We start from the raw sequence: 46,201 nt of genomic DNA on the forward strand, positions 1-46,201 counted from the left end.
AAACACATAAGAGTCAGACTGACGTGGGAAAGAACAGATGACTTTTTTAACCGAACCAGCCTTAAGCAGTTTCGCCAGACCATAATCGCCATTACCGGCATTGTTGCTGACAATGGTTAAGCCTTTAACACCGAGTTCAATAAGACCATCAATGAGTTCAGCGGGTTGTCCTGCGGTACCGAAACCACCAATCAGAATGGTTGCACCATCTTTAATCTGCGATAGAACCTCGCTTAGTGAGGACTTACTTTTGTCAATCATGTGAGAAACCTTAGAGCATGAGGTAACGTGATGTATTACTACCGCTAAAAATTTATTTAAATTCTTAATGGTAGTAATAAATGGAATAAATTTTGTGAGTCAAAAGCGAACTTTTAACTCACATATACTTTCAATTAAGCACTAGCACGACGACGTTCAACTTCAGTTGAAGGAGCAGCAGCGGCATCTTTAACAAGTTCGATGTTAAATGTGATGTGTTTGAAAGCGTGATCTAAACCACGGCGTTGAATTTCAGCTGGGTCAGTTACATCAACTGCTGTTGCAACTAAGCCATCACGGGTTGCGAAAGCAAAGTCATCCCATAAGTACTCATCACCCTCAATGTTGAATTGAGTAGTCAGCTTGCGGTAACCCGGTGCAGAAACGAAGTAATGAACGTGAGATGGACGGTTACCATGACGGCCTAATTTGTTAAGAAGGGCCTGAGTTGTACCTTCTGGCGGGCAACCATAACCTACAGGCATAGTGGTTAATGCAACATACTTACCATCTGCATCAGTCAAGATAGTACGGCGTAAGTTGAAGTCAGATTGAGACTTATCAAAGAATGAATAGTTACCTAAACTGTTGGCATGCCATACTTCAACTTTGGCATTTTCAATGATATTGCCATCAGTATCAGTTACGGTACCTTCAATAATTAAGGTATCGATTTTGCCAGATTCTGTACCATCATCCATACGTGCAAAACCAACAGATTCAGGCGCGCCAGCTACATAAAGTGGGCCTTCGATGGTGCGAGGTGTGCCACCCGTAACGCCAGCTTTTGCATCAGCTTCATCTGCACGTAAATCAAGATAATGCTCTAAACCTAAGCCAGCTGCCAAAAGACCAAGTTCGTTTGCTTGACCTGCGTCTGTGAAATATTCCAAACCTTTCCATACTTCTGATGGTTGGATGTCTAAATCTTCAATGGCTTGAAATAAATCCCCAAGAAGGCGCACTACAATTTGTTGAACACGTGCATCAACTTCGCCTTTTGCAGTGTCGACATTCATTTGTTTTACAAGCGCATCAATTTGTTGACGGTTCATACTAAAACTCCTTAAGTATGCAATACGGTTTTGGGTGGCAGCGCTGCGGGCATTTTGTTTTGCTAGCGAATAATTGCCGCCACGTTCCTTGTTACCTTCTGAATAATCTGCTTGGTTTTTTAAATGGACTTCAGAGATCACATTTAAAAAAATTCTTTTGGTTTACGAATCATCATCACGAACAGAAGACGGATGACGATTAAGCGCCATAACTTCAATGTCCATGTAAGGATAGAGAGGTAAACCCTGTAAAATATTGTGCAATTCTTCATTGCTCTCGACATCAAAAATACTGATGTTTGAGTATTGGCCTGTAATACGCCAGATGTGACGCCATTTACCTTGACGCTGTAAGTCTTGCGAATAGGCTTTTTCAACAGCCTTAATTTCATTTGCTTTGTCGGCTGGCATATCAAGTGGAATATGCACATCCATACGTACATGAAATAACATGGGAAACTCCTTATCCTGTTGCCTTAACGACGTAATTTCTCGACTTTATCTTCATCAATTTCAATGCCTAAGCCGGGAGCCGTTGGCAAGTGCAATTCAAAGTTTTCGTAACGTAGCGGTTCTTTCAAAATTTCTTCGGTAAGCAATAACGGACCAAATAATTCAGTACCAAAAGCTAATATTTCAAAGGTTGCAAACGCATGAGCAGAAGCCATGCTACCTACAGGGCCTTCAAGCATAGTACCGCCATAAAGATCGATTCCAGCCAAACCTGCAACCTTGGCAACTTCACACGCTTCGATCAGACCACCTGATTGTTCAATCTTCACCGCAAATACATCTGCACCATGACTTTTTGCAATACGATATGCGCTGTCAGGGCCAGTTAAAGCTTCATCTGCCATGATTGCGACATCAAAACGTTGGGTGAGGCGAGCAAGTGCTTCAGTATTTTGAATAGCACAAGGCTGTTCAATTAAATCAATCCCGCCATCTTGTAGCTGTTGAATACCTTGAATACATTCCAGCTCTGACCATGCACGATTTACGTCAACGCGTACACTAATATCTGCACCGAGTGCTTTTTTTATTGCAATAACATGATCAACATCGTGTTGCAAAGGGCGTGAACCAATTTTGAGTTTGAACGTGTTATGACGTTTTAACTCAATCATTTTTCGAGCTTCAGCAATATCTTTTTCTGTGTCACCAGACGCGAGCGTCCAAAGTACAGGTAAACTATTACGCAGACGGCCACCTAAAACTTCACTTAATGGCACGCCTAAACGTTTTGCCTGAATATCCAGTAGAGCAGTCTGAATGGCACATTTCGCGAAACGGTTACCATTAATATTCTTACGAATCAGTTTTAGTGTTTGAGCAACATTTAAATCTTTAACTGATGCGAGTAATGGTGCAAAGTAAGTATCAATATTGGCTTTGACACTTTCAGGACTTTCTTCACCATAGTTCAGTCCACCAATGGTGGTCGCTTCACCCCAACCTACAATACCATCCGTGGTCGTAATTTTAACGAGTACCAAAGTCTGAGTACGCATGGTAGTCACAGACAACTGGTGAGGACGGATAGTTGGAATATCCACAAGTATGGTTTCTATGGTTCTATACATGAAGTTTCAACTATTACGAACTTGTTTACATACCATAGAAGAATGTAATAGCCTAAAATAGATATAGAACGGTATTTTAAGATACTAAAAAGGTATATTAATGGAATTAAGACATCTACGTTATTTTGTTACCGTTGTTGAAGAACAAAGTCTGACTAAGGCCGCAGAAAAGCTTTTTATTGCTCAGCCACCACTCACGCGTCAAATTAAAAAACTAGAGGAAGAGTTAGGCATTGATCTGTTCTTGAAAGGCTCACGTCCATTAAAAGTGACAGAAGCAGGGCTGTTTTTTTACCAACATGCTGTTCAGATTTTAACGCATACGGCTCAAGCAGCTTCTATGGCAAAAAAAATGAAGCTGGTTGAGAATGTTGTTAAAGTTGGCTATGTGAGTTCGCTTCTTTATGGGCGATTACCACAGGTCATTTATCTATTTAGACAAAAAAATCCAGATATTCATGTCGAGCTTATTGAATGTGGTACACGAGATCAGGTCGAAGCTTTAAAGTTAGGCAAAATCGATTTAGGTTTTGGTCGATTGCCGATTAGTGATCCAGCCATTAAGCGACTTCTACTTCGAAAAGAAAAATTAAAACTCGCGATTCATAAAAAACATCCTTTAAGTGAGTTCCAAGAATCAGGAATTTATTTATCTCAAATTATCAATGAGACAATTTTTTCTTATCCCACAACACCTAAACCGAATTTTTCGACCACTATTCAAGCTTTATTTACCAAATTAGGTCTTGTTCCCGCCAAACTGACTGAAGTCCGCGAAATTCATATGGCTCTTGGCTTAGTGGCATCTGGAGAGGGTATTTGTATTATTCCAGAAAGCGCCTGTGATATTGGAATGAAGAATCTAACTTATTTAAATATCTTAGATTTAGAAGCTTATAGTCCTATTTCTCTATCTATGCGCAACATGGACCAAAGTTCGTATATTCCTAAAATTTTAGATTGTATTGAAGAGATCTATAGTCAAGAAGAAGTGTCCAGAAATTTGAATTTATAACTTTTTAATACGTTTTAAATTGAATTATCATGTTATTTTAAAACTTTAAACCTATAGGTAATATTTAAAAGGATTATTAGATGAGAAAAATTTTAGGGATAGCTTCTCTTATTATGTCTACTGGTGTTGTACATGCTGAACAAGTAAACGAACAAGAACAAATTTCTCCATACAGTGCTAATATAACCTTCGCAAGTCAATATATATCACGTGGTTTTCAACAAACTTGGGGCAAGCCTGCATTACAAATTGGTCTAGATTATGCAAATCCGAATGGATTATTTGTGGGGACTTGGGCATCCAATGTAAGTTCTAACTATCTTCGTGATGCTTCAGTTGAGTGGGATTTTTACACAGGTTATATAAAAACTTTTGATAAGTTTTCGGCTGGAATGACGGTTTTTTATTACTACTATCCGGGAGCTAAAAGTACACCTGAAACGGGGAGTACCAGTTATAACTATGGCGAAATTGTGCCTCAAATTGGTTATGGGCCTTTGACTCTTAAATATTATATTACCTATACCCCAGATTATGCAGGCTATAACTCAGATACGATGGGGGGACCTGAGGGTAAACGTTCACGAGGAACAACTTATTTAGACTTAACTTTTACTCAGCCTATCAATGAGTCTTGGACTTTTGGTGCTCACTATGGCTATGAAAGAGTTAAAAATTTCTCAGAAGCTAACTTTCAAGATATGAAAATCGAGCTGATTAAGGATTTAGGAGATGGCTGGACTACTGGCTTAGCGTATGCCAAAGCTTGGGACAAAGATGGTTTCTATAAAAAGTATAGTAATGGTGAACCTGATGCGCCAATTTCAAATCCGATTGATTCGACATTTACTGTCTCAGTTAAAAAGGTATTCTAATTTATAAATAAAAAAGCCTGATTACTTTATTTTGAGTGATCAGGCTTTAAATAGTGAATATATCAAATTATTTTTTAATTAAATCGTAAGCCATTTTGGTGTCGTCTAGCTGAACAAGTGAAGCATGGCGAGCCGAGAGCGGATCTTTATTTTCAATTGCGGTTAAAATCGCTTTATGTCTAGGTAGTGAATGGCCTTGTAAATTTGGGCGTAGACTGGTGACTTGAATAGATTGCTGTAAAGGTAAAACCAGCATTTTTGACATATAAGCCAATAAGTCATTATGCGTTGCTTTGGCAATTGCTAAGTGAAATTGAATATCTGGCTCTATAAATTCTTCAACTGTTGTTGCTTTTTCCATCCCATCATAGGCATGTTTAATGCGTTCAATATCTTCTTCGTTTGCTGTACTTGCTGCAATATAAGCAAGCTCAGGTTCTAAAACGCGTCGTACGGTAGAAAGTGTTTTAAAAAATTCGTGTTCAGGCGTGGTTTGAATTAGCCAAAACAATACATCTGGATCGAGTAAATGCCATTCTTCTTTAGGCCTTACCACAGTTCCAATTTTGGGTCTTGAGTAAGTTAAGCCTTTAGCGTTTAAAACACGGATTGCTTCGCGAAAGACAGGGCGGCTGACTTTATATTCCTCACATAAATCAACTTCACTTGGGAGTTTCTCATTTTCTGAAATTTCTCCAGAAACAATTTTTAATCCCAATTGTTGAACAATTAATGCATGTTGGCTTTTGCTTGGAATAGGATTTTTATAGTCAGCTTTACTCATATTTCACTATTACGACATGTTGAATATCCTATGGTATAGATGACCTTGTGTTTTAACAAGATCATCTTTTTCAAGAATAAATATTAATGAGAATGACGTGGAACTTCTGAGCCACGGCAACCGACCAAGAAATCAAAATCACAGCCCTCATCGGCTTGTAAAACATGTTCTACATAGAGCTTACGGTAACCGCCAATAAAACTTGGTGGAGCTGATGGTGCTAAATTTTCAAGACGTTGCTTAAGTTCTTCATCACTCACTTCTAGGTGAAGTTTTCCAGCATAGGCATCAAGTTCGATAAAGTCACCATTTTGAACTACGGCCAAAGGCCCACCTGCCATGGCTTCAGGGGCAACATGTAAAACGACCGTGCCATACGCTGTTCCACTCATTCGTGCGTCGGAAATACGAACCATGTCGGTAATGCCTTTGGCTAAAATTTTTGGTGGTAGCCCCATATTTCCAACCTCGGCCATGCCCGGATAGCCTTTAGGGCCGGCATTTTTCATCACAAGAATACAAGTTTCATCAACATCAAGGTCTGGATCATTAATGCGGGTTTTATAATCATCAAAGTTTTCAAATACGACTGCACGACCACGGTGTTTCATCAGTTCAGGTGTGGCAGCAGATGGTTTAAGCACCGCACCTTTAGGGGCTAAATTACCGCGCAAAATACACATACCGCCATCTTGTCGAATTGGGTTATCTATTTTCCGAATCACTTCATCGTTATAAATAGGTGATTGCTGGCAGTTTTCCCAAATGGTTTGACCGTTTACGGTTAAGGCTTGTGGATGTGGTAAGAGACTGGCTTCACCCATACGACGAATCACGGCTGGCAAACCGCCGCTATAATAAAATTCTTCCATTAAAAAACGGCCTGAAGGCTGTAAGTCAACAATGGTTGGCATGCCACGGCCAACACGGTTCCAGTCATCGAGTTGTAAATCAACCCCAATGCGTCCAGCAATTGCTTTTAAGTGAATTACGGCATTGGTTGAACCACCAATAGCTGCATTGACTTTAATCGCATTTTCAAAGGCTTCTTTGGTTAAGATTTTGGAAAGACGTAAATCTTCATGAACCATGTCAACAATGCGCATACCTGAAAGATGAGCCAACACATAACGGCGAGAATCTACCGCTGGAATGGCCGCATTGTGGGGTAAAGAAGTGCCTAGGGCTTCAGCCATACACGCCATTGTAGAAGCTGTACCCATGGTGTTACATGTACCAGCCGAGCGTGACATACCAGATTCAGCAGATAGAAATTCGTTTAAATCAATTTTGCCTGCTTTTAACTCTTCATGCATTTGCCAAACGATAGTACCTGCACCAATGTCTTTACCTTTGTGCTTACCATTCAGCATTGGCCCACCAGTTACTACAATGGCAGGAATATCACAACTTGCGGCACCCATTAATAATGCAGGGGTGGTTTTGTCACAACCTGTCAGTAACACCACGCCGTCAATAGGGTTACCACGAATAGCTTCCTCAACATCCATACTGGCTAAGTTGCGGGTAAACATGGCGGTAGGACGTAAATTCGACTCACCATTTGAAAATACAGGAAACTCAACAGGGTAGCCGCCCGCTTCTAAAATCCCTTTTTTTACGTGTTCGGCAATTTTTCGAAAATGCGCATTACATGGGGTGAGTTCAGACCACGTATTACAAATCCCAATGATGGGCTTGCCTTGAAACTCATGATCTGGAATTCCTTGGTTCTTCATCCAGCTGCGATACATAAAGCCATTTTTATCCGTTGTACCAAACCAAGCAGCCGAACGAAGAACTTGTTTGTTATTCATACAAATTTCCCTATATAGTATTACTATTAGAATTAATTAAATTAAAAATACACCATAAATTTTATTTTTAAAAGGTTTGAAATTTAAATAGTATTACTATATTTTAAATTGAAGGGATAATTTACGAGCAAGATGCTCTATAAGTAAATAAAAGGAAATGGAGTCGAACATGGATTTCGAAAAGGATGTAATACGGACGGTCACGTTTAAGCTGATACCTGCATTAGTCATACTATATCTTGTGGCATACATTGATCGGGCTGCTGTCGGATTTGCCCATTTGCATATGGGTGCAGATGTAGGAATTGGTGATGCTGCCTATGGTTTAGGAGCTGGCTTATTTTTTATTGGATATTTTCTTTTTGAAGTTCCAAGTAATTTGCTTTTAGACAAATTTGGTGCTCGTAAATGGTTTACCCGCATTTTATTAACATGGGGCCTCATCACTATGGCCATGGCGCTTATTCAAGGCCCTAAAAGTTTTTATCTATTACGGTTTTTACTCGGTGTAGCAGAGGCAGGTTTTTTCCCTGGTGTTTTATATTTAATTACACAGTGGTATCCGGTGCGGCATCGCGGAAAAATCATGGGAATGTTTGTGCTTTCACAACCGATTGCCATGATGATTGCAGGGCCTTTAGCTGGTCTATTACTTGGAATGGATGGCATTGCAAATTTGCACGGCTGGCAATGGTTGTTTGTTGCAGTTGGCTTGCCCGCGGTTTTATTGGCTTTACCGACATTCCTGTGGTTGCCAGATAATATTGATAAAGTGAAATGGTTAAGCATTGAACAAAAACAATGGCTTAAAAATGAACTTGTTAAAGATGAAGCCGAATATGACCAAACCCGACATGCCAATCCACTGCATGCCTTAAAAGACAAACGCGTACTTTTATTAGCATTGTATTACTTACCAGTGACTTTAAGTATTTACGGTTTAAATCTCTGGCTTCCTACCATTATTAAGCAATTTGGGGGAGGTAGTGATATTCAAATTGGCTTCTTATCTAGCATTCCCTACGTTTTTGGAATTATTGGACTTCTCATTATTCCGCGTAGTACTGACCGCCTGAACGATCGTTACGGACACTTAAGTTTTCTGTATGCACTAGGTGCTTGTGCAATGTTTTTAAGTGGTTGGCTAAATTCTCCAGTTATGCAGTTGGCAGCTTTGGCTGTAGTTGCGTTCTGTCTATTTTCATCGACTGCCGTGTTTTGGACATTACCGGGTCGTTTCTTAACGGGTGCAAGTGCAGCGGCTGGTATTGCCTTAATTAACTCCGTTGGAAATTTAGGTGGCTATGTCGGTCCATTTGGGATCGGACTTTTAAAAGAATACACGGGAAATATGGCTGCTGGTTTGTATTTCTTATCTATCGTCATGCTTTTTGGCTTGATTCTGACTTACATCGTCTATGCCAAGCTCGAACGTCAAAAAACACAAACAGTGAATATTCAAAAGCCTTTGTAAGGAATAAAACATGCAAATTATTCAATTTGAGAATCGTGCAAATCAACGTGCCGTCGCTAAAGTAGAAGGCAACATGACATATCCGGTTAAAAATATTCAATCGGTTCGTGATTTAGCACTTTTAGCAATCCGTAATAAAGTTTCACTGGAACAACAAGTTGAGGCGTTAGGCTTTGAAGCGGAAACCTATGATTATTCATCTTTATTAGCAGAGTTAAAGGTATTGCCGCCTTTAGATCATCCAGACCCAACGCACTGTTTAGTTTCTGGTACAGGCTTAACCCATTTAGGTTCTGCATCTGCACGCGACAAAATGCATCAACAAAATTTAAGTGATGACAGCTCGGTGACCGACACCATGCGGATATTTCAATGGGGGCTACAAAAGGGGCGTCCAGCACAAGGTCAGATCGGAGCACAACCGGAATGGTTTTATAAAGGTGACGGTTCAATCGTGGTAAGGCCAGGAGCTGAATTACCTTTACCACCATTTGCCGAAGACGGCGGCGAAGAACCTGAAATTGCAGGCCTCTATGTTATTGGCGAAGACTTAAAGCCTTACCGAATCGGGTTTGCGCTGGGCAATGAATATTCTGACCATGTGATGGAGCGTCGTAATTATTTATATCTGGCGCATTCAAAATTACGTTTTTGTAGTTTTGGTCCAGCTTTACGTACAGGCGAGTTACCAAAACATTTAGTCGGAACTAGCAGATTGCGCCGTGATGGACAAATCATTTGGGAAAAAGAGTTTTTGTCTGGTGAAGACAATATGTGCCATAGCTTGGCAAATCTGGAATATCACCACTTTAAGTATCAACAATTCTTAAAAGCAGGGGATGTTCATATTCACTATTTCGGTACAGCGACTCTATCTTTTGCTGATGGTATTCAAGCACAGGTTAACGATGAGTTTGAAATAGAGATGAAAGAGTTCGGACTTCCACTCAAAAATAAGCTCGCACATACACAACCAGAGCTACCGATCGGTTCAGTTATTACACTCTAAGGAATATAAAATGGTTATCGGACACAACTTTATTGGCGGTTCACGTAGTGCACAAGGTACAACTTTATTAAAAAGTATTCATGCTACGACTGATGAGGCTCTACCTTATGAGTTTCACCATGCAACTGAGCAAGAGATTAATCAGGCCTGTGAAGCCGCCAGTCAAGCGTTTAAGACTTATCGTCATACATCACCTGAACAGCGTGCTACCTTTTTAGAAAATATTGCTGATGAACTCGATGCATTAGGTACAGATTTTCTTGAAATTGTCTCACAGGAAACCGCTTTACCACTTGCACGTTTACAAGGCGAGCGTGGCCGTACCAGTGGACAAATGCGTTTATTTGCCAAAGTGTTACGTCGTGGTGACTTTTTAGGTGCGCGGATTGATACAGCCTTGCCTGAGCGTCAGCCTTTACCTCGCCCAGACTTGCGTCAGATTAAAATCGGTGTTGGCCCTGTGGCAGTCTTTGGGGCAAGTAACTTTCCGCTCGCCTTTTCAACCGCAGGTGGTGACACTGCTTCGGCACTGGCAGCGGGTTGTTCTGTAGTGGTGAAAGCGCATAGTGGCCACATGGCGACAGCAGACTTTGTAGCGCAGGCAATCGAACGTGCCGTAGAAAAATCAAATATGCCTAAAGGCGTATTTAACATGATCTATGGTAATGGTGTCGGTGAACCTTTAGTGAAACACCCTTTAATTCAAGCAGTTGGTTTTACGGGGTCACTTCGTGGTGGTCGCGCTTTATGTGATATGGCAGCAGCCCGTCCACAGCCAATTCCGGTCTTTGCTGAAATGAGCAGCATTAACCCGATGTTATTATTGCCAGAAGCCCTGAAAACCCGTGGTGAAAAAATTGCACAGGACTTGGCAGATTCAGTTGTTTTGGGTTGTGGTCAGTTCTGTACCAATCCAGGTTTAATTTTGGGAATTAAATCAGCCGAGTTTAGTCAGCTCATTAGTAACCTAACCGAAATTATGGGTGGCAAACCTGCACAGACTATGCTCAATGCCGGCACCTTGAAAAGTTATACCTCTGGTCTTGAGCACTTAACCCAGCATCAAGGTATTAAGCACTTGGCAGGTCAAACCCAGCAAGGCAATCAGGCACAGCCACAACTCTTTAAAGCCGATGTTGAGCTGTTACTGGCGGGTGACCAGCTTCTGCAAGAAGAAATCTTTGGACCAACCACCGTCATCATTGAGGTTGAAGATAAAGCTCAACTCATTCAGGCGCTACAAAGCATGAATGGTCAACTGACTGCAACTTTAATTGCCGACGAAGCAGACTTAACCGAGTTTGCAGATGTGGTTCCAGTGTTAGAAGAAAAAGCTGGTCGATTGCTCATAAATGGTTATCCAACGGGTGTTGAAGTTTGTGATGCGATGGTACACGGCGGACCATATCCAGCCACTTCAGATGCCCGAGGAACTTCTGTTGGAACCTTGGCAATTGACCGTTATTTCAGACCTGTGTGTTATCAAAACTATCCGCAAAGCTTATTGCCAGAGGCTTTAAAAGACAGCAACCCGTTGCAGATTTTAAGATTGGTGAATGGTGAGATGACCAGAGAAGCTATCTAATCAATTCAAAAAAGAGACCACAAACTGGTCTCTTTTTTTATTGTTGTTTTCTATCCCTAAGGATACTGTTCAAAAGTCTACATAAAGTTATTTTGAAAGAATTTTATTTCTTTTATTCGCATTTAAATAAGCCTGAAGTAGTTTTAAACCGATTGTATGTATAACTATTAGAAAGCCTATCTTATTTAAACTGGCATATTTGTTGCTTAATTTAATGCATCTGGTCAGACCAGTCAGACAATGCATTAAATTGGAGCGGATATGCAACTCGAAACTTTTAATCAACTAGCTTCTAGTCAGGCTCGGCTGGTATTACAAGCTTGTGTGCATATCCCAACTTGGATTTCTGAATTAATTCAGAAACGTCCTTCTTCGCTCAAATCAGGAGATTCAATAATGGCGGGTATCAGCACACATATTTTAAGTGCATCACTCGGCGAGCCAGTAACTCAAGTATTGGTGAAATTATTCGAGGAAACGAGCCATGGATATATTTTAATCGATGAACAGTTCACTGATGCAGATGGACGTATTCAAGCATTTAATGTCGACTCATTTATTCGTGGTCATTATCAATTGGTTGTTGAAGTAGGGGATTATTTTCAGGCCCTAAATACCAATAGCTTTTATCCGAGAGTCTGTATTGATTTTAAAGTCAATGATATTCACCAGCACTTTCACGTGCCTCTATTGATCAGTCCTTTCTCATATTCAACGTATCGTGGCAGCTAAATCAACCCAAGCAATATGGACATCATGAATTTAATTTGAGGAATTAACCCATGCATCAAGACAATATAAATCCAGAGAGAGATCCGCATATCTCGGCAGAACATCAATATTTAGGGATGAATAAAAACATCTTATATGGTTTGCAGCATGTGTTGACCATGTACGGTGGGATTATTGCACCGCCATTGATTATTGGTGCAGCTGCAGGTCTAGATGCTTCAGAGATTGGCTTATTGGTGGCTGCCGCCTTATTTGTGGGAGGCCTCGCCACAGTTATACAAACCATTGGCTTTAAATATTTCGGTGCAAAATTACCAATTGTGCAAGGAGTATCTTTCGCAGGGGTTGCCACTATTTTGGCAATTGTGAGTACCGGTGGGGGTTTGCCATCTGCATTTGGTGCTGTGATTGTCGCATCTCTAATTGGTTTGTTGATTACACCATTCTTTGCAAAAATTATCCGCTTCTTTCCACCTGTGGTCACAGGATGCGTCATTACCATGATTGGTATTTCGCTCACACCTGTTGCGATCCGCTGGATTATGGGAGGAAACCCGAAAGCTGAAAACTGGGGAGATCCGACTAATACTGGTTTGGCTGTAATTACGCTAGCGATTGTGATTATTTTTAGTATGTTGCAAAATCAGATTCTGCGCCGCCTTGCGATTCTTGCAGCAATCGTTTTGGGTACAGTAATTGCTTATATTGCAGGCTTTACTGACTTCTCAAGAGTAAGTACGGGTCCTATTTTTGCTTTTCCAAGTTTCTTCCATTTTGGTTCTCCTGTATTTGAATTTTCTGCCATTCTTTCCATGGTAATTGTTACTTTGGTAATCATGACTGAAACCACGGCCGATATTATTGCGATTGGTGAAATCGTTGGAACTAAAGTTGATTCAAAACGAATTGGTGATGGTCTACGTGCAGATATGCTATCGAGTGCAATTTCCCCAATCTTTGGTTCATTCATGCAAACCGCCTTTGCTCAAAATGTAGGTCTGGTTGCAATTACAGGTATTAAAAGCCGTTTTGTAGTCGCAACAGCTGGTGGAATTTTAATTATCTTGGGTTTATTACCTGTTATTGGCCGCTTTGTTGCATCAATTCCGATGCCAGTTTTAGGTGGAGCGGGCATTGTATTATTCGGCACTGTTGCTGCTAGTGGGATAAGAACCTTAGCCAAAGTAGATTATAACGATCATAAGAATCTGATTATTGTCGCTACTTCACTCACAATCGGCATGATTCCAATTGTAAACCAAGAGTTTTATGCGCAATTTCCGACATGGGTAAAAACCCTATTACATTCAGGTATTAGTTCTGCCTGTATCACTGCCATTTTGCTTAATATTATTTTTAACCACTTACCGTTTAGCAAAAAGTCCGTTGATGTTGCAACTACGCCCATAAATTCAGGGCATTGATCGACACCGGTTAGGGATTAGACATTCTAATTTAACCGCATTTTCATTCGCAAAAATTTAAAGGTCGCTTATTCAATAATGAATAGGTTAGGGGGATTTTGACTTTAAAAAGGTCAAAAACAGGTCTTTTGAAAGACCATAAGCGACTTTCAAATCAAATCTTATAGGGGAATTTTATGAGAAATTTTAAATTAAAATCGGCATTACTTATGCTGAGCATGGCTGCTACTGTGCCGGTATGGGCTGCTGATACCAGTCTGAATGGCCTATTTAATCTAAAGCAGGATTGTCAGACGAGTAATGATGCAATGGACCGTATAGGGGCAGCATTTGCATGCGGCAGTATTCATGGGGTAGTTAAATCTGCATATTACTCACTTAATAATGGCTATTTTGTGAATAATTTAAATCAGGATACGACCGTCATTGGTGGGTATATTAAATATGAAACAGCTCCTTTTTATGGCATACAGGCAGCTGTGGGATACGACATACAGCGCCGTCTGGATGATAAAAATGAAAATGATGAAGTGCCAGAATTAAAAGAAGATAGGGATGGTCTAGCAGAAGCTTATGTAAGCTGGAAAAACGATTTGGCTAGAGTGACGATTGGTAACCAGCGGCTAAATTTACCTTTTATGGGCGATTATGCTGACCGTCGTGTATTGATGTTTTTATATCAGGCTGCTGATGTACAGATCGGGAATAATTATGATTTCTTACGACTCACTAAAGTAAATAAATATAAAAGTTATGGCGAGGATGAGTTCAATAAAACTTCTCGTCAAAATTCAAATGTGGAAACCAATGGGGTTTGGTCGGTTGGTGCAGGGAAGCGCTTTAATTTAGCCAATGATAAAAGTTTAAAAACGCAATTTTGGTATCAAAATTATGATGACTATACGCGTCTAATCTATACCCAAGCTGATTTAGCAATTCCAATGCTTAATTATAGTCCTGAATTTTCAATCCAGTATATTTCAGGTAAAGATCAGGGCAAAGCACTTGCTGGAGAGGTTAATAGCCAAATTTTCGGTGTACAGGCTGCGTTTAAGGTTATGCCTACCGCCAGTCTAAAAGTCGCGTATAACTATATAAAACCAGATCAGGGTAGTTATTTAAATGGGGCATTATTAACACCCTATGCAGCTAAAACCTCTTCAGGTGAACTTTTTGCCCAGCCATTTTTCACCAGCACTCAAGATTTAGGTTCAGGTAATGCATTGATGTTGTCTTTAGAAGGTAATTTGACAGATCAGTTGATAGCTGGCGCGCGTTATTCATTTATGGACTTAAAAGAGTCGGAAAATGTCGCGAGTCGAAATCAATCTGAATATATGTTGTTTGGTATTTATAATTTTACGGGAGCTTTAAAAGGTTTTAGTGTCAGCAATTTTGCAGGTATCCAAACATCACCACGCTATGACAAAAAGTTCTTACAAAACCGTTTTGCACTGTCTTATAAGTTTTAACTGTGTTTTATAGCATAGAGTGCATATTTAAATCGAAATATGCACTTTTTTTTTATGGGTTAAAAAATCCCCCTATAGAGGGGGAAAGCATTTAAATATTTAGTCGAGAGGATTGCCGATAATATTACTGATGATCCCTTGCATGATGTGAGTACCTTGTTCCTGATATAAAGATTCATACCACTCTTGCGTGATTTTCGGGTCTTTCATGTGTGTCACATCGCAACGTTTTCGGGCTCTTAACACCATTTCCTTAGTACGATCATTGCGTTTGTTTTGATAGCGGCTCAAAGCATCTTCTAAACCAAAGGTATTGATTTGTAAGGCACGAGCAAGATAAATCGCATCTTCCATGGCTTGGCAGCCACCTTGTCCAATATCTGGAGTTGTGCTATGGGCAGCATCACCTAAGAGCACTACACGTCCTTTATAGAAATTCATAAAAGGCTCGATATCATGGATCTCGACACGATTGGTTTTTTTCTCATCTAAACGCTCAATGAGTTTTTGTACTGGTTCACACCAACCACTAAAATGCATTTTAAGGTCTTGCTTATAATATTCACGCTGATTTGACAGTCCAGCCTCAAGCGGCACATCAAAGAAGAAATAGAAACGATTTTGTGCAACGGGCATGAGTGATACACGTTTACCTTCACCAATATATGTGGTCCATTGCATGGCCGGTGCAATCTGCTCATCAATATCAACCAAGCCATTCCAATTTACATAACCAGCATAGCGACGTTCAACTTGATGGCCCAGTACAAACTGCCGCGTAAGAGAATGTGTACCATCTGCACCAATCAGTAGATCAGCTGTTATCTGAGAACCATCCTGAAAATGTATGGTGACATCATTTTGAAGAGCTTCAATTGCAGTCATTTTCATCCCGAGTCTGATGTCTTCCACACCAAATTGCTGCATTAATAATTGTTGTAGATCAGCTCGAGCGACAGGATAGGCACGTTGTCCTACTTCTTTATATAAAGGTAACAAACTAAATTGGGTCATGGTTTGTTGGTTAAGACCATCAAGATATGCTAAAGACTCCATTTGTCCACCTAGTTTCTGGATTTGATCCGTTAAACCAAGATAGTTGAGACACTTAACACCATTTGACCAAAGTGAGATGGCAGCGCCAACAGGTAATATTTCGGCTGCTTGCTCATAGATTGTGACCTGATGACCAAATTTTTTTAAAGCGATACCAGCAGTTAAACCGCCCATACCTGCACCTACAATCGCGATATTCATTGTTCAGATCCTAAGTATTTAAGTAAGTTTCTAAACCGTTCTAAGCGAGAAGTGTGCCAATTTTATTAACTGGTTTTACTGGTCATACCAGTAATATTGCTCCATTAAAAAGCAATCTTAAAAAGGTGGTATTGATGTGGTTCAAAGTATGGAGCAAAGTAGTGCATAGCACTACAAATTTGGAATTTATGATTATATTGCGCTGTTATGTCTGGAAAAATACACACCAGCACGCTGTGCGGCACCAATAATATGTGCTTGCATAGCTTTTTCAGCTGCTGCTGAGTCCTGATTAAATAAAGCTTGCAGAATTAATTCATGTTCATGAATGGTTTTAAATGCCAGATTGGGTTGAACAAAGGGTAGGATCTGACTCTTTTTAATCCAGTCAGTATGTATTTTAAGTGTTTGAATAATCGATTGATTATGACTAAGTTCAATAATATGTTGATGAAATGCATAATCAAACTCAGAGGCTGCTTGCCAGTTTTGTTCTTTGATTGCACTTGCTAATGATTGGTAATGTTGCTGTAAGATGGACTTATCATCTTCAGTTAAATACTCACATGCGAGAAGTGCGCAAAAACTTTCTAGTACATAGCGTAATTGATAGAAATCTTTAAGTGATACACGATGTTCACCATCCCATTGTTCTGCCGCTTGGCTATGCTGTGAAATAACGTAAACACCTTTACCTGCTTTGATTTCTAATAGACCTAAAGCGGCAAGGCGGGTTAATGCTTCACGCAAAGATGCACGGCTGATTCCTAATTGAATTGCAAGCTCACGTTGTGAGGGTAAAGCAGATCCGACGGCATAAGTATTTTGTTGAATGCGTTGATAAATGATTTCCACCGCTTGCTCAGTCACCTGAGATGATTTTCCATTGAGCATAGCTTGTGGGCTCATAAGCAACACACCGTAAATATATAAATAAATAATTTGATTCTACACAAAATTTATCTATTTGTTGGTGCGCGTGCTTAAAATTAGCCGTATTTTTAATAACAGATCAGACCAGTTGAACTGGATATTACGTTATTGAATAAGGATAAAAAGTTTAAGAATGATTAATGAGAATATGTATTGCTGAAACTTCAGAACGGTCAGAGACTATTTATCTCTGACCGTACGCAGTACTTTTAATACTTTCCGTTGAAGTTTGCGCTAATTCTTTGTTTTAAATATTCTTTAGCTGTAATGGCCGGATATTTCTTTTGTGGCCCTTCAATGATCATATCTTCATTGGCTTGGCAGAAGAATGCCAAACTATAACGTGCGCCTTGATATTCATTTGTTTCAGGATTTTTGACACGATGAAAATTAGAAGGCAGTTGATCATCGCTCCAACGCGTGAGCATATCACCGATATTACAGGTAATTACATCATCACGTGGCTCAATGCTGGTCCATTGCTGTTGTTCCATATCTTTACCCGGACAAACTTGCAGGCCACCTTGTCCTTTACGTTGGAACAGTAGCGTTAAACAGTCAAAATCTGTATGTGCTCCTGCACGCCATAGACCTAATTGATCTTTAAGAGCAGGGTCAATTGCATAGTAGTGCAGCATTCTTAAAGTACTTTGGTAGCTTTCTTGATCCGGGTCATGAGCAAGAGTAAAGAAGTTATCGGCAAAGCCTAGTTTATAAGCAAAGCAAGATAAAATTTTCATGCCGACTTGCCAACATGCATGTTCAAACTCCAACATGGTATCTTTAAAATTAGGTAATTCCTCTTGACTAGGATAAAGACCTTCCATACGTGGGCGGGTAATTTGATAAGACTCTTTTTGGTCTGGTGTGCTGGTCGATGGACGAACCTGTGCCTTACTTTCCCAACCTGCATTGCGATTGAGTGGGTAGCGAGCTTTAATTGATTCTGGCAGATTAAAAAACTGTTGTGTCATTTCAAATGCAGTTTGAATTTGCTCAAGTGGAATCCCATGATTCGATACTTGAAAGAAGCCAATATCGGTAGCTGCTGACCAGAGTTGGTCCGCAATTTCATATTTACGTTGTTCAAAATTTGATAAATTAATGACCCGGACTTCCCGTTCAAAGGTCTCTTGACCAAAAGCTCCCATACGAGCTTCTTTTTGCAGTTCTTCTAAGCTGTAGTCATTTTCAGCTACTGGAGTCATATTGGCGCTGTTCATATTTCAACCTCATATTTTGGATAATCGTGACCCAATCAAATAGATTGAAATAATGGGTCACATTCAAAAAAGAGCCACACGTTCTTAATAAAAGATAACTTTATGTAAAGAACATGAACTGTTTTCTGAGCAATGACCCACATAGCAATTAATATTACTACTATGCTGAACGCTTCTACTCTGACATAGAGCATGTAGCACTTTTTGTGCCAATTTCTAAGGATAGGTTATGAAGTTGGGATGGGGAGAGCAATATTGCATTTAAGATGAATCAGCGATGAATAATCAAAAAGCTCTTATGCTAGAAAAGCACCTGTGAAGTGCATGAATGATGACCTAGTGCACCACTAAGCCGCATATAAAACAAATTAATTAACGCAGTTTGTTCATTGAGGAATGATTAAAAATAAGCCCAAATTAGATTATTACTATGAAAAACAAAATGAAATCAAAATTGGCACAGAGCTTGCTAATTCATTCCTGAGTATAAGCGGTCAGTGTGTAGTAAACATGCGGGACATTGCTCTACAGCGTTTGCTGTTCCTCTTTTGGGGACAAAACCATCTTGGTTTTGAGAGAAATGTGCATTTGATACATTGATTGCCCCCCTAAAAAGAATAGCAAGATAAATCAATACAGATTTAGGGGGCTTATTTATGAATATTCAGCACTATGTAAGCAAAGGGCGACGTACTGTTATTGTGAGTGCATTATTGGGGCTAGGAACAATTTTCAGTTCAACCAGTTATGCTGCCGATAAACTTGTTCTACAAACCACGTGGTATGCACAAGCCGAGCAAGGTGGATATTATCAGGCACTTGCACAAGGGATTTATAAAAAATACGGACTCGATGTCGATATTAAAATTGGTGGGCCACAGGTCAATAATATGACCTTACTATTGTCCAAACGTGCCGACATTATAATTAATTATGATTTACAGGTCTTAAAGGGTATTGAAAGTAATTTTCCAATCAAAGCAGTTGCGGCACCATTTCAGTTTGACCCACAAGGTGTATTAACTCATGGCGATGTAAAGTCTTTGGCGGACTTAAAAGGCAAAACAATTCTTGTTTCAACCAGTGGGCAAGCAAGCTGGTGGCCATGGTTAAAAGGGAAATATAAATTAAATGCAGCACAGGCTCGCCCTTATACCTTCAATATGCAGCCATTTTTAGCTGGCAAAAATGTGGCACAGCAAGCCTATGCAACCTCTGAAGTCTTTCAGGCAAAAAAAGCAGAGCCTTCAAGTAATTTCTTTTTATTTGCTGATGCTGGCTATCCAGCTTATGGCGGTATTTTAGTTACACGCAATGATGTGATTCAAAACAAACCAGATGTTATGCGTCGTTTTGTTCAGGCATCGATGGAAGGATGGAAAAACTATTTAGCTGATCCTCGATTAGGGAATAGTTTGATTAAAAAAGAAAACCCAAATATGAAAGATGAACTGCTGGCCTTTGCAGTAGGTCAAATGCGCAAACTCAAACTGATTGATGGAGGAGATGCTAAAACACAAGGAATCGGGGTCATGACCGATGCGCGTTGGAAAGCCACACGAGATTTTATGGTGAACGCTGGTTTGTTAAAAGCTCAAACCAACTGGAAAACTGCTTATACCACACAGTTTGTTAAAACTGCTAAGTAGTCAGGGTTATAGGGTTAAGAAAAAAGGCATTCGCGCGGAGGGGAAACCATATGAATTCTGCATTAACAATTGATACTTCTATACATGAATCTTCAAATTTTATTACGCCAATGATTATGGTCAGAGGGGTAGAAAAGACTTATCCAAATGGTACTAATGCTTTACAACGTTTGGATTTAAATATTGCACGTGGTGAGATTGTTTCATTACTTGGACCGTCAGGTTGCGGGAAAAGTACTTTACTGAAAATGTTTGCCGATCTGGAGCAACCTTCTGCGGGACTAGTGCGTTGGAATGGCAAGGCCGAGATTCAATCACAATGCAAAATGGCAATGGTCTTTCAAGAAGCAACCCTGATGCCTTGGGCTAATATTGCAGAAAATGTACGCTTACCTTTGGATTTGCAGCATATTTCGAAATCAACTAGTACACCAAAAGTTATGGCCGCGTTAAAGGCGGTTGGTTTAGAAAACTTTAGTCGTGCTTATCCACGAGAGCTTTCGGGGGGGATGCAAATGCGTGCCTCTTTGGCTCGCGCATTAGTGACTGAACCAGACTTACTGTTAATGGATGAGCCCTTCGGAGCTTTAGATGAATTTACTCGCCATAAACTTGACAGTGATATTCGTCAATTATGGTCTGAGCGAGATTTAACCGTAGTTTTTGTTACTCATAGCATCTATGAAGCAGTGTATTTATCTTCGCGGGTCATTGTGATGGGGGCACGACCAGGACGTGTGGTGGCTGACCTTGAAATTGAGGGGCCTTATGTGCGTGATGAAGCTTTCCGTAGTTCTGAAGTCTTTATTCAACAATGTTCACATCTATCCCAAGTATTAGCTGAGGCAAGCGGAGGGCATAGTCATGATTAAACCATTAATGGAACATCCAAAGGTACAACGTATTGCAGCTCCACTAGGGTTAGGTCTGATTTTCCTACTAGTTTGGCAGTTAAGTTTTCAACAGCTTGAAGTACCTGTATATGTCGTACCAAAACCCAGCGATATTGTTATGGCAATGATTAAAGAGTCCAGTGTGTTATTTGGAAGCTTGTTGATCACGCTAAAAATTACCTTATTGGCTTTTGTCTGTGCTGTAGTCATTGGCACCTTGATCGCTTTCGTCTTTGTACAAAGCCGTGTAGTAGAAGCCTGTTTTATGCCTTATGCCATTTTATTTCAGGTGACTCCAATTGTCGCTATTGCCCCTCTGGTGATTATCTGGATTCAAAATACAACATTAGCATTAGTCGTTTGTGCCATGTTAGTTGCAGTATTTCCAATATTGACTAACACCACTTTAGGTTTACGTAGCGTCAACAAAGGTTTACTTAATCTTTTTCAGATCAATAAAGCCAGTCGTTGGCAAATTTTAATGCGCTTACGTGTGCCGAATGCTTTGCCTTATTTCTTTGGTGGGTTGCGTATTTCTTCTGGTTTGGCACTTATTGGCGCCGTGGTTTCGGAGTTTGTGGCTGGAGCTGGTGGGACTAGTGCAGGTTTGGCTTACCAAATTTTGCAAGCAGGTTTTCAGCTCGATTTACCATTAATGTTTGCAGCATTATTTCTTATTACGTGCACAGGCTTGGGTTTATTTGTGCTGATGTCTTTATTAAGTCATTTCTTTTTAAGTAAATGGCATGAGAGTGAACAAGTATGAGTCCTGATCTTTCAAATAATGGTTCTTTAAATCATCGCTATTTAATCAAAAATGCTTATGCCATTTTGACAGGGTTATCGGGGGATGCAGCACGTTCTTCATTTACTGATATCCGTATTCAAGACGGTAAAATTATTGAATTGGGACAACTGACCGCACAATCGAATGAACAAATTATCGATGCGAAAGACTGTGTAATTTATCCAGCTTGGGTAAATACTCATCATCATTTATTTCAATCCTTATTGAAGGGAGAACCGCAAGGTTTAAATCAAAACCTAACCTCTTGGCTTGCCAGTACGCCATACCGATTTCGTGGTGCATTCGATGAAGCTACATTTCGGGTGGCAGTACGTATCGGATTAATTGAATTATTACGGTCAGGTTGTGCAACAGTAGCGGATCATCATTATCTTTACTGGCCACAAATGCCATTCGATGGGGCTGCGATTTTATTTGATGAAGCTGAAAAGTTAGGCATGCGTTTTGTGTTATGCCGAGGTGGCGCAACTCTAACGCGTGGCTTAGAAAGCGAATTACCGCAAGCATTACGCCCTGAGAAATTTGAAGACTATATGGAGGATATAGAACTCCTAGTACAGCGATATCATCAACCGAGTTCCGATGCATTCCGGAAAATCGTAATGGCACCCACTACAGCTTTGCATTCGACCACTGCACAGCAATTAAGAGAAAGCGCCAAGATTGCTAGACAATTGGGTATCCGCATGCATAGCCATTTATCTGAAACAGTAGATTATCTGGATGCGGCTCGAACCAAATTTGGTATGACACCTGTACAGTTTTGTGCAGAGCAGGATTGGGTTGGAAGCGATGTTTGGTTTGCCCATTTGGTTAAGCTATTACCTGAAGAAATACAGCTGTTGGGTCAAACACAAACAGGGATTGCACATTGTCCTCAGAGTAATGCACGTTTGGGGAGTGGTATTGCCGATCTTGTCAGTTTAGAACAAGCGGGTATGACTATTTCGATTGGAGTAGATGGTGCGGGCTCGAATGAAGCCGCAGATATGTTATCTGAAACCCATGCTGCATGGCTGTTACAACGGGCCAGAAAGGGCATGTCGGCTCTACCTCAATATGAGGGTGGGTTATTTGAAGGAGGAGCAGATGCTGCAAGTATAGAGGATATCATTCGTTGGGGAACTTTAGGTGGAGCTAAGATTTTAGGTTTAGATCAAGTGGGTTCAATTGAGGTTGGACAACAGGCAGATTTAGTGGCTTATCAATTGAATGATCCGCGTTATTTCGGCTTACATGATATGGCGATTGGCCCTGTGGCAAGTGGCGGGAGAGCACATATTAAAGCTATGTTTGTGGCTGGAAAAATGGTAGTGGAAAATGATCAAATTCCTGATGTTGATATGATGGAATTAGCTTGGCAAGCGAAGCAATCGGTGAAACTGTTGCAGCAGCGTAGTGTCGAAATGGCGAAAATAGCCTAACTTAGATATCTGATTAGACTATGATATTAATAGCTTTAAGTTTATTTTAAATTAAAGGGAGGCGGTAATCATACCGCCAAAATATCAAAGAAGTTTAATCGGCAAATTAAGTACCACCTGAGCATCTTCAACAACATCTAGACGTAAAATTTTTGAAGCACCTAATTCATTTAGCAAGTAGTTAAAGGCCCCTCATTTTTCTCGAGTTGAACATTCTTTGGAAAAAGCTTTTGCGCAAAAGAAAGAATGTTGGACTCAACTTCAGTTTGATGCCATTTACCATCAACAACATGTAGCATGGTGGCTCTGTTGATATGTGTTTCAGAATCAACATGTTTTAAAGTCGGTACAGCGGTCTTTAAGCTTAAATCCAATTTGCCATTAACATCAAAAATATCTGCTTGCACTTCTTTTTGGTTAATATTGACGTCAATTTTAGTTAACCATTTTGGTAGCTGGTAACCATATACACCACGCACTCTGGCGATTTCAGTATCAACAGGCAAAGCTAAAACATGAGCATAAAAATGACGTTGACGCATCGATTTCATTAACTCTGCAATTTGTGAACCACGAGCATTAGGCTTACGGACAACAATCGCAATCGACACTTCGTTATAAGGGTCATTGTCACAAACAGAATAGGTAAAAAACGTAACAGCAACCAACCCGTAACCCGGAAATGGTTGTAAGGGCGTTAAGTCAGCAGGAAGTTTTGCTTTAATTCGCTTAATAGGTGCAAGCATGAGCAGTTGTACATTTGCACTACGATAATAAAAGTTGGGTGCCCAAACAGGACCTACTCGGGATTCCACAATTTTTTTAGGTATATGACGGAAAAAATCGATGTTGCCAACAGCAGGATCTTGCGCGACTTCATCTAAATCGGGGTTCATTCTGAAACGGTCATAATAACCACCTTTGGGTACTTTGACTTTTTGTTGCCCAAATTCAACTTCAGTAAACTGTTGTTTTGTATTCATGAAAGTTCACCTTTACATTAATTGACCGAGTAGCTAATGCTGTATATTTCAATACGTGTTAATTTAGAATCAATACAGAAACTATAAGATTAAAGCTAACTTTAAGGTCAAGTCTTTAATTTTGAGGTGTAAAGTCTTTGACATTTAAGGGAAATAAAATAAAAACAATTAAAGATTAAAAAGATACAATATCGCCTAGCGTCTTCATATAAATTTTATTTTTAAAAGACGATTAAGATAGTTGACCTTAAAGTTAACTTTAAACTTAGTATAAATATTCAATCCTTTATAACGAATCAACAAGCAGTTTTTCACCAGGAGAACAAAGATGGGATATGTAACCACAAAAGACGGCGTAGAAATTTTCTATAAAGATTGGGGACCACGTGATGCCCAAGTTTTATTTTTTCATCATGGATGGCCTTTAAGTTCAGATGATTGGGACACACAGTTGCTTTTTTTCCTTAAAGAAGGTTTTCGTGTAGTTGCTCATGATAGACGGGGACATGGACGTTCAAGTCAGGTGTGGGATGGTCACGATATGGACCACTACGCAGATGACGTTGCAGAAGTGGTTAAACATCTGAATATTAAAAATGCAATTCACATTGGCCACTCAACGGGCGGTGGTGAAGTAGCTCATTATATTGCACGTCATGGCCAAGACAATGTTAAAAAAGCTGTTCTTGTCAGTGCAGTTCCGCCACTGATGGTTAAAACTGAAAATAATCCTGAAGGTTTACCAAAAGAAGTTTTTGATGATCTGCAAAATCAGGTTCTCACCAACCGTGCGCAATTTTTCCGAGATCTTCCATCTGGTCCGTTCTATGGTTTTAACCGACCAGATGCGAAACCATCTGAAGGTATTATTGCTAACTGGTGGCGTCAGGGTATGACGGGTAGTGCAAAAGCGCATTACGATGGTATTGTGGCGTTCTCACAAACTGACTTTACCGAAGATTTAAAGAAAATCACCATTCCTGTTTTGGTGTTACATGGTGATGACGATCAGATCGTGCCTTATAAAACGTCTGGCGTAAAATCTGCTGAGTTACTTCAAAATAGCCAACTCAAGATCTATCCGGGTTTTTCTCACGGTATGTTAACTGTAAACCATGAAGTGATTAATGCTGACTTGTTGACGTTTATTCGCGAATAATTTAAAGCTTTAAACTTTAAAAAAGAGGCCTATTAAGTGCCTCTTTTTTATTTATAAGTAAATGAAATTGAAAGTAATAAATATAGAAATGCTAAAAGGTATTGACATTAAAGTTAGCTTTAATCTTAAAGTAAAGCCATACTGAATGAGGTCATTCCAATGAAAGTGTTCGAAAAATTAGTATTCCCAAATGGCTCATATGTTCCAAACCGTATTGCTAAAGCGGCAATGGAAGAAAACATGGCTGATTTAAACCACGCACCATCAGAAGAATTAATGCGTTTATATCAAGCTTGGGCAAATGGTGGCGTAGGTCTAATTATTACTGGAAATGTGATGGTAGACCGCCGAGCGATGACTGGACCGGGCGGTGTAGTATTAGAAGATGAAAAGCATCTAGATACTTTTAAAAAATGGGCACAAATTGGTCGCTCAAAAGGCGCTCAGGTGTGGCTTCAAATTAACCATCCGGGGCGTCAAATGCAAGCAAACCTTGGTCAGCAGACTTGGGCGCCATCGGCTATTTCACTTGATCTTGGCAAAATGTCAAATCGTTTTAATACACCAATTGAAATGACTGAATCTATGATTGCAGAGGTGATTCAGCGTTTTGCAAACACAGCGCGTCTAGGTGAAAAAGCTGGGTTTACTGGTGTAGAAATTCATGCAGCACATGGTTACTTATTAAGCCAGTTTCTTTCACCACTCAGCAATAAACGCCAAGATCAGTGGGGTGGTTCTTTAGAAAATCGCGCTCGTATTTTAATTGAGATTGTGGAAGCAGTTCGTAAAGTCGTTTCGCCTACGTTTACTGTTGCAGTAAAACTGAACTCAGCTGATTTCCAACGCGGTGGATTTAGCGTTGAAGATGCTCAACAAGTAGTTAAAATGCTAAATGAACACGCTGTAGATTTGGTTGAACTTTCAGGCGGTAGCTATGAAGCACCTGCCATGCAAGGTCAAGCACGTGATGGCCGTACTCTTGCTCGTGAAGCTTATTTTTTAGAATTTGCACAAGAAATTCGTAAAGTTGCCAAAATGCCTGTTATGGTGACAGGTGGCATACGCCGTAAACAAGTGGCAGAGAAAGTGATTGAAAGCGGTGTAGATATGGTCGGTATTGCCACAGCTCTAGCGATTGAACCTAATTTGCCAAATGCTTGGAAACAAGGCCAGAATCTTAGCCCTGAATTAAAACCGATTACTTGGAAGAACAAAACACTTGCTTCACTTGCCAATATGGCGGTGGTCAAATTCCAGTTACGTAATTTAAGCTCTGGTAAAAAAACAAAACCAAATGTTTCACCAGCTTGGGCTTTAATTTTGCAACAATCAGCGATGTCATGCCGTACCCGCCAATACAAAAAAGGCATGCGTGACTATTCATTTGCTTCTTAATAAGTGAGTTGTGTTATGACCAATCCTAACGATTCAAACTGGATAATTTATGGAGCAAATGGCTACACGGGCGAGTTAATCGCTCGTGAAGCTGTACGCCAAGGGCTAAAACCAACTCTGGCTGGTCGTAACAAAGCTAAGGTTGAAACATTAGCTCAAGAGTTAGGGCTCGACTATGAAGCTTTTGGTCTTGATAACGTAGATGCGGTAAGTGAACAACTGCAAGGCTTTAAGCTGATCATGCACTGTGCAGGGCCATTTTCAGCAACATCAAAACCCATGATGGAAGCTTGTATAAAGGCTGGTGCTCACTATCTAGATATTACTGGTGAAATCGCCGTATTTGAATTGGCACAGTCACTTAACAGTCAAGCTGAAAAAGCCGATGTTGTGCTTTGTCCGGGTGTCGGTTTCGATGTGATCCCGACAGATTGTGTTGCTGCTGCACTGAAAGAAGCATTGCCAGATGCGACCCATTTAGCGCTTGGTTTTGACTCTAGAACAGGGTTTTCACCAGGTACAGCTAAAACCAGTACAGAAGGCATGGCCGAAGGCGGAAAAATTCGTAAAAACGGCAAAATTACCACCGTTCCATTAGCCCATTATGTGCGTACCATTGATTTTGGTGATGGTAAAAAAAGTGCCATGAGTGTTCCGTGGGGAGACGTATCTACAGCTTTCTATACAACAGGTATTCCAAACATTGAAGTGTTTGTACCCGCATTTCCCAAAATGATTTTTGGTGCGAAAATGATGAACTATTTACGCCCAGTATTAAAACTAAATGCTGTACAGAAGTTTATTAAATCGCGTATAGAAAAAACGGTTGTTGGGCCAAATGAGGAACTCCGCGCAAAAGTACCCACCTATGTTTGGGGTGAAGCAAGAAATTCACGTGGGGAAATCAAAACCGCCCGCATCCAAACGGAAAACGCTTATAGCCTTACCGTAAATGGTTCACTGACTGTAGTGAATTATTTGCTCAAAAATACCGTTAAGGGTGGTACATACACACCTGCAAAATTGATGGGTTATAAGCTAGTGACCGAACTACCGGGTTCTGGTCCACTGGTCATTAATTAATAAAGCCTTTATTAAAACAGCACATTTATTGATGGTCCCGAATAAGGTTTTCGCTATCAAAAGATTGGCTGATTTTTTTCTATAGTATTTGCATGAAAAAACGAATTACAGCGTTGGTCCGTAATTCGTTTTTTTAGATTTATAGATTGATACTTAAACGCTTTGGTTACTTAGTTGATACCAGTACCCATCTATACAACGCGAGAGCGATTAACTCTAATTGAAATTATGGTGTTTTTGCGTTGTCAAAATAGAGATTCATCAGACGTTCTGCATTTTGCTCACATGTAATTTCATCTGGTTTGTTATTAATAGCTTCAATCATGGTATGTAAGTTTTGCTTACTGACTTTTAGCTTTTGTTCTAAAATTTCTATTTCCTGAATTTTGGTTTCAATCGTTTGAATGAGAGCATCATGGTCCCAAGCGACAACTTTCGATGGCAAAAATGCTTTAATTTCTGCTAAAGAAAACCCGACTTGTTGAGCTTGCTGGATTAAAGAAAGTTGTTTCAAATCGTTATCAGTATATTCACGATAGCCATTCGATTTTCTTTTTGCTTTAGGCAAGAGTTTAATTTGCTCGTAATAACGAATAGTAGGGGTACTTAAACCACTTAATTTCGATAACTCGCTAATATTCATAGCCACATACTCTCTTGACATTCAAGCTAACTTTAGACTTATAGTAACACAAAAGCAAGGTTCATAACTTTACCAAGCACACACTTTCAGTAACAACTTTCTATGCTTTGATAGACGAAAGAATAGAATTATAAATATGAAAATGAGGTGAGAAAATGTCTAAACGCATATTACACGTCGTGACCAATGTTTCACGCTATAAGGATGTAGATCAACAAACAGGACTGTGGTTAGGTGAACTTACCCATGCCTATGATGAGTTTGAAAAACAAGGTTATGTGCAAGATATTGTGAGTCCAAATGGTGGAAAAACTCCAATTGAACCAAAATCGCTTGTGCCTTTAGTGGCAGATAAATCTGTTAAAGACCGAGAAAAAGATCAGGCTTTTATTACGCTGCTGGCAAATACCTTTAAGCCTTCCGATATTAATTGGCAAGACTATGACGTGATCTATTACACAGGTGGCCATGGGGTGATGTGGGATTTTTTAGATAACCCTGAACTGCAAGAAATCACCAAAAATATTTATGAAAAAGGCGGTATTGTTTCGAGTGTTTGTCATGGCTATTGTGGCTTGCTCAATGTCAGACTTTCAAATGGTGAACGACTTATAACAGGCAAAAAATTAACAGGCTTTGCATGGAGTGAAGAGGTGTTGGCAGGGGTGGCAAAAAAAGTGCCGTACAATGCCGAAGAGTTAGCGAAAGAATATGGCGCTCGTTATGAAAAAGCTTTTATTCCTTTTGCACCATACGTCGTTCAAGACGGCAAATTAATTACAGGTCAAAACCCTTTTTCAGCTAAAAAGACGGCTTTAGCGATAATAGAAGAGCTAGAAAAGTCATAATTTAATGATTTAAATATAAACCCTAAAAGCAAAACAGCGATGGGCTTGCTTTTAGGGTTTTTAAATAAATGGATAGGTGTAAAAAATTAAGCTTAAGGGACAATCACAAAATCAGGGTTTGCTATTGCAAAAACTGCTTCACGGTCTGCCACTGGTGGATAAATCCAGACTGTATTAATTTCCTGTTTAATTTTTTTAGCTTCCTCTCGTACAAATTGAACCTGACGATCCCATCCTTCGCTATAGAGTGCGCCCCACGGACCTAAATCAACACACGTCACATACTTCGGTTGACTATAGGCATGAAGGGGTAAGTCCACTAATTCTGCCGCAGCATTGTAGCCCGCCACACGGCCTAAGCTCATAGCATGCTGACACGACATCACATTAAAATTACCCAAATCATCGGTTGGAACTTTTACAGTGTCGCCAGTCACAAAAATATTTTTTGCTTCAGGTGCATGTAAATAAACATCTCCAATCAAACGGCCTAAATTATCTTTTTCACCAGCAATTTGAGACGTGAGTGAGTTAGCTCGCATGCCCGCAGTCCAGATCACTGTTTCTGCTTTAATTTTTTCGCCATTAGAAAGTGTCACGCCAGTAGCATCTAAAGCCGTAACTCGTAGCCCAGCTTTACCCTCAACGCCGAGTTCAGTAAGCGCTTCTCGAATAACAGTCGCAGCTTGGTCACCCATTGCTGCACCAATTTCTGTTGAGGAATCCACTAAAACTACACGGGCATCAGTTTCATCTAAAATGCTACGCAGACGTTCAGGCATTTCGGTCACGGTTTCTAAGCCAGTCATTCCACCACCAGCAACAACTACAGTGTTACGCGCTGCATTTGCAGGTTTGTTAGCTAAATTTTTAAGATGTTGATCCAGTTTTTCAGCATCTTCTAGTGTGCTTACGCTAAATCCATATTCTTTTAGACCCGGTATAGGGGGCATAAAAGTCGTACTACCGGTTGCCAGAATAAAACGATCATAGCTTAAAGTTTGTTTGCTGCTATCGGTGGTTGAAACTTCAATTGTTTGTTGATCGGCATTAATTTTATCTACCCAACCTGCCAGAAATTTAACCCCAACCACACTTAATAACTCTGAAATATCAGGGTTCATGTTTTCAAGCACAGCTTCATAAAGACGAGGACGAATCCCAACATTCGGGCTAGAGGAAACCATCAGCACCTCAATGTTTTGTTCTTGCGACGCTAAGTGAATTGCTCTTTGGGCAGCGAGTGCAGCCCATAAGCCAGCAAAGCCAGAACCTGCAATAATAATACGCTTACTCATTTGATTATCCTTTTGATAGATTTTCGGACATCACATTCCAACTCATCACAAAATTTGGGGTGAGCGAATCCATTCTCTGATTGTCCGAAAAAATCTGAGAAGGCATTTAAAAAGGATTAAGGGTATTTTATGTTAGGGTGCGAACCCCTACTAACTTATTAGTCGGGGGTATCCCGCGATATTTTACTTTTACGCATTTTTGCTGTTCTTCCTTCGATGCGTTCATTGATCCAGCCATTTACATCACTAAAAAACACGTCAGGTGCATAACGGCCAAAACGGTCTGCAATATCGCCAAGTGTATGAGCACCTAAAGCATCTCGCATGGCTTTTTCGGCTTGTAGCATGACTGCATGTACTGCGCACACACCACTGGTTGCCCAATCGGGTGGGGCATTGTTAAAAACTGCACATTTTTCACGAACTTCTTGGCACTCAAAAAGCGGTTTTTCGCCCTCAATTGCATTCACGATATCTAAAAAACTGATTTCGTGAGCAGATCGAGCCAGTAAATATCCACCACGAACACCTTCTTGAGCAATAACTAGACCTGCCTTTTCAAGTTTAGGAAAAATCTTGGCCATAAAACTCGGAGAGACTCCTTGTAATTCGGCAAGATCCTTACTACTTAAAGGTTTATCTTCATTGTTCACAAGAAAAAGAAGACAGTGAATCGCATACTCGACGCTACTAGTGATATAAGCCATTTAATTTCATAATTGATCAACTACAAACACAGACTAATGTAGTCTGTGTTTTAAGTCAACAATAAAACTAGGACAAAGTTAGTCCTAGTTTAAAGAGGGTTATTTAAAAGTGTTAACTATTAATGTATCTTATTGAATAATTTAAATTTTATCAAATAAAAAGATTTTAATAATTTATAAAAAATATTTTATTAAGTTCTCTTAATCGTAAGAATGTCTAATAGGTGTTTAATCAAATAGTTCACCACTTATAAGTAAGATAGATGAAACGGGATAGGTATTTATCATTTATTTATAGAGTTATTTAAATTATATTTGCGTAGATTGTTTTACTTAAAATATTAAATAGCTTTATCTGAATAAAAATATTTTTTATATAGCATGATGAATGAATAAGAGAGTTGTTTTGAAAACTGAATTTATTATTAGATGTATTTATGCACTTTGCCTTATCGGTGCAGGGTTCAACCATTTACAAACAGTTTTGATGCATGGTTTGTTTTGGGACTATAACAATGCGCCTTTATTTACTTGTATTTATTGGACATCTTTAACGTTTATTGATCCACTTGCTGCAATTCTTCTATTTTATAGACCTCGTATCGGCTTAATTCTAACTTTTCTTATTATATTTAGTGATGTCATTCACAACACTTGGATTACATTAAAAGTGGGGCGAGACTTGCTTAACTATATGTATATTTCCCAATTTTTATTTCTGGTTTTTGTTGTGTGCACAATTAAGTTTCCTTGGAAGGCACATAAGAAAAGTTAAAATTTAAATATTGGAGAGAAAAAGCATTCTTTTACTCTCCAAATAATTTCTTCAAACTTACGAACGCCACCAATAATTTTCGGCATTTGGTTCATTAAGATTCAAGAGTTCACCCATTTGCGGTGTGCTAATCGCTAAATTATTTTTTTGAGCCAAGGCGACGATACGTTCAAATGGATCATCCCAAGCATGAAGTGCCAAATCAAAAGTCCCATTGTGCACAGGCAACAAATGACGACCTTTTAAATCGATATGCGCTTGTAAAGTTTGCTCTGGTTGCATATGAACATCGGGCCATTCGGGGTCGTAAGCACCAGTTTCTAACATGGTCAGATCGAAAGGACCGTAACGATGTCCAATCTCTTTAAAACCGTCAAAATATCCCGTGTCACCGCTAAAAAATACACGTAAGTCATTATCAATAATCACCCACGACGCCCAAAGTGTTGCATTGCTATCGCCCATCCCACGGCCTGAAAAATGATGAGCAGGGGCAGCCACCAATTTTAGCCCATCCACATGGGTAGTATCCCACCAATCAAGTTGTTGAACCTTTTCTGCTGGAATTCCCCATTTAATGAGCGTATCACCCACACCAAGCGGTGTTAAGAAATGCTCAACTTTATCGTTAAGTTGCATGACTGCATGGTAGTCGAGGTGGTCGTAGTGATTATGCGACAAAATTACGCCTTTGATGGGTGGTAATTCGGCAATGCTAATTGGGGGCTGATGGAAACGTTTTGGTCCAAGCCATTGAAAAGGTGATGCACGCTCTGAAAAAACTGGGTCGGTTAACCAAAACTCATTTTGCAGTTTTAATAAAATGGTCGAATGCCCCAAACGAAATAGAGAACGGTCAGGCGCACTTAAAAGCTGTTCTTTTGACAAACTTAAAACAGGAATTGCTTTGTTTGGAACAGTGTCTTTAGGTTTGTTAAATAGAAACTTCCACAAGAGTTGAAGCGTTTTGCCAAACGAAGGTTGGTGTTGGTTCGGACGCGTATTTCTAAATTTGCCATTGTGTTGCTGTGATGGCATTAAGGGAGTAGGCAAGTCTGTTGTGTTTGAAATAGTCATTTTGTTTTTCCTTATTGGAACAAACCTATATGTACAAATAAGAACTTGAGCTAAGTGCTTATTTCGATTTATTTAAATGAGTATTTACGCACTCATTAATTCATTCAAAAATAAGGATGCCGCGCATCCTTAACTCTTGTCTAGATTGAAACTGCATGCCAAAAGGCTTCAAAACCTGATTTGCGATAACGCTCGGCTTGAGAAGGGTCTTGGGCAATAAAATTGAGTGTAACTTCAGCAAGCGCACCTAAAATTGAAGCAATAAATAACGGTGGGTAATCTCTTAATTTTCCATCATTAATACATTCTTGAATGTTTTGGGTGAGGTCACAAAAGGTTTGCATACCAATTTGTTTACTTTGCTCAGTAATTTGTTCCGATGTTGAAAGCTGCGCCATTACTTTACGTTTAAGGGGAGCTTCTAAACTCCAGTCCAAATAGCTTTGCCAGATATGCGACATTTGTGTTTGCAGGTTAGCGTTAGTCGGGTAACTAAGCATCATCACCTGACGTAGTTCGGCCTTTAGCGAAAGATATAACTGGTTCAGCAGTTCCTCTTTATTACTAAAATAGGTAAATAAAGTACCTTCTGCCACGCCAGCAACTTTGGCAATTTTTGAGGTAGACGCACGCTCGCCAAGCTCTGCCAATGTTTCGATAGCAGCACTTAAAATTGCATTACGTTTATCTTCACTACGAGGACGAGCCATATACAAAAATATTAATTGAGTGATTACTCAATCATACATAAAAATATGAGCAGCGCAAGCGAAATAGAATTTTATTGTCATAAATTTACTATTTTATAAACTATTCATAAGCTGCAATATTTGACTCTTACACCATATTATTTGGTGTTCATGGGACTTTTGCTGATCCCAATATAAATTCATTTGATAACCAGCTATATCAATGGGTAACGGATGTACCTTAATTTGAGGGTAAGTATCTTTAAAATGAGCAATTTGACATTGAGGAATCGTGAGTAAATGGTCCATTTGTGTGATTAGACGGATTGCCGTTTCATATTGTTGGCAGCGGAAACTAATCGTTCTTTTGATACCTTGTTTAGATAAGAAAAAATCTTCAAAAACACGACCTGTAGGACGAGAGGACACTGTAATGTGCTTAGCTTCTAAATAAATTTCTTTGGTTAGGTTTGTTTTGGATAATAAGGGATGCTGCTTACGACTTATTACTACAAATTGATCTTTAGTAAGGCATTCATAACCAATGCTATCTTCAACCGAATGTTGAACATCAATCGCAAAATCGATTTTCCCCGTAGAAAGCTCATGTCTTAAGTTTTTACGATCAATGCGTACGCTATTTAACTGCAAATTAGGATTAAATTGAGTTAAGTGCTGAATAATAGAGGGTAAAAAAATTCCTTCATACTCATCATTCATAGCAATTGTGAGATGCTTTAAATCTCGTGCTGGCACAAAGTCATGTGTGCTTTGAATTGCTTGATGCATAAGTTGTAATGACTGTTCAATTTTAGGCCATAAACGTTTGGCTAAAGGCGACGGAACAACACCGTGCCCATCTCGAATAAATAATGGGTCATTAAAATGATCGCGTAAACGAGCTAATGCATGGCTAACAGCCGGTTGGCTTAGAAAAAGTTGTTCACTGGCCCGTGTTAGATTTTTTTCTTTATAAATTGCCACAAATACACGAAATAAATTCAGGTCAATACGAGCAAGAGAGGCAATATTATTATTCATTTCATTCATAGTTTGTTATTCAAACAATTCATTTTATTCATTGTAACAAGTTAGATATGGTCAGGAAATAGCATAAGAAATAGAGTGATTAATACTGTGAATTTTGAATGTAGCGCTTGTGGTAACAGCATTTAGAAAGCGTTGATTACAACAAATTTTTATAAAACCTATGAACATAAGGAAATGATATGGCAACACATTTATTTGATTTGACTGGAAAAATAGCCTTAGTTACAGGTGCAAGCCGTGGTATTGGTGAGGAAATTGCCAAACTTTTAGCAGAACAAGGCGCACATGTAATTGTATCTAGCCGCAAGATTGAAGATTGCCAGCGCGTTGCTAATGAAATTATTGCAGCAAATGGTAAAGCGGAGGCAGCCGCCTGTCATGTGGGTAAACTCGAAGATATTGCAGCAATTTTTGAATATATTCGTAAAGAACACGGTCGTTTAGATATTTTAGTCAATAATGCAGCTGCCAACCCTTATTTTGGTCATATTCTAGATACAGATATTGGGGCCTATAACAAAACGGTTGAAGTCAACATTCGTGGATATTTCTTCATGTCTATTGAAGCGGGCAAATTAATGAAAGAACAGGGCAGCGGTGCAATTGTTAATACCGCATCTGTAAATGCCCTGCAACCCGGAGACCGACAAGGTATTTATTCTATTACCAAAGCTGCGGTGGTGAATATGACCAAAGCCTTTGCAAAAGAATGTGGACCATTGGGCATTCGAGTGAATGCTTTATTACCGGGTCTTACCAAGACCAAATTTGCTTCGGCACTATTTGAAAATGAAGATATTTATAAAAGCTGGATGGACACAATTCCATTACGCCGTCACGCAGAACCACGTGAAATGGCAGGTACGGTATTGTATCTAGTGTCAGATGCTGCGAGTTACACCAATGGTGAATGTATTGTGGTTGATGGCGGTTTAACTATTTAGGGAGGAATAGCAATGTACGAACATTATTCAGGTCAAGTGGTCTTAATCACAGGTGCAGCGAGTGGATTTGGTGCATTGCTGGCAGAGCAACTGGCAAAGTATGGTGCAAAATTAGTGTTGGGTGACTTGAATATTGAAGGGTTAAATACTGTAGCTGAACCGCTACGCCAAGCAGGAGTGGAGGTGGTTGCGCAAGTGTGTGATGTTAGCTGTGAAGCAGATGTACAGGCTTTGGTGCAAAGTGCAGTTACTCAGTTTGGTAGAATCGATGTCGGGATCAATAATGCAGGTATGAGTCCGCCTATGAAAAGCTTTATTGATACCGATGAAGCAGATCTGGATTTGAGTTTTGCCGTCAATGCCAAAGGCGTGTTCTTTGGAATGAAGCATCAAATTCGTCAGATGTTGCAACAAGGTGGTGGCATTATTCTGAATGTTGCTTCTGTTGCAGGTTTAGGTGCGGCTCCCAAATTGGCTGCCTATTCTGCGGCAAAGCATGCTGTGGTGGGATTAACCAAAACAGCAGCGATTGAATATGCAAATAAAGGCATTCGAGTTAATGCAATTTGTCCATTTTATACAACCACTCCGATGGTGGTCGACAGTGAACTCAAAGAGAAACAAGACTTTTTAGCGCAGGCCTCGCCAATGAAGCGTCTTGGCCATCCAAGCGAAGTGGTGGCAATGATGCTGATGATGTGTGCCAAAGAAAACTCATATCTCACAGGTCAAGCCATTGCAATTGATGGTGGCGTGACAGCTTATTAAAACATTTATTAAATACATCTTATTCATATGTTTAGGAAAAAATCATGACAATTAATTTAAGCAATCGAGTGGCTATTGTTACAGGTGCAGGCGCAGGTCTAGGGCGGGAACATGCATTGTTACTGGCTCGTTTGGGTGCAAAAGTGGTCGTGAATGATCTTGGTAGTGATGTGAACGGAAAAGGTGGCTCAACCATGGCGGCCCAAAAAGTCGTGGATGAAATTATTGCGGCTGGTGGCGAGGCGATGGCAAATGGTGCTTCAGTCACGGATATTGAACAAGTACAACAGATGGTAGATGAAACAATTGCCCGTTGGGGACGTGTAGATATTTTAATTAATAACGCTGGAATTCTTCGAGATAAAACTTTTAGTAAAATGTCACTAGACGACTTCCGTACCGTGATTGATGTCCACTTAATGGGGGCAGTAAATTGCACTAAAGCGGTATGGGATATCATGCGCGAGCAAAAATATGGTCGTATCGTTATGACGACTTCATCCTCTGGTCTATATGGCAATTTTGGGCAGTCCAACTACAGTGCTGCAAAAATGGCATTGGTTGGACTCATGCAGACACTGGCTTTAGAAGGTGAAAAATCTAATGTTCGGGTGAACTGTCTAGCACCAACAGCTGCAACTCGTATGCTTGAAGGATTATTACCCGAAGAAGCCCTTAAAGCTCTTGCTCCAAGTGCGGTCAGTCCTGCAATCGCGACTTTGGTTAGCGAAGATGCACCTACCCGTATGATTCTTTGTGCTGGCGCAGGTAGTTTTGAAGCTGCCCACATTACCCTTACGCAAGGAATTTATTTAGGTACGGATGAACAAGTTCCGCATGTTTTAGCACAAAGTTTAGCTGATGTTTCAGACCGAACAGATGAGTTTGTGCCTGTTAGAGGAGGCGCTCAGGGTGAGCTTGAGCTGAAAAAAGCTTCATTAATGGCAGGAGAATAATTTTGACAAAAAATATATTAAGCATCGACCAACTGGTTGAGTTGCAAGGTCAAGCATTGGGTAGCTCGCAATGGATGACCATTGATCAAAGCATGATTAATACCTTTGCGGATGTCACACAAGATCATCAATTTATTCATGTGGATGAAGAAGCTGCTCGCCAAACACCTTTTGGTGGCACGATTGCCCATGGTTTTTTAACACTCTCTTTACTTTCAGCGATGGCCGCTCAGGTGTTGCCGACTGTACAGGGGCAGAAATCTGGCGTGAATTATGGCATCAATAATTTGCGTTTTATGAGTCCTGTACATAGCGGTAAGCGGGTGCGTGGAAATTTTCACTTAAAAAATGTTTCCCAAAAAAATAAGGGAAGTTATCAGTTGATCATGGAAGTCACGATTGAAATCGAAGATCAGGCAAAACCGGCACTTGTGGCCGAGTGGCTTACACTTGTAAATGTATAGGAATAACCCATGAGCAATGAATTAATTCTCTCTCGCCGTGATGTCGATTTTTTGCTATTCGACTGGCTAAAAGTCGAAGAACTTAGTCAACGCGATTCTTTTGCAGGACAGGACCGTTTTGAATATACGTCTGTTTTAAACGTTTACGAGGCTTTGGCAACCGATTTATTTGCTCCTCATAATAAAAAAAATGACAGTAACGAACCTGTTTTTGATGGCGAACGTGTAACTGTCAATCCTGAAGTCGGGGTAGCGCTTAAGGCCTTTGCTGACGCAGGTTTGATGAGTGCAGCGTTTCCGTCAGATTGGAATGGGATGAACTTACCCAATACCATCGAGCGTGCAGGTATGGCATATCTACTCGGTGCCAATTCAGGAACAGCGGGCTACGCCTTTTTAACCATTGGTAATGCAAATTTATTAATGGCTCATGGTGAACCTGAAAAAGTTAAACCCTATGTCAACGCCATGATAGAAGGCAAATGCTTCGGAACGATGTGTTTATCTGAACCGCAAGCAGGTTCAAGTCTGGCTGATATTCGTACACGTGCGATTAAAACAAAAGATGGTCGTTATCGTTTGTTTGGAAACAAAATGTGGATTTCAGGTGGCGAGCACGATATCTCTGACAATATTGTTCATTTGGTTTTGGCAAAAATTCCAGATGAAAATGGACAATTACCAGCAGGTGTGCAGGGCATTTCTCTGTTTACCGTACCGCGCAAATTACTCGATGAAAATGGACAGCCAAGTGAACGTAATGATGTGGTATTAGCTGGAATTAACCACAAGATGGGTTATCGGGGAACTGTGAATTGTGTGCTGAATTTTGGGGAAGGTCGTTTCACACCCGAAGGAGAAGCAGGCGCAATTGGTGAACTAGTCGGCGAAGCTGGTAAAGGGCTGGCCTATATGTTCCATATGATGAATGAAGCCCGAATTTCGGTTGGACTTGGGGCAGCAGCATTGGGATATACAGGTTATCTTCATGCTTTAGATTATGCAAAAACTCGAGTACAAGGTCGTTCTCGTAGTGAACGCAATCCGAGTTCTCCACAAATTCCGCTCATTCAACATGCGGATGTTCGCCGTATGCTCTTGGCGCAAAAAGCATATGTCTCAGGTGCGTTGGCACTGTGCCTATATGCAGCCCGATTAACCGATGATATCCACTCGCTTGAAGATGCCGAGCAGCGTGATCAAGCTCATCAATTACTTGATCTATTAACACCAGTGGTGAAAAGCTGGTCTTCTGAATGGGGGCTGGTGGCAAATGATTTAGCCATTCAAGTTCATGGCGGCTACGGTTATACCCGTGAATATAATGTTGAACAGTTTTATCGGGACAATCGACTCAACCCGATTCATGAAGGAACATTTGGCATTCAGGCGCTCGATTTATTAGGACGAAAAACTCGTCTTAATCAGGGACTGTCGATGAAGCTATTACATGAAAAAATCATGAATACGATCGCACAAGCCAAGGCACAGCCTTCTTTAAAAGATCATGCAGATCAATTAGACCAAAAGTGGCAACTCATCCGAAATGTAACAGAGAAATTGCATGCATTAACCGATGTTGAACTTCAACTGGCAAATGCCGCCAATTATTTGGAAGCTTTTGGACATCTTGTGGTGGGATGGTTATGGCTTGATCAAGCGGTAGTCATTCATAAACTCATGCCGAACTCAACAGACCCTGATTTTCTACGTGGGAAGCTTGCCGCGTGTGATTATTTCTTTGGCTGGGAAATGCCGAAAATTATGAGTTGGCTAGCGGTACTTGATCCGGTAGAGACGACTCCACTCAATATGTCAGAAGAATGGTTCTAGTAAGAACCATTCCTTAACCGCGCCGTTTGACAGAAAAGGAGAACAACCTGATTTTATAGAAAATACCTAATGAGAATCACTATGTAAAAACAAACATCAGGCGTTCAGTAAAGAGTGCCCTAATAAGTAAAAATAAAAATCTAGGACGGATTAAAAGATGAAAAAGAAAACATTAGTCATGGTCATGGCTTCATTTTGTACGAGCCCACTCTATGCAGCAGCATTTGATCGAACAGGACAATCAATTTCTGCATTTCTACAACCCGGTAATTATTTTGAGGCAAGTTTATCTGTTTCAGACACTTCGTTAGAAGGACAAGAAGCGGGTACAAACCCAACACGTAATAGTATTTCTGATATTGCAAACTCTGATTATCGTCCCAGTGCAGCCTTGAAATTACAGTTAGCACCTCAGTTTTCATTTGGTTTTCTTTACGATCAGCCCTTTACCTCCGACTCTGAATATTATGGAAATAACAGCTTTGTTGCTAAGCCGAGTGATACGATTTTAGTACCGGGCATTGATTCAGCAACACTTGCCCAAAAGACTGGTAGAGAAGTCGTAACAGGTAACACCAAATCGAATTTTGTTATGCAAAATTTTAGTCTGATATTGGGTTATCAACCGGATAAAAACTGGAATTTTTATGCAGGTCCTGTTTATCAGACATTTAAAAGTAACGTCAATTTAAGAGGTCAAGTTTTCAGTTTATATAATGGCTATGACTTTAATGCCAAAGAAGTTGGAGATTGGGGGTGGCTGGCAGGATTTGGTTATCAAATTCCCGAAAAAGCCATAAAAGCCTCATTGACCTATCGTTCAGAAATTATGCATGAAGTGACTGCCAATGAAAATGCGCCACTGGTTGATATGTTGAGTACACAGCAAGGCCGTGATTTTCTTGATCAGCATTTGGCGTATATGGTTTCTATAGGACAACTCACTGAATCGCGGAGGGAGGCACTCAATCGTATTGTTGCGGGCTTACCCGAAGCAGGAACATCAGGCTCAACTAAGTTTAGAGCGCCAGAGTCAGTAAATTTGGAATTTCAGACCGGATTACGCAAAGGGACTTTATTGTTCGGTAACGTGCGTTGGGTTCACTGGAACGATTTTGAGTTTAAACCATATCGTTTTGGCGAAATCTCAGAAGTTGTTGGGGTTCTATCAACGCCAAGTCGTCCAAATGGTTTTAATCTGGTTCGTTATTATGATGATCAATGGTCTGCCAATCTTGGAATTGGACAACGCCTAAGCGATAAATGGTCGGGTTCAGTTTCTGTAGGTTGGGACTCGGGAGCAGGTGAGCGCGTATCCACAGGCGGACCAGCTAAAGGTTATTACAGTGTTGGTCTTGGTGCGCAATATAGTCCAACTTCAAAATACTTTATTTCAGGTGGAATGAAGTATCTATGGCTTGGTGACGCCAAAGGTCAGCTTGGTGCCCAGGCAGGCAGTGAATATTATGTGGGTGAATATAAAAATAACTATTCAATCGGTTACGGTTTGAAAATTGGTTATAAATTTTAATTCAACTATTTGATGGATCGCTTAGTTATATAAACAGTTTATTTCTGCACGAGAGTAAGCAGATTAAGAGATTAAAGAAAATATAAAAAGTGGAGTAGGAACAGTTCCATTTCTCCCTCTCATAAAAGGACAATAAGATGACAAAACAGATCTGGTTAGACGAATATAAGCAATGGAATATAGAAAGTACGATTACATTGCCGGATGAACAAACTTCACTTCTCGATTTATGGGACAACAGTTTTAATAAGTTCCAGCAAAGAAAGGCTTTTATATTTGCAGATCAATCTTTTTCTTATGCTGAAATCGATTTATATAGTCGACAAGTAGCAACATTCTTGCAAAGTTTAGGGCTAGAAAAAGGTACACGTGTTGCCGTAATGATGCCCAATATTATTCAGTACCCAATTATTTCACTTGCCGTCATTCGTGCTGGTTATATTCTGGTCAATATTAACCCCCTCTATACAGCACGTGAGTTAAAGCATCAATTAAATGATGCAGGCGCAAAAGTCTTATTTATATTAGAGCAGTTTTTACCTGTTTATGACGCTGTCAAAGAGCAAGTGTCGATTGAGCAGATTATTACCACCACCATGACTGAAATGTTGGTCGAGCAACCTACTGAATTAGACAGCTTAGATTCTAAAAAATACGCTTTTAAGCAAATCTTATTGAAGACAAATGCCCAAGACTATATACGTCCTAAGCTTATTCTTGAGGACACTGCGCTTTTGCAATATACGGGCGGAACAACAGGTGTCTCCAAGGGCGCAGAATTAACCCATAAAAATATTGTTGCCAACTTATTACAAAATAATGTGGTTTTCAAAAGCTACTTTGGTGACCGAGATGCTTTTGAAGATGAAATAGCGATCTGTGCCTTACCGCTTTATCATATTTTTGGTTTTACTGTCTGTTTATTGCACAGTGCAATGAATAAAGGTTATGCCACTGTTCTAGTTCCAAACCCGCGTGATTTAGATGCTCTTGTACATTGTTTTGAAAAATATCGTCCTACGGTTTTTCCTGCTGTAAATACTTTATTTAATGCACTGATTAATCATGAAGGCTTTAATAAGCTGGACCATAGCCGTTTAGAAATTACCACTGGCGGCGGTATGGCAATTTTGAAATCCACTGCCGATGGATGGGAAAAAATGACAGGACGTATTATCCGTGAAGGGTATGGCTTATCAGAAACTTCACCTGTGGCGACCTTTAACCCGCCAATCTCTAATACTTTTAGTGGCACGATCGGTATTCCTGTGCCGAGCACGGATATTGCAATTTTGGATGATGAAGGTCACCAATTAGCGCTCGGTGAAATTGGAGAAATTGCAATTCGTGGCCCGCAGGTCATGAAAGGTTATTGGAATTTACCTGAAGAAACGAAAGCAGTCATGACTGCTGATGGTTTCTTTAGAACGGGTGACATTGGCTTTATGAATGAAAAAGGCTATACCAAAATTATTGACCGTAAAAAAGACATGATTTTAGTGTCAGGCTTTAATGTTTTTCCGAACGAAATTGAAGAAGTTTTAGCCCAACATCCAAAAATTTTGGAAGTCGCCGTGGTTGGCATTGCAGATGAAAAATCGGGTGAGGTGCCGAAAGCCTTTATTGTCAAAAAGGATGACTCTTTATCGGTTGAAGAAATCCAAATCTATGCAAAAGAAAACCTGACTGGCTACAAACAACCACGCTATATTCAATTTATTAATGAATTACCCAAATCGAATGTGGGTAAAATTTTAAGAAAAGAACTAAAAGTTTAATAAGAACTTTTAATTAAAAACATAAATGTATGGGACTAGAAGCTCCATAAATAAATGAAAAAAGGAATGAGATTATGGGTTCAGGATTAATTACCGTATTTTTACCAATTGCACTCGCAATTATTATGGCTGGTTTGGGTCTGGAGTTGACCATAAATGACTTCAAACGCGTACGACAACATCCCAAAGCCGTCTTTATCGCATTATTTTGCCAACTGGTTATTTTAGTCAGTATTGCTTTTATTATTTGTAAGGTTCTTGCTTTACCACCCATGCTTGCTGTTGGATTAATGCTCCTTTCTGCGTCACCGGGCGGGCCCACAGCTAATTTATTCAGTTATCTCTATAAAGGTGATATCGCTTTAAATATTACTTTAACGGCTATAAATTCAGTCATTGCTGCCTTTACACTTCCATTAATTGTGAATTTTGCAATACAGCACTTTATGGAAAATGGGCAAAATGTAGGATTGCAATTCTCTAAAATCATACAGGTTTTTCTTATTATTTTAGTGCCCGTTGGGATCGGGATGTTAGTCCGTCATTTTGCGCCGCATACGGCTGAAAAGCTCAATAAACCTGTGCGTATCTTTGCTATCGTTTTTCTCGTATCGATCATCATATTGGCAGTTGCACGAGATTATCAAAATCTGATGACGTATATTGGGCAAATTGGATTGGCAACTTTGCTGTTTTGCGTATGTAGTTTAATGGTTGGTTATTTTGTTCCAAGATTATTAGGTGTAAATAGCTTTCAGGCAAAAGCTTGCGCGTTTGAAATTGGAATTCATAACAGTACCTTAGCCATGACTATTGCTTTTACAGTAATGGCAAGCAGTATGGCCGCTATGCCAGCAGCCGTTTATTCATTATTTATGTACATTGTTGCAGCTATCTTTGGCACTTTGCTAAATCGTCTAGAAAAGAAAGAGATCACACAAATATCACCTAAAACATACTCAAAGAATCTTCAGTAATATCTGGCAGATAAAGGTATTTAATTACCACCAGATGTTTTAGTTTGAAATAAAAGAGGAGGCTAATACCTCCTTTTTTAGTCTCAAAATTTAAAATATTTATGGCCGAGTAAGCGCAGTCATAATAAAAAGAAAGCGTTAGAGTGCTGTTATAACAGCAAATTGTTAAGCCAATATTTAAGGTTTTTCTTAATTATGTAATTAAATGAAAAACAATAATTTAATTAAATAATTTCTAGCCAATTTCACATTGACACCTTAATTTTTGAAGATTACCATTTGCGGGCTGGCCTACATTGCCAGTCGGTTTTGACGGACCGTTTATTCGACCACATCAGGATTATTTCTTCTGAGGAGTAGTCTTGTGTGCGCACCTCGTTCCCTCCCGTAGCGGTAGGACGGGAGTGGGACACTTTCGAGTGTGCTGGATGTCGAAACCAGTCCGTCAACCCGCTTCCGTTCTGCCACCATAATTTATAATGTTTTGGCAGAACTCCCAATAGAAGGAGTTGGCTATGCACATTCATAAATTATTGGCAGTCACTGTCAAAATCTATCTCGACACAACTTAAAATTTTAAAGCAGTTTGATGAGCTATAGGCTTTTCAGGCTTTAAATCATTACGTCTAAAACTTAGCAACAATAAAACTTGAGATGTGCCAAGCACAGTCTTTACGGCTTTGCTGTGCCTTTTTTTCTCCCAGAAAAGGCACAGGCTTTTTAATCTCTTTTAGCAACAACAAGAATTTATAACGGTAAAACGATGCCAACTTTAGAAAGATCTTCCAAAAAATTACAGGTTATTCATATAGCAATAGAGTTGTTCAATCTCTATGGATTTCACAATACGGGCGTGGACTTAATCGTCAAAAAATCCAAAATTCCTAAGGCCACTTTTTATAATTACTTTCACTCAAAACAGCGGCTTATTGAAATGTGCGTATCTTTTCAAAAAAGCAAACTCAAAGAAGAAGTGCTGGCAATTATTTACTCAAGCTGTTACCGAACCTCAAGCGACAAACTTAAAGAGATTATTGTTTTACATGTCAATTTTAATAGCCTGTACTATCTATTACTTAAAGCCATTTTTGAAACTAAACAGATTTACCCGCAAGCCTACCGTATAGCGCTTGAATATAGAAAATGGCTGCTTAAAGAACTTTTTGATTTAGTTTTTAGTTTAGAAGCTCATGCATTAAAACCCGATGCCAATTTGGTTTTAAACCTAATTGATGGCTGGATGTTCCAGATTTTAAGCTCAAAAAGTTTGGAAGAGAGGGATGTGGTGGTGGAGAGGTTTTTTTCTTTTTAGATAAAATTAAATAAAATAAGAAAGGGATTTAACAAGATTGCTTATACCCTCTCATCACTACTATTAAAAGGAGTCTTTTTATTCAGAATACGTTTAATTTTTTTTAATTTGCTATTTTTGGTGCATAAAAAAAATATTGCACTATTAATGGGCAATTATATTTTATTTGAGAGATTAAAATTAATAGATCGAATGTGAGTTAATAATTTAAATAAAAATTATTAAGCTAAATAATAAGTTAATATAGAGTGGTAATGTTGGCATATATCTTGCTTTTTACCAAACGTTGCAATTTGTGCAACATTTAAATTAAAAATTAACGTATATATAAAGAGAGGAAATCATCATGAATGATTGTAATGAAAATATTAACCAATCAACCGAAAGCTTAATTAAATCAAGTAAAGTTCCCACAAGAAATGACTTTAAAGCAGGGCGAATTCAAACATGAGGTGCGACAGTTTCAAAAGCCATATGATAATCAACAAGCTGAGCAAATTTCTCTAATGGTGTAAGCCAATCTAACGCCTTTCTAGGACGAGTATTCAGTGACATGGCAACTTGATTTAAATAATGCTGATCTGCCTGATTTAAATCAATCCCTTTAGGTAAATATTGCCTAATTAAACCATTCATATTTTCGCATGTGCCTTTT

At 39.6% G+C, this 46,201-nt stretch carries 42 protein-coding genes and 1 pseudogene; 26 read left to right on the plus strand and 17 right to left on the minus strand.

Translation table 11 applies throughout. From position 1 onward, the window contains the following. The 4 genes from HMPREF0013_RS06405 to HMPREF0013_RS06420 all read right to left on the minus strand — a co-directional run. Positions 1–261 (minus strand): 3-oxoacid CoA-transferase subunit A (locus HMPREF0013_RS06405; RefSeq protein ID WP_005802110.1); only part of this gene is annotated, 261 nt, incomplete at its 3' end. Positions 262–395: 134 nt separating this feature from the next. Continuing rightward, complete coding sequence (gene catA / locus HMPREF0013_RS06410) at positions 396–1,316, minus strand: catechol 1,2-dioxygenase (protein ID WP_002113693.1); 921 nt, start codon at positions 1,314–1,316, stop codon at positions 396–398. A gap of 162 nt (positions 1,317–1,478) precedes the next feature. Then, positions 1,479–1,769, minus strand: a complete 291-nt coding sequence (catC, locus tag HMPREF0013_RS06415) for a muconolactone Delta-isomerase (protein ID WP_000897235.1) — start codon at positions 1,767–1,769, stop codon at positions 1,479–1,481. A 23-nt stretch (positions 1,770–1,792) separates the two neighbouring features. Beyond that, positions 1,793–2,899 (minus strand): muconate/chloromuconate family cycloisomerase, encoded by a 1,107-nt coding sequence (locus HMPREF0013_RS06420; protein ID WP_005802126.1) that lies wholly within the window; start codon positions 2,897–2,899, stop codon positions 1,793–1,795. A 100-nt stretch (positions 2,900–2,999) separates the two neighbouring features. Here HMPREF0013_RS06420 and HMPREF0013_RS06425 point away from each other — a divergent pair, with 100 nt between their 5' ends. Beyond that, complete coding sequence (locus HMPREF0013_RS06425) at positions 3,000–3,914, plus strand: LysR family transcriptional regulator (protein ID WP_002113856.1); 915 nt, start codon at positions 3,000–3,002, stop codon at positions 3,912–3,914. An 80-nt stretch (positions 3,915–3,994) separates the two neighbouring features. Beyond that, the gene (locus HMPREF0013_RS06430; protein WP_002113679.1) at positions 3,995–4,789 is read left to right on the plus strand and encodes a TorF family putative porin; all 795 of its coding nucleotides are present in this window, start codon (positions 3,995–3,997) and stop codon (positions 4,787–4,789) included. Between the two features lie 67 nt (positions 4,790–4,856). Here the strand turns inward: HMPREF0013_RS06430 and HMPREF0013_RS06435 are convergent, their stop codons facing one another. Both HMPREF0013_RS06435 and HMPREF0013_RS06440 read right to left on the minus strand, forming a co-directional pair. Continuing rightward, positions 4,857–5,573 carry a FadR/GntR family transcriptional regulator gene (locus HMPREF0013_RS06435; protein ID WP_002113901.1) on the minus strand — a complete coding sequence of 239 codons (717 nt, stop codon included), beginning with the start codon at positions 5,571–5,573 and terminating at the stop codon, positions 4,857–4,859. 83 nt (positions 5,574–5,656) lie between these two features. Beyond that, positions 5,657–7,390 carry an IlvD/Edd family dehydratase gene (locus tag HMPREF0013_RS06440; protein ID WP_002113765.1) on the minus strand — a complete coding sequence of 578 codons (1,734 nt, stop codon included), beginning with the start codon at positions 7,388–7,390 and terminating at the stop codon, positions 5,657–5,659. Positions 7,391–7,559: 169 nt separating this feature from the next. On the opposite strand from HMPREF0013_RS06440, the gene abaQ reads away from it, so the two are divergent. From abaQ to HMPREF0013_RS06470, 6 genes are all read left to right on the plus strand, one after another. Then, positions 7,560–8,864, plus strand: coding sequence for a multidrug efflux MFS transporter AbaQ (gene abaQ / locus HMPREF0013_RS06445; protein ID WP_005074187.1), 1,305 nt, complete (start codon positions 7,560–7,562; stop codon positions 8,862–8,864). Between the two features lie 10 nt (positions 8,865–8,874). Further along, entirely contained in the window at positions 8,875–9,873 is a 999-nt protein-coding gene (gene araD1, locus HMPREF0013_RS06450; RefSeq protein ID WP_002113632.1) for an AraD1 family protein, read from the plus strand. 10 nt (positions 9,874–9,883) lie between these two features. Further along, positions 9,884–11,458, plus strand: a complete 1,575-nt coding sequence (locus HMPREF0013_RS06455) for an aldehyde dehydrogenase (NADP(+)) (RefSeq protein ID WP_002113745.1) — start codon at positions 9,884–9,886, stop codon at positions 11,456–11,458. Between the two features lie 396 nt (positions 11,459–11,854). Then, entirely contained in the window at positions 11,855–12,190 is a 336-nt protein-coding gene (gene uraH / locus HMPREF0013_RS06460; RefSeq protein WP_002113914.1) for a hydroxyisourate hydrolase, read from the plus strand. A 50-nt stretch (positions 12,191–12,240) separates the two neighbouring features. Beyond that, positions 12,241–13,614: a nucleobase:cation symporter-2 family protein gene (locus HMPREF0013_RS06465; protein WP_002113838.1), complete on the plus strand. Its 1,374-nt coding sequence runs from the start codon at positions 12,241–12,243 to the stop codon at positions 13,612–13,614. Between the two features lie 176 nt (positions 13,615–13,790). Then, positions 13,791–15,086: a hypothetical protein gene (locus HMPREF0013_RS06470; protein ID WP_002113687.1), complete on the plus strand. Its 1,296-nt coding sequence runs from the start codon at positions 13,791–13,793 to the stop codon at positions 15,084–15,086. Positions 15,087–15,185: 99 nt separating this feature from the next. Here HMPREF0013_RS06470 and hpxO read toward each other — a convergent pair whose 3' ends face one another. The 3 genes from hpxO to HMPREF0013_RS06485 form a co-directional block, all read right to left on the minus strand. Further along, entirely contained in the window at positions 15,186–16,343 is a 1,158-nt protein-coding gene (gene hpxO, locus HMPREF0013_RS06475) for an FAD-dependent urate hydroxylase HpxO (protein ID WP_002113556.1), read from the minus strand. A 192-nt stretch (positions 16,344–16,535) separates the two neighbouring features. Further along, positions 16,536–17,252: a FadR/GntR family transcriptional regulator gene (locus HMPREF0013_RS06480; protein ID WP_002113694.1), complete on the minus strand. Its 717-nt coding sequence runs from the start codon at positions 17,250–17,252 to the stop codon at positions 16,536–16,538. Positions 17,253–17,485: 233 nt separating this feature from the next. Then, positions 17,486–18,499: an isopenicillin N synthase family dioxygenase gene (locus HMPREF0013_RS06485; protein ID WP_002113935.1), complete on the minus strand. Its 1,014-nt coding sequence runs from the start codon at positions 18,497–18,499 to the stop codon at positions 17,486–17,488. Between the two features lie 656 nt (positions 18,500–19,155). On the opposite strand from HMPREF0013_RS06485, the gene HMPREF0013_RS06495 reads away from it, so the two are divergent. From HMPREF0013_RS06495 to HMPREF0013_RS06510, 4 genes are read left to right on the plus strand one after another with little or no spacing between them, the layout of a single operon-like run. Further along, entirely contained in the window at positions 19,156–20,148 is a 993-nt protein-coding gene (locus HMPREF0013_RS06495; RefSeq protein ID WP_002113681.1) for an ABC transporter substrate-binding protein, read from the plus strand. A gap of 50 nt (positions 20,149–20,198) precedes the next feature. Further along, complete coding sequence (locus tag HMPREF0013_RS06500; protein WP_002113938.1) at positions 20,199–21,020, plus strand: ABC transporter ATP-binding protein; 822 nt, start codon at positions 20,199–20,201, stop codon at positions 21,018–21,020. After that, positions 21,013–21,807 (plus strand): ABC transporter permease, encoded by a 795-nt coding sequence (locus HMPREF0013_RS06505; protein WP_002113674.1) that lies wholly within the window; start codon positions 21,013–21,015, stop codon positions 21,805–21,807. Before HMPREF0013_RS06500 ends, HMPREF0013_RS06505 begins: the two co-directional genes overlap by 8 nt. Continuing rightward, positions 21,804–23,273, plus strand: a complete 1,470-nt coding sequence (locus HMPREF0013_RS06510; protein WP_002113897.1) for an amidohydrolase family protein — start codon at positions 21,804–21,806, stop codon at positions 23,271–23,273. Before HMPREF0013_RS06505 ends, HMPREF0013_RS06510 begins: the two co-directional genes overlap by 4 nt. Positions 23,274–23,357: 84 nt before the next feature. Here HMPREF0013_RS06510 and HMPREF0013_RS06515 read toward each other — a convergent pair. After that, positions 23,358–24,256, minus strand: a pseudogene (locus tag HMPREF0013_RS06515) (acetoacetate decarboxylase). A gap of 328 nt (positions 24,257–24,584) precedes the next feature. Between HMPREF0013_RS06515 and HMPREF0013_RS06520 the strand changes: the two are divergent. From HMPREF0013_RS06520 to HMPREF0013_RS06530, 3 genes are all read left to right on the plus strand, one after another. Further along, positions 24,585–25,415 (plus strand): alpha/beta fold hydrolase, encoded by an 831-nt coding sequence (locus HMPREF0013_RS06520; RefSeq protein ID WP_002113902.1) that lies wholly within the window; start codon positions 24,585–24,587, stop codon positions 25,413–25,415. 159 nt (positions 25,416–25,574) lie between these two features. Beyond that, entirely contained in the window at positions 25,575–26,813 is a 1,239-nt protein-coding gene (locus HMPREF0013_RS06525) for an NADH:flavin oxidoreductase/NADH oxidase family protein (RefSeq protein ID WP_002113534.1), read from the plus strand. Positions 26,814–26,828: 15 nt separating this feature from the next. After that, a complete protein-coding gene (locus HMPREF0013_RS06530) occupies positions 26,829–27,896 on the plus strand; it encodes a saccharopine dehydrogenase family protein (RefSeq protein WP_002113833.1) in 1,068 nt (355 codons plus the stop codon). Positions 27,897–28,122: 226 nt separating this feature from the next. On the opposite strand, the gene HMPREF0013_RS06535 is transcribed toward HMPREF0013_RS06530, so the two are convergent. Next, entirely contained in the window at positions 28,123–28,539 is a 417-nt protein-coding gene (locus tag HMPREF0013_RS06535) for a MerR family transcriptional regulator (protein WP_002113932.1), read from the minus strand. Positions 28,540–28,694: 155 nt separating this feature from the next. On the opposite strand from HMPREF0013_RS06535, the gene HMPREF0013_RS06540 reads away from it, so the two are divergent. Next, a complete protein-coding gene (locus tag HMPREF0013_RS06540) occupies positions 28,695–29,387 on the plus strand; it encodes a type 1 glutamine amidotransferase domain-containing protein (RefSeq protein ID WP_002113715.1) in 693 nt (230 codons plus the stop codon). A 92-nt stretch (positions 29,388–29,479) separates the two neighbouring features. On the opposite strand, the gene HMPREF0013_RS06545 is transcribed toward HMPREF0013_RS06540, so the two are convergent. Continuing rightward, positions 29,480–30,685 (minus strand): NAD(P)/FAD-dependent oxidoreductase, encoded by a 1,206-nt coding sequence (locus tag HMPREF0013_RS06545; RefSeq protein WP_002113829.1) that lies wholly within the window; start codon positions 30,683–30,685, stop codon positions 29,480–29,482. A gap of 158 nt (positions 30,686–30,843) precedes the next feature. Then, the gene (locus tag HMPREF0013_RS06550) at positions 30,844–31,392 is read right to left on the minus strand and encodes an RrF2 family transcriptional regulator (protein ID WP_005802146.1); all 549 of its coding nucleotides are present in this window, start codon (positions 31,390–31,392) and stop codon (positions 30,844–30,846) included. Between the two features lie 406 nt (positions 31,393–31,798). Between HMPREF0013_RS06550 and HMPREF0013_RS0105030 the strand changes: the two genes are divergently transcribed. Further along, positions 31,799–32,167, plus strand: coding sequence for a hypothetical protein (locus HMPREF0013_RS0105030; protein ID WP_002061057.1), 369 nt, complete (start codon positions 31,799–31,801; stop codon positions 32,165–32,167). Positions 32,168–32,224: 57 nt separating this feature from the next. On the opposite strand, the gene HMPREF0013_RS06555 is transcribed toward HMPREF0013_RS0105030, so the two are convergent. From HMPREF0013_RS06555 to HMPREF0013_RS06565, 3 genes are all read right to left on the minus strand, one after another. Further along, positions 32,225–33,244 carry an MBL fold metallo-hydrolase gene (locus HMPREF0013_RS06555; protein WP_002113516.1) on the minus strand — a complete coding sequence of 340 codons (1,020 nt, stop codon included), beginning with the start codon at positions 33,242–33,244 and terminating at the stop codon, positions 32,225–32,227. A 140-nt stretch (positions 33,245–33,384) separates the two neighbouring features. Beyond that, entirely contained in the window at positions 33,385–33,954 is a 570-nt protein-coding gene (locus tag HMPREF0013_RS06560; protein ID WP_002113832.1) for a TetR/AcrR family transcriptional regulator, read from the minus strand. Positions 33,955–34,047: 93 nt separating this feature from the next. Then, positions 34,048–34,983, minus strand: a complete 936-nt coding sequence (locus tag HMPREF0013_RS06565; protein ID WP_001004589.1) for a LysR family transcriptional regulator — start codon at positions 34,981–34,983, stop codon at positions 34,048–34,050. A 179-nt stretch (positions 34,984–35,162) separates the two neighbouring features. Here HMPREF0013_RS06565 and HMPREF0013_RS06570 point away from each other — a divergent pair, with 179 nt between their 5' ends. From HMPREF0013_RS06570 to HMPREF0013_RS06610, 9 genes are all read left to right on the plus strand, one after another. Continuing rightward, complete coding sequence (locus tag HMPREF0013_RS06570) at positions 35,163–35,927, plus strand: SDR family oxidoreductase (protein ID WP_000190709.1); 765 nt, start codon at positions 35,163–35,165, stop codon at positions 35,925–35,927. Positions 35,928–35,939: 12 nt separating this feature from the next. Continuing rightward, complete coding sequence (locus tag HMPREF0013_RS06575; RefSeq protein ID WP_002113706.1) at positions 35,940–36,695, plus strand: SDR family NAD(P)-dependent oxidoreductase; 756 nt, start codon at positions 35,940–35,942, stop codon at positions 36,693–36,695. Between the two features lie 44 nt (positions 36,696–36,739). Continuing rightward, positions 36,740–37,651, plus strand: coding sequence for an SDR family NAD(P)-dependent oxidoreductase (locus HMPREF0013_RS06580; protein ID WP_002113549.1), 912 nt, complete (start codon positions 36,740–36,742; stop codon positions 37,649–37,651). Between the two features lie 2 nt (positions 37,652–37,653). Next, positions 37,654–38,115 carry a MaoC family dehydratase gene (locus HMPREF0013_RS06585; protein ID WP_002113725.1) on the plus strand — a complete coding sequence of 154 codons (462 nt, stop codon included), beginning with the start codon at positions 37,654–37,656 and terminating at the stop codon, positions 38,113–38,115. A gap of 9 nt (positions 38,116–38,124) precedes the next feature. Beyond that, positions 38,125–39,948: an acyl-CoA dehydrogenase gene (locus tag HMPREF0013_RS06590; RefSeq protein WP_002113578.1), complete on the plus strand. Its 1,824-nt coding sequence runs from the start codon at positions 38,125–38,127 to the stop codon at positions 39,946–39,948. Between the two features lie 157 nt (positions 39,949–40,105). After that, entirely contained in the window at positions 40,106–41,479 is a 1,374-nt protein-coding gene (locus HMPREF0013_RS06595; RefSeq protein ID WP_002113782.1) for an outer membrane protein transport protein, read from the plus strand. A gap of 137 nt (positions 41,480–41,616) precedes the next feature. After that, positions 41,617–43,257, plus strand: a complete 1,641-nt coding sequence (locus tag HMPREF0013_RS06600) for an AMP-binding protein (RefSeq protein ID WP_002113851.1) — start codon at positions 41,617–41,619, stop codon at positions 43,255–43,257. A gap of 74 nt (positions 43,258–43,331) precedes the next feature. Further along, entirely contained in the window at positions 43,332–44,234 is a 903-nt protein-coding gene (locus tag HMPREF0013_RS06605) for a bile acid:sodium symporter family protein (RefSeq protein WP_002113784.1), read from the plus strand. Positions 44,235–44,997: 763 nt separating this feature from the next. Beyond that, positions 44,998–45,546: a TetR/AcrR family transcriptional regulator gene (locus tag HMPREF0013_RS06610; RefSeq protein WP_025464083.1), complete on the plus strand. Its 549-nt coding sequence runs from the start codon at positions 44,998–45,000 to the stop codon at positions 45,544–45,546. A gap of 441 nt (positions 45,547–45,987) precedes the next feature. Here the strand turns inward: HMPREF0013_RS06610 and HMPREF0013_RS06615 are convergent. Next, on the minus strand, positions 45,988–46,201 hold a 214-nt coding region (locus tag HMPREF0013_RS06615), incomplete at its 5' end, for a hypothetical protein (protein WP_005139060.1).

The sequence above is a fragment of the Acinetobacter sp. SH024 genome, from assembly GCF_000163635.1.
In the GTDB taxonomy this organism is placed as follows: Bacteria; Pseudomonadota; Gammaproteobacteria; order Pseudomonadales; family Moraxellaceae; genus Acinetobacter; species Acinetobacter pittii.

Coding starts and splice junctions, on each gene's coding strand:
- catA (WP_002113693.1), bottom strand. CDS start 1,316: ATGAACCGTCAACAAATTGATGCGCTTGTAAAACAAATGAATGTCGAC.
- catC (WP_000897235.1), bottom strand. CDS start 1,769: ATGTTATTTCATGTACGTATGGATGTGCATATTCCACTTGATATGCCA.
- HMPREF0013_RS06420 (WP_005802126.1), bottom strand. CDS start 2,899: ATGTATAGAACCATAGAAACCATACTTGTGGATATTCCAACTATCCGT.
- HMPREF0013_RS06425 (WP_002113856.1), top strand. CDS start 3,000: ATGGAATTAAGACATCTACGTTATTTTGTTACCGTTGTTGAAGAACAA.
- HMPREF0013_RS06430 (WP_002113679.1), top strand. CDS start 3,995: ATGAGAAAAATTTTAGGGATAGCTTCTCTTATTATGTCTACTGGTGTT.
- HMPREF0013_RS06435 (WP_002113901.1), bottom strand. CDS start 5,573: ATGAGTAAAGCTGACTATAAAAATCCTATTCCAAGCAAAAGCCAACAT.
- HMPREF0013_RS06440 (WP_002113765.1), bottom strand. CDS start 7,390: ATGAATAACAAACAAGTTCTTCGTTCGGCTGCTTGGTTTGGTACAACG.
- abaQ (WP_005074187.1), top strand. CDS start 7,560: ATGGATTTCGAAAAGGATGTAATACGGACGGTCACGTTTAAGCTGATA.
- araD1 (WP_002113632.1), top strand. CDS start 8,875: ATGCAAATTATTCAATTTGAGAATCGTGCAAATCAACGTGCCGTCGCT.
- HMPREF0013_RS06455 (WP_002113745.1), top strand. CDS start 9,884: ATGGTTATCGGACACAACTTTATTGGCGGTTCACGTAGTGCACAAGGT.
- uraH (WP_002113914.1), top strand. CDS start 11,855: ATGGCGGGTATCAGCACACATATTTTAAGTGCATCACTCGGCGAGCCA.
- HMPREF0013_RS06465 (WP_002113838.1), top strand. CDS start 12,241: ATGCATCAAGACAATATAAATCCAGAGAGAGATCCGCATATCTCGGCA.
- HMPREF0013_RS06470 (WP_002113687.1), top strand. CDS start 13,791: ATGAGAAATTTTAAATTAAAATCGGCATTACTTATGCTGAGCATGGCT.
- hpxO (WP_002113556.1), bottom strand. CDS start 16,343: ATGAATATCGCGATTGTAGGTGCAGGTATGGGCGGTTTAACTGCTGGT.
- HMPREF0013_RS06480 (WP_002113694.1), bottom strand. CDS start 17,252: ATGAGCCCACAAGCTATGCTCAATGGAAAATCATCTCAGGTGACTGAG.
- HMPREF0013_RS06485 (WP_002113935.1), bottom strand. CDS start 18,499: ATGAACAGCGCCAATATGACTCCAGTAGCTGAAAATGACTACAGCTTA.
- HMPREF0013_RS06495 (WP_002113681.1), top strand. CDS start 19,156: ATGAATATTCAGCACTATGTAAGCAAAGGGCGACGTACTGTTATTGTG.
- HMPREF0013_RS06500 (WP_002113938.1), top strand. CDS start 20,199: ATGAATTCTGCATTAACAATTGATACTTCTATACATGAATCTTCAAAT.
- HMPREF0013_RS06505 (WP_002113674.1), top strand. CDS start 21,013: ATGATTAAACCATTAATGGAACATCCAAAGGTACAACGTATTGCAGCT.
- HMPREF0013_RS06510 (WP_002113897.1), top strand. CDS start 21,804: ATGAGTCCTGATCTTTCAAATAATGGTTCTTTAAATCATCGCTATTTA.
- HMPREF0013_RS06520 (WP_002113902.1), top strand. CDS start 24,585: ATGGGATATGTAACCACAAAAGACGGCGTAGAAATTTTCTATAAAGAT.
- HMPREF0013_RS06525 (WP_002113534.1), top strand. CDS start 25,575: ATGAAAGTGTTCGAAAAATTAGTATTCCCAAATGGCTCATATGTTCCA.
- HMPREF0013_RS06530 (WP_002113833.1), top strand. CDS start 26,829: ATGACCAATCCTAACGATTCAAACTGGATAATTTATGGAGCAAATGGC.
- HMPREF0013_RS06535 (WP_002113932.1), bottom strand. CDS start 28,539: ATGAATATTAGCGAGTTATCGAAATTAAGTGGTTTAAGTACCCCTACT.
- HMPREF0013_RS06540 (WP_002113715.1), top strand. CDS start 28,695: ATGTCTAAACGCATATTACACGTCGTGACCAATGTTTCACGCTATAAG.
- HMPREF0013_RS06545 (WP_002113829.1), bottom strand. CDS start 30,685: ATGAGTAAGCGTATTATTATTGCAGGTTCTGGCTTTGCTGGCTTATGG.
- HMPREF0013_RS06550 (WP_005802146.1), bottom strand. CDS start 31,392: ATGGCTTATATCACTAGTAGCGTCGAGTATGCGATTCACTGTCTTCTT.
- HMPREF0013_RS06555 (WP_002113516.1), bottom strand. CDS start 33,244: ATGACTATTTCAAACACAACAGACTTGCCTACTCCCTTAATGCCATCA.
- HMPREF0013_RS06560 (WP_002113832.1), bottom strand. CDS start 33,954: ATGGCTCGTCCTCGTAGTGAAGATAAACGTAATGCAATTTTAAGTGCT.
- HMPREF0013_RS06565 (WP_001004589.1), bottom strand. CDS start 34,983: ATGAATGAAATGAATAATAATATTGCCTCTCTTGCTCGTATTGACCTG.
- HMPREF0013_RS06570 (WP_000190709.1), top strand. CDS start 35,163: ATGGCAACACATTTATTTGATTTGACTGGAAAAATAGCCTTAGTTACA.
- HMPREF0013_RS06575 (WP_002113706.1), top strand. CDS start 35,940: ATGTACGAACATTATTCAGGTCAAGTGGTCTTAATCACAGGTGCAGCG.
- HMPREF0013_RS06580 (WP_002113549.1), top strand. CDS start 36,740: ATGACAATTAATTTAAGCAATCGAGTGGCTATTGTTACAGGTGCAGGC.
- HMPREF0013_RS06590 (WP_002113578.1), top strand. CDS start 38,125: ATGAGCAATGAATTAATTCTCTCTCGCCGTGATGTCGATTTTTTGCTA.
- HMPREF0013_RS06595 (WP_002113782.1), top strand. CDS start 40,106: ATGAAAAAGAAAACATTAGTCATGGTCATGGCTTCATTTTGTACGAGC.
- HMPREF0013_RS06600 (WP_002113851.1), top strand. CDS start 41,617: ATGACAAAACAGATCTGGTTAGACGAATATAAGCAATGGAATATAGAA.
- HMPREF0013_RS06605 (WP_002113784.1), top strand. CDS start 43,332: ATGGGTTCAGGATTAATTACCGTATTTTTACCAATTGCACTCGCAATT.
- HMPREF0013_RS06610 (WP_025464083.1), top strand. CDS start 44,998: ATGCCAACTTTAGAAAGATCTTCCAAAAAATTACAGGTTATTCATATA.